This is a genomic window from Paenibacillus gyeongsangnamensis, assembly GCF_027533625.1.
Lineage (GTDB): Bacteria > Bacillota > Bacilli > Paenibacillales > NBRC-103111 > Paenibacillus_G > Paenibacillus_G gyeongsangnamensis.
In genome coordinates this window covers 230,033-287,703 of the sequence record NZ_JAQAGZ010000004.1, presented here as the reverse complement: position 1 = coordinate 287,703, position 57,671 = coordinate 230,033, and the positions used below count along the sequence as shown (strand labels likewise).

Here is a 57,671-nt window from a genome sequence, read left to right as displayed (position 1 = left end):
TCCCGTAAATGTTGATTGGATTGATGGGCTTCCTGAGATTCCGTTTCATGATGGAGTAGGGGCATATACTTGTGTTGTTATGCACTATACAGACAGCCCACATGATACCGCTAAAGGTGAAAGGAATTATGAAGCAGGGCACTATCAAGATGCCTTCGTCCATGAATTCATCGATCCAAAAGAGATTATCCAAGTAGCAAACCCTGATTACATTGCCTATGGTGCAGGACATGAAATTAATCCTTATGCGATTCATCTTGAATTGTGTCATGCCGATAATCAACAAGATTTTGATTTGTCTTATGACATGTGGTGTGAACGAGCCGCTGAATATTTATTCAAAAATAAACTTTCAGTAAGCAAAGCCCAAGCAGACGGTTCAGGAACCTTATGGAGTCATTATGATGTGACTCATATTTTAGGTGGCACGGATCATGAAGACCCAATTGAATATTTGGCTAAGTGGGGAAAAACATGGCAGGATGTTATTGATACTGTCAGCAGGTATTATGATGCATTGGTAAATGGAGACATATGGAAGCCTGAAGATAATGGAGGTATTATCGTGAGCGATAATAAAACGATTGATCAATGGAAAGTTGACGCTTTGACCTGGCTTAAAGAAAACAAATTGATTACGCAAGATCATGAAGTTGATGCTCAGGTAACATGGGCTGAACTAGGCGTTGTAATTCAACGATTGAAGGAGGCGAAGTAAAATGGTTCAACAAATTATTAATCAGTATTGGGGAATCGTTTCAGTATTCCTATTTGGTGTTGTTTACGTTATTACTCACTATCAAGCGTCTATTGCCTTTGCTAAGAAGAAAGCAATCACCCTTATGCTGGCTGTCGAGAAGAAAGCAGAACAATTAGCTCTTGATAATGGTCAGGACAAATTTAATTGGGTGTGCGATAAGGGCTATGACTTGCTTCCTTCGGTCGTACGATTGGTTGTAAGTAAACCATTGTTTAAAACAATTGTACAATCCTTATTTGATGAAGCAATTGCTTTTGCTAAGCAACATCAAATTGAGAAGCAAAATATAGATATTCCAGTGTGAAAGACAAGTAGAGCGAATATTCCAGTACGAAAGACAACTGGTGAGAATATTCTGACAAATAACCAGACATAATAATAAAGCGCATACATAACCCTCTCCTCTACCAACATGGTATGTGCAAAGCTCCTCTTTTGTTCGTGGTAAGCAGAAGGGGAGTTTTTTTCTTTTCTAAATGAAACAAGATACAATTGTCGAAATTTGTTTGATATGCTAATATTGAATTCAGGTTCATATAGACATTAACCCCACTAATCCATAACCGGAAGGTGGGGTCTTTTTTTCTCTTGAAATAGGAACACGCGTTCGGTATAATAAGCGATAATAACAAAAATTAGGGTGATATTATGTTATCCGATATCGAACGAAAAATGCTGCGTATCATTGCTAACTATTCGGCTGGTCGAAGTCGTATGCCAATGGTTGACGAATTGTGTATTAAGACAGGAAGGGATAAAGCAGGAGTAATGAAGGTTCTTGAGACTTTGACTAGGGAAGGTTACATTGTATGGTCGGAGACGCAAAAAGATAAGATTGTCTTGATTGAGGCTTGGGAAAGGCCATCTTCTGTAAGCAGCGTTACTAGTACATTCGATCCAAGAACATCTCTGTTTTGTAACTAAAGTTAAAAAAGCCCTTGAGTACGTCCAAGGGCTTTCATTCTTTTAAACAATATTTGCTTTGATACGATTAAGTAGCCGAGTATAAAGTTCGTCCTCTGTTTCCCAGTCAATATGGTTATACTGTCGTGTATCAAAATGAAGTTTCCCCTCAGCAATTTCTTGCTTGTTGCATATCCAAATAACGGGTATACCAAGACCCATTGCGAACCCGGCCTCAAAATATACTCCATTTCGCTGTCCAGTGAAGTCCGCTACTACAAATTTACTTCGTCTTATTTGAGAAATAATTTCATCACAAATCTTCCCAGTCGTTTCAGACTGGTTTACTCGAAATGGTTCAAACCCCGCATCACGAATAGCTCTATCGATTCCATTCTTCCAAATTCCATCAAACTCTGACGCGAATGCATTGCAATAAAGGCTTGCTTCGAAAGTGGGTTATGAGATGTTTCTAATTCATAAAGTTTGCTCCACCCATGAGCAGTTATTGTATAAGAAGATGCTTGTTCTATTGAAGAAGTGGCCCCGTGTTCTGTTAATTTAATGTAATTTTCAGCAGTTAGTATTTCAAGCATGAATTTAATAGAATCTCGATTAAAGGCATCGCAAAAAAATAACGGAAAATCATGATCTAAATCAATTGTAATATTTTGACCCATATGGTCTGAAAGCTTAGAAAGGTTAAATAGAGCTCTCTCGGTTCTTTCAGAAATCTTTTTTGGAAATTGGTCAATAATCTCTTTAATCGGTATTGTAGTAATGTGATTATCCTGCAATGGTTCCCAGCTAATAATGAGCGGTGATAATTTATGGACAGTTCGTTCTCTGGTGAAGGCTGAGATTTCGTTCCTTTCTTTTAACTTGATATTATGCATATCCATTAACGCAATTTGAGTAATCCATACTTCACCACAACACTTGCAGTTATATTGGTCAATATCTCTGTTATAAAAGGGCATACGTACTTCCGTTTTATAGCCAATTTCACAAATAGGACATTTTTCTTTTTCCAAGAGTCATTCACCTCTCATAAATAAAAAAGCCCATTGAGGTTCTTCCTCGAAGGGCTATTTTAGCGGATTCTTTCCGACAATTTCAGATTACCACATATATCCAAGTGGGTCAACATGTTTATTTAAACAAGTGGGATAATGCTTTTTTATATTCTTTTAATTTTGTATTGCATGACAGTGTGTTATTATAATTGTTATATAACAATATCAAGTATTGGAGTGGGGAAATGGATATAATAAAAGTTGCTGCCTACTGTCGGGTGAGTACAAATAGTAAAGACCAAACCAATAGTTTTGAAAATCAGCATGATTATTTTTTGGACAGGTCTAACAAAATGACCAATGAAGAATTGGTTGAGATTTACGCTGATAAAGGGATTTCAGGGACGAGTTTGAAAAAGCGCGATGAATTTAAACGAATGATTTATGATGCAGGTATCAACGAATATAAAGGAAATAAAAAATTTACATATGAAATAGACCCAAGCAGGAAACCAAAATTTAATAAGATATATGTACGAAATACAAGTCGTTTTGCAAGAGATGCAGCAATAATTGAAATACTTAGAGAACTGTTGAAAAATAATGTATTAGTTCATTTTCTTGATATTGACTTGATTTACGATAGTATTGAAAAGGAATTCACATTAAACTTATTCTTGAACTTTTCTCAACAAGAATCAGTGGATAAATCCAAGAAAGTAAGGGATGGAAACGAGGTATCAGCAAATAAAGGAATCATTAGGGTCGGTGGTAAAGGTATCTTCGGATATGATTATCATCCAATCACAAAAACCTTGACGGTCAATGAAGAAGAAGCAATAGTAGTGAAAAAAGTATTTGAATTGTATTTAAATGGTTATGGAATTCGTCGAATTTTGAATTATTTACAAGAAAATGGATATAGGCCAAAACATGGTGGAGAACGATTTGCGATAAACATGATAAAACGTATTCTTACAAATGAAAAGTACTTTGGCTGCAATGTGCGAAATAAGTACGATTCTGGGACAGTTTTTAATAAAAAAAGTTATGCTCATGTGAAGCCTGAAGATGAATGGAAAGTATTCGAAGACGTTGTTCCAGCAATTATAACGAAAGAGACGTTTGAACAGGCTCGTAAATTAAAACAAGGGAAATTACACCATGAGCTTCAAAGGGGTATATATAAAGGAATATCAGAGTACGCTGGGTTAATTATTTGCGGTAAATGTGGCAAGCCTTATACACGAAATATTGATCGCGGCAGAATATTTTATAACTGTAGTATTAAAAAATCTAAAGGTACTAATGAGTGTGATAACATCAATGTTAACTTAAGTCTTATTGAAGAAGCTCTTGATATTATATTAAAAAAAGGTGTGAAAGAATCATTTGAGAAATATAAGTCTATAATGATTGATATTCTCAAATATAGAATCAGAGATGAGTTGACAAAAAGAATTGATCAAGACACAACTAAAGAGGTTGATATTTTAAAACAAAAATACGACAATTTTATTCAGCAAAAAAATCGTGTCGCTGACTTATATATTTCTGGTGATTTTGATAAAGCATACTTGGATAATAAAGCGAACGAGTTAAATATAGAAATATCTGCACTTGAATCAAGGATTAAAGAATTATCTAAAAATAATGATGAGATTCTAGATGAAATTTCTCAGTTTGATCGTGTGATTCAGGAAATACATGATATTAATATTGAAGAAGTTAAGAACAGAGAGCATCTTGTAAATTTATTGAAAATAATTGTTGAAAGACATCCAAAGAATGAAAAGCGTCCTATTTTGAAGATCATGTATAAATTTGATGAACCAATAAAGCGAATTGCAGAGAAATACAACATTCTAGAGGGCATAAACTATATGACAACTCATTTTTAATGATTGATATTGTTACCGATAAGCAGGATATTGTGCATTCCCGCCGCACTGATCATGAGAGCCCGCTTGGCCTGCTGCTGTCCGCTGACATCCACATAGTCGAGTATGGACGGGGAAGGCTGCGCCTCGGCTTTAGGAAGCTGTTCGATATATTGCCGTGTGTGTGCGAGCAGCTCCTCCGGGCAGGCCGGTTGCTTCGCTGCGGCGGTCAGCTGATTCAGATGGGACAAGCCGATCACCTCGGTGCCGCCAACCCAAGAAGCCTCTTCCACGTTTTCCAACGGCAGGATAATCCGATGAATTCCATGCTCCTTCGCCGCCGCCAGCATGGACAGTACCCCGGGCACCGGCCGGATGGTTCCGTCCAGCGACAGCTCGCCGACGATCAGCGCGTCTTGAAACAGGCCGAACGAGAGCTGGCCGCTGGTGGCCAGGAGCCCTGCGGCGATCGCGAGGTCGAAGGCGGAGCCTTCCTTGCGAATATCGGCGGGTGCGAGATTGACCGTAATGCGTTGGAGCGGGAAGGTGAAGCCGCAATTTTTGACGGCGGACCGCACCCGCTCCATCGATTCTTTAATCGCGCTGTCGGGCAGCCCTACGATATTCATCTGCGGTAGACCGTTGCTTAGGTCTACTTCCACCTCTACAAGCTTGCCGTCCACGCCATGAAGGCATGCGCTGATTACTTTTCCGTACATAACAAAAAACACCTTCCCCATGAATATTCGATTCATGGCCAAAGGTGCTTCCTTATACGCCGTCATATGCTTATTGTAACTCTTCGCTCACACCGGTTGCAACCCTGCGGTTTCAGCATGAAGAGGGACTAATCCCGGTGAAACTTGGTTACAATGAGAAATAGAGGTGATGACGATGCAGGAAAAACCTTACTATTGTCCGAACTGCCGGTCGAACCGTGTCAAATTCAGCATCATTTCAAGCTATTCCCAGCGGTTTTTGAAGGATGCGCTGTCGGGCACCATTCAGGAGCTTAGCGAGCCTTTGCAGCTGGAGGATCAAGAGCCTACGATTCAATGCTTGGTCTGCAGCTATACGGCCAACGAAATGCGCTTCATCAAGCAGGCGGAACGAGAACCGCGGGCCATGACGCCTACCAATCCCTCTTATTTGTAAAAAGCGAACGATAAAAAACGCATTTCCCTTGGGCGGGCGATGCGTTTTTTGCATGTTCGCCCTCCTGCCGATGCATATTTCCCCCAGGAGTAAGCCAAGCTGTAAGGAGGCAGCGGGCCGAATAAGCATTCTTTTCAAACGCAATAAAAAAGTTTAATTGAAAAACTGCCATATTCCGCCAAAAATTAAGGAAACTGCGCGAAAAAAGTGTTACAATGATTAAGGTTTGTGTCTGACCGGACAAGCATATGTCCGGTATTCGCACGTTCCGTTAGCGGTCGGCGATCCCTCCGGGTTTGTCGAATCCATATAGTAAGCCATTACTGATAGGAGGATTTTGCTAAATGAATATTCATGAGTATCAAGGCAAAGAAGTGCTGAAGCAGTACGGTGTCGCCGTGCCGGAAGGTAAAGTCGCTTTCACGGTGGACGAAGCGGTTGAAGCAGCCAAAGCGCTGGGTACGCCGGTCGTTGTCGTAAAAGCTCAAATCCATGCAGGCGGACGCGGTAAGGCAGGCGGCGTGAAAGTAGCCAAGAACCTCGACGAAGTTCGTACATATGCACAAGACATCTTGGGTAAAGTCCTCGTGACCCACCAAACCGGTCCGGAAGGCAAAGAAGTAAAGCGCCTCCTGATCGAGCAAGGCTGCGATATCAAGAAAGAATATTACGTGGGCGTTGTCGTGGATCGCGGCACCGGGCGCGTTGTTATGATGGCTTCGGAAGAAGGCGGCACGGAGATCGAAGAAGTGGCTGCTCATACTCCGGAGAAAATTTTCAAAGAAGTGATCGATCCTGCGATCGGCCTTCAAGCGTTCCAAGCGCGCAAGCTGGCTTATGCGATCAATATCCCAAGCGAGCTCGTGAACAAAGCGGTAAAATTCATGATCGCGCTGTACAACGCTTTTGTCGACAAAGATTGCTCCATCGCCGAGATCAATCCGCTGGTTGTTACGGGCGACGGCAACGTGATGGCGCTCGACGCCAAATTGAACTTCGATTCCAATGCGCTCTACCGTCACAAAGACATTCAAGAGCTGCGCGACTTGGAAGAAGAGGACGAGAAGGAAATCCAAGCATCCAAGTATGACCTGAGCTACATCGCGCTGGACGGCAACATCGGCTGCATGGTTAACGGTGCGGGTCTGGCTATGGCTACGATGGACATTATCAAATATTACGGCGGCGAACCGGCCAACTTCCTTGACGTAGGGGGCGGTGCTACCAAGGAGAAGGTAACTGAAGCGTTCAAAATCATTCTCTCCGATGCGGCAGTTAAAGGTATCTTCGTCAACATCTTCGGCGGCATCATGAAGTGCGATATCATCGCTGAGGGCGTTGTGGCAGCGGCAAAAGAGCTCGGCCTCACCCGTCCGCTCGTCGTCCGTCTGGAAGGTACGAATGTGGAGCTCGGCAAAAAGATTCTGAATGAATCCGGCTTGAATATCGTTGCGGCTGATTCCATGGCGGACGGCGCGCAAAAAATCGTTGCTCTGGTGAAATAATCTAGGACTAACGGCTGATTGGCATTTGCTTTTTTTCGTCAAAAAATTCAGGGGATGTGAACAATAGACATGAGTATTTTGGTTAATAAAGATACAAAAGTCATCACACAAGGGATTACCGGATCCGTGGGTATGTTCCACACCAAGGGCGGCCTCGACTACGGCACGCAAATGGTAGGCGGTGTAACACCGGGCAAGGGCGGCACGAACGTCGACATCACGCTGGAGAACGGAACGACCGTTTCTCTGCCTGTTTTCAACACGGTTGTTGAAGCCAAAGCGGCTACCGGCGCTACCGTATCCGTTATCTACGTACCGCCTGCATTCGCAGCCGATGCGATCATGGAAGCTGTTGACGCCGAGATGGACCTGGCGATTTGTATCACGGAAGGCATCCCGGTGCTTGACATGGTCAAAGTTGCCCGTTACATGGAAGGCAAGAAAACCCGCCTGATCGGGCCGAACTGCCCTGGTGTCATCACTCCGGGCGAGTGCAAGATCGGCATTATGCCGGGCTACATCCATACGCCAGGCCATGTAGGCGTCGTATCCCGAAGCGGAACGCTGACGTACGAAGCGGTGCATCAATTGTCCACTCGCGGCATCGGCCAATCGTCTGCTGTCGGTATCGGCGGCGACCCGGTGAAGGGCTCCGAGTTTATCGACATTCTGAAGCTGTTCAACGAAGATCCGGACACCTATGCGGTCATCATGATCGGCGAAATCGGCGGTACGGCGGAAGAAGAAGCGGCTGAATGGATCGCTGCCAACATGAAGAAGCCGGTTGTCGGCTTCATCGGCGGCCAAACGGCGCCTCCAGGAAAGCGCATGGGTCATGCCGGCGCTATTATCTCCGGCGGCAAAGGTACGGCGGCAGAGAAAGTGGCGACCATGGAGCGCTGCGGAATCAAGGTAGCTCCGACGCCTTCCGAAATGGGCTCCACGCTCGTAAGCGTGCTGGAGGAAAAAGGTCTTCTCGAGAAATGCATCACAAAGAAATAAGCTTGGATTATTGAGCGGCAAGCAGCCTCTCTATTCCGCAAAAGGCGGAGTGGGGAGGCTGTTTCTTTTTGCAGCCGAAGCGGGTCTTTCCCGAAAAGTTGTTTCTTATTAAAGGAGTGATATATACTAGATGAACAACCGACAAGCGCTATTTGCTTTACACCAGATTCCCGGCATCGGTTGGAAGACGATCGAACGGGTTGCAGCACGCGTTCCGGAGCTTACCGATATTTTCGCCTTCTCAAGCAAAGACTGGACGGATCTGGGCCTTCCTCCGGCACGGGCGGAGCTCATCTACAGGGGACTTCTCCCGTTTTATAAGGATGGACTGAAGCGTATTGAGGCCGTCTATGGAGACCAGGGGATCGGCTGGGTCACCGTATGGGATGAGGATTACCCGGAGCTGCTGCGTGAAACCGCTCAGCCTCCTTGGGTATTATACTATCGCGGGCAGCTCGATATGGTACGCAAGCCATGCATTGCCGTGGTCGGCACCCGCAATCCGACGGCTTACGGAAAAATGGCCGCCGAGCGGTTGTCCCAATCGCTTTCGACCTATCGAATGTGTATCGTAAGCGGCCTGGCGCGCGGAATCGACAGTGCGGCACATGACGGGGGCCTTACGGGACCCGGCTCCACCATTGCCGTGCTCGGCTGCTCCATTAACGAGGTATACCCTCCGGAGAACCGGAGATTGTACGACCGGATTACGGAGAAGGGGCTGGTCCTGTCGGAATATCCGATCGGCACCAAAGGGCATCCGGGCTTGTTCCCTCAGCGCAACCGGATCATAGCCGGACTCAGTCTAGGCGTGCTCGTCGTTGAGGCGGCGATCAAGAGCGGTTCTCTGATTACGGCCGATCAGGCGCTGGAGGAGTCCCGCGACGTATTCGCAGTTCCGGGTCTGATTACTTCACCGAAAAGTGCAGGGACCTTGTCGCTGCTGAAGCAGGGCGCCAAGCTCGTCACCTGTGCGGAAGACATTGCGGAGGAGTACAGGGATCGGATAGCGGATTTGGAAAAAGCGCACCATAAAGATAACGAAATGTTGCGACATCCTGTATCGCAAGACGAGCAAAAAATTATCGATTTACTGACCTGCCGGACTTTAACGATCGACGAGCTGCTGGAGCAAACCCAATATACTTTTGGACATTTGCATTCAGTTCTGATAAATTTACTAATGATACGGCGTATCGTGGAGCTTCCGGGTTCAGTCTACACAGTACCTTGATGATAGATTAATTATATATGTTGAAGGGGGTAGGACACCTATGGCGGATTCGCTAGTCATTGTGGAGTCACCCGCAAAAGCCAAAACGATCGGAAAATACTTAGGCAGCAAGTTTATCGTGAAAGCTTCCATGGGGCATATTCGAGACCTGCCAAAGAGCCAGATCGGAGTAGAGATAAAGAAAAATTTTGAGCCCAAATACATCACGATACGCGGCAAAGGCTCTGTTCTGAAAGAGCTGAAGGACGCGAGCAAGCGCGTGAAAAAAATATATCTGGCGGCGGACCCGGATCGTGAAGGGGAAGCGATTGCCTGGCATTTGGCGCACTATCTGGATTTGTCGGAGAACGATGCCTGCCGCGTCGTGTTTAACGAAATTACGAAGCAGGCCGTGAAGGATGCGTTCAAGACGCCGCGCAAGATCAATCAAGACCTGGTTAACGCTCAGCAGGCACGGCGTATATTGGACCGGCTTGTCGGCTATAAGATCAGCCCTTTATTATGGAAGAAAGTGAAGAAAGGGCTGTCCGCCGGGCGCGTGCAATCGGTGGCGGTGAAGCTCATCTTTGACCGGGAGAACGAGATCAAAGCCTTTGTTCCTGAGGAATATTGGTCGATTACGGCCAAGCTGGCCACCGGCAAGACGGAATTTGAAGCGAAATTTTACAGCTTCCGCGGCGACAAGAAGGAGCTTCACAATGAAGCGGAGGTTCAAGAGGTTCTCGCCGCGCTTCAGAAATCCGAATTTGTTGTAAGCGAGGTCAAGGAGAAGGAACGCCATCGCAATCCTTCGCCGCCCTTCATTACCAGCTCTCTGCAGCAGGAAGCGGCGCGCAAGCTGAATTTCCGCGCCTCCAAGACGATGTCGGTCGCTCAACAGCTGTACGAAGGGATCGATCTTGGCAGTGAAGGCACCGTCGGCTTGATTACTTATATGCGTACCGACTCTACGAGAATCTCCCCCGTAGCGCAGGATGAAGCGAAGGAATACATTATCGGCAAATTCGGTAACGACTATTATCCGGAGACGCCCCGCACGTATTTGAAGAAAAACACGAATGCCCAGGATGCGCATGAAGCAATCCGGCCAAGCTCGGTGCTGCGCGAGCCGGACCAGATCAAGGAACATCTGAGCCGCGATCAATACAGGCTCTACAAATTAATTTGGGAGCGCTTCTTGGCGAGCCAGATGGCTTCCGCCGTTCTTGATACGATGACGGTCGATATCACGGCGGGAGAGGTCGTCTTCCGGGCGGTCGGCTCCAAGATCAAATTTCCGGGCTTCATCAAAGTGTATGTCGAAGGAAATGACGATGCGGAAGAGTCTGCCGATGACGAGAAATTCCTCCCTCCGCTGAAGACGGGGGATCAAGTAAAGAAGAACGCGATCGGCCCGAAGCAGCATTTTACCCAGCCGCCTCCGCGTTATACGGAAGCGCGCCTCGTGAAAGCATTGGAGGAAATGGGGATCGGACGTCCGAGCACGTACGCGCCCACGCTGGAAGTGATCCAGAAGCGGGGCTACGTCGCGATCGAAGAGAAGAAGTTCGTGCCTACGGAATTGGGCGAGCTGGTTATTCAGCAAATGATCGAGTTTTTCCCGGAAATACTGGACGTCGAATTTACGGCGCAGATGGAAGAAGAGCTCGACCATGTCGAAGAAGGCAAGGAAGACTGGGTACAGGTATTAAGCCAGTTCTATGAATCGTTTGAGAAGCGGCTCGAAGTCGCGGAAGAAGAAATGGAAAAGATCGAAATCCAGGATGAAGTGTCCGATGAGATTTGCGAGAAATGCGGACGGCATTTTGTTTATAAAATGGGCCGCTTCGGCAAATTCCTGGCCTGCTCCGGATTTCCGGACTGCCGCAATACGAAGCCGATCGTGAAGGACATCGGGGTCACGTGCCCCAATTGCAAACAGGGCAAAATCATCGAACGGCGCAGCAAGAAAGGACGGATCTTTTACGGATGTGACCGGTATCCGGAATGCGACTTCGTCTCTTGGGATAAGCCGGTGGACCATCCTTGTCCGAACTGCGGCTCGATGCTGATCGAGAAGCGGAACAAGTCCGGCGTGTTCGTCCAATGCGTGCAGTGCGATTTTAAAGAAGAAGCCAAAGAAGAGGAACGGGATGAAGGTTAGACAGCCGGCTTGCCTCGGTCTTACGTTTGAAGGGAGCAATGGAAAGTGCAAGACGTACCAAAAGTAACTGTAATCGGAGCCGGACTGGCCGGCAGCGAAGCCGCTTGGCAAATTGCCAGCCAGGGCGTGCCCGTGATTCTGTATGAAATGCGTCCGGTGAAAAAAACACCGGCGCACATCTCCGATAAATTCGCCGAGCTGGTGTGCAGCAATTCGCTGCGGGCCAACGGGCTGACGAACGCCGTAGGCGTATTGAAGGAAGAAATGAGAATCCTCCAATCGATCATCCTTCGTGCGGCGGATAAGCATGCGGTTCCCGCCGGCGGCGCGCTGGCCGTGGATCGTGACGGCTTCTCGGACGAGGTGACTTCCCTGCTTCGGAATCACCCGCTGATCGAGGTGCGCAACGAGGAGCTCGAAGGACTGCCGGACGGCATTACCGTCGTCGCGACGGGGCCGCTGACATCCCCCGCTTTGTCGAAGCACCTGCAGGAGCTTACCGGGGAGGACTATCTTTACTTCTACGATGCGGCCGCGCCGATCGTAGAGAAGGATTCCATCGACATGAGCAAGGTATACCTGGCTTCCCGTTACGATAAAGGAGAGGCCGCCTACCTGAACTGTCCGATGTCGGAAGAGGAGTTCAACGTCTTCTACGAGGCGCTCATTTCCGCCGAAACGGCGCCGGTGAAAGAATTCGAGAAGGAGATTTACTTCGAAGGGTGCATGCCGATTGAGGTTATAGCTTCACGCGGGCGTCAAACCGTCCTGTTCGGTCCGATGAAGCCGGTCGGTCTCGTGAACCCGCACACCGGCACCCTGCCTTACGCCGTCGTTCAGCTTCGTCAGGATAATGCCGCTGGCACGCTGTTTAATCTGGTCGGCTTTCAAACGCATTTGAAGTGGGGAGAGCAGAAGCGGGTGCTTTCGCTTATCCCTGGCCTTGAGCAGGCTGAGTTCGTCCGCTATGGCGTGATGCACCGCAATACGTTCATTAATTCTCCGAAGCTGCTGAAGCCGACGTATCAGTTCAAGGGTCGCGACAACCTGTTCTTCGCCGGCCAAATGACCGGTGTCGAAGGCTATGTGGAATCCGCCGCTTCGGGTTTGATCGCAGGGCTAAACGCCGCCCGCTACGCCAAGGGCCTGGAGCCGTTGGTGCTGCCTCAGGACACCGCTCTCGGTAGTATGGCAAATTATATTACCACAGCGGACTTCAACCATTTCCAGCCGATGAATGCGAATTTCGGGCTGTTTCTGCCGCTTGAGGAAAAAATTAGGAACAAGAAGCTGAAGAACGAAGCGATCGCTCATCGGGCAATTGAGAAAATTCAGAATTTTTCACAAAATGAATACAATTCGGCTTGTAAATGATTGCCGGACTATGATAGTATAATTTTTGTGCTAAGAAAGCAGCAGCAATGGAAACGATTGTTGCTGCTTGTTCTTCTATATGGCAGCAATATTCCAAACTAAGCTGGTTCGGCTTAGTTTTCGTCTTGAATGGAGGAGGAAGCGGTTATGGAGCAAACCTTTCACGCTACGACGATCTTTGCGATCCGTCATCAGGGCAAGGGTGCCATCGCCGGTGACGGACAGGTGACCTTCGGCAACAGTATGGTGATGAAGAGCCAGGCCAAGAAGGTAAGAAGACTGTACCGCGGCAACGTGATCGCCGGATTCGCCGGTTCCGTAGCGGATGCGATTACGCTGTTCGAGAAATTCGAAGCGAAGCTGGAAGAGCATCACGGCAATTTGCAGCGCTCCGCCGTGGAGCTGACCAAGGATTGGCGGCAGGACCGTGTGCTGCGCAGGCTCGAAGCGATGATGATCGTCATGGACCGCACGGGGCTTCTGCTGCTGTCGGGGAACGGCGAAGTGATCGAACCGGACGACGGCATTCTGGCCATCGGCTCGGGCGGAAGCTTTGCGCTGGCTGCGGGAAGGGCCCTGCACCGTTACGCGCCGTCGATGAGCGCCAAGGACATCGCCCATGCCGCACTGACGATGGCGGCGGACATCTGCGTATTTACGAATCATAACATCATTGTTGAAGAAATCGAATAATCGGGGAGGTTGTTTCGGTTGAAGCCTCAAGCATGGACCCCTAAACAAATTGTAGTCGAGTTGGACAAATATATCGTCGGTCAGAAGCAAGCCAAGAAATCGGTAGCCGTTGCGCTGCGCAACCGGTACCGGAGAAGCCTATTGGAAGAGTCGCTCCGCGAGGAGATCGTTCCCAAGAACATTCTGATGATCGGACCGACCGGCGTCGGCAAGACCGAAATTGCCCGCAGGCTGGCCAAACTGGTGAACGCGCCCTTTATTAAGGTGGAGGCGACGAAGTTTACCGAGGTCGGTTATGTCGGGCGCGATGTGGAATCCATGGTCCGGGATTTGGTGGAAACGTCCATCCGGATGGTCAAGCTCGAGAAGACGGAGAAGCTGAAGGACCGTGCCGAGCAATTGGCCAACGACCGCATCGTGACGCTTTTGGTTCCCAATCCGGCGAAGCCGAAGTCACAGCGCAATCCTCTGGAGATGCTGTTCGGCCAGCAGGGAGCGGCACCGTCGGATGCAGACACCGAGGTTGACGCCTCCTTGCTTTCCCGGCGTCAGGAAATGAGGGAGAAGCTGCTCCGGGGGGAGCTGGAGAACCAATTGGTGGAAATCGAGGTGGAGGACCATACGCCATCGATGCTGGATATGCTTGCGGGGCAGGGCAATGAGCAGGCGGGCATGAATATGCAGGAGCTGTTCGGCAGCCTTATGCCGAAGCGCACGAAGAAGCGTAAACTTCCCGTCAAAGAAGCGCGCAAGGCGCTGACGCAGGAAGAAGCGCAGAAGCTGCTGGATATGGACGAAGTCATTCAGGAGTCGGTGCGCCGCGCGGAGCAGGACGGGATCATTTTCATCGACGAGATCGATAAAATATGCAGCTCCGGCCGCGGCAGCGGGCCCGACGTTTCCCGGGAAGGCGTTCAGCGGGACATTCTGCCGATTGTCGAAGGCTCAACGATCATGACCAAATACGGTCCGGTGAAGACCGATTATATTTTGTTTATGGCGGCCGGCGCGTTTCATATTGCGAAGCCTTCCGATCTGATCCCGGAGCTTCAAGGGCGGTTCCCGATCCGGGTGGAGCTCAGCAGTTTAAGTCAACAGGACTTTGTGCTCATTCTGCGGGAGCCTAAGAATGCGCTGACGAAGCAGTACACGGCTCTGCTGGAGACCGAAGGGATCCGGATCCAATTCTCCGACGAAGCCATTGTAGAAATTGCGAGAATTGCGGCCGAGGTTAATCAGAATACGGATAATATCGGTGCTCGGCGGCTTCATACGATTCTGGAAAAGCTTCTGGAGGACCTATCCTTCGAAGCGCCCGAAATTACGCTTGAACAAATCGTCATCTCGCCGGAGTATGTCCGTGAGAAGCTATCGGGCATCGTGCAGAACCGCGATTTAAGCCAATATATATTGTAATTGTCGCCATGGGAGGCAAATTTGATGACCTTGTTAATGAAAACGAGAAGGCTGAACAAGCTGCTGCAGAAAGAAGCGGGGAATCCGGTCAGCTTCAGGGATATGGCCGGCGTCCTTAGCGATATCCTTCATGCCGATATCTTCGTCGTCAGCCGGAAAGGAAAGGTGCTGGGCTGCGCTTACGTATCGGGGGAGGAGGAAACAGGGACCGGAGAAGCGTTTCTGCAGGAAAACCGTTTCCCGCCGGAATACAATCAGCTGCTGCTGAAGGTGGAGGAGACCTCCTCCAACCTGGAAGGCGGCAGTTCTTTCGACGTCTTCGGCGCGCATGCGGCGGAAAGTGAATTCAAGATTACTGTCGTGCCGGTCGTCGGCGGAGGGGAAAGGCTTGGGACGCTAATCTTAACCAAACGGGAAAGTCCGTTTATTGACGACGACCTGATTTTGGCAGAATACGGTTCGACGGTGGTGGCCATGGAGATTTTGCGCGAGAAAGCGGAGCAAATTGAGATCGAGGCGCGCAGCAAGGCCGTAGTTCAAGTGGCGGTCGGTTCGCTTTCGTTCAGCGAGCTGGAAGCGGTTGAACACATCTTCGAGCAGCTTGAAGGAACGGAAGGCTTGCTGGTTGCCAGCAAAATTGCGGATCGTGTCGGAATCACTCGATCCGTGATTGTCAATGCCCTCAGAAAATTGGAGAGCGCCGGCGTAATCGAAACCCGCTCCCTCGGCATGAAGGGAACGTACATTCGCATCCTGAACGATCAGTTAATGCAAGGCATTCAAAGCGTAAAGCTATAATTTGTCCATTTTTCAGTTGATAAGAATTTATAAGTTTTTCGCGGGCTTATAGCTTCGTATCAACCTTGATAAACGCGCTGGTCCTTGTAAGACAAGGACGGCGTAGCCGTTTATCCTGGACGATTTACAAAAATTTCAAAGGCAATAATAGGGTCCTATATGAAAATATAGGGCTTTTTTCATATTGTAATAATTTTCATATTCTCTCAATATAGATATAGTTCTTGTTTACTACAATTTGTGACAGTCAGGCAATATTTTTTTTGGGCAAAGATGTCGAAGAAAGGAGGATATTGTACTCGGGCTGTTGAATAAGTGTTACAAGATCAATTACAAGATCATCCAATTGAAAGTGGGAAATGACTCTTGAATATTCTAAACAATCCAAGCTTTCAGCTCATGGAACGCTCGCTTGACGCGTCCACGCTCCGCCAGAAGGTGATCGCGGACAACATTGCAAATGTCGACACGCCTTACTTTAAACGCTCGGAAGTGAAGTTCGAGGAGCTGCTTCAGCAAGAGATGAACGGCAAGACACTCGAAGGCTACCGAACCGATCCGAGACATTTCGTGATCGGACGTCCGGCACAGCCCGGTCCGCAAATTATTCAAGACAACGGGTCCATGATCAACAACAACCTGAATAACGTGGACATCGACTACGAGATGTCGCTGATGGCCAAAAACCAGCTAAGATATAATGTCATGGTTCAGGAAATAAACAATCAGATCAAACAAGCCCGTACGGCGATTGGAGGAAAATGATAAACCATGAGACTGACTAACGGTTTCGATATCAGCTCTTCGGCATTAACGGCTCAGCGGTTTCGTATGGATGTCATTTCCTCCAACATTGCAAATGCGGATTCAACCCGAGCCAGGTTGGTAAACGGCAAGTGGATGCCGTACCAGAGAAAGCTGGTGACCATCGAACCGAAGAAGCCTGCTTTCGCCGATGCGCTTCAGGATGCAATGAACGGAGGGGCTGGAGATGGCGTTCGTGTAACCAAGGTTACCGACGATCAATCTCCCTTTAAGCAGGTCTACAATCCTTCGCATCCGGATGCAGACGAGAATGGCTTTGTTATGATGCCGAATGTGGACGTGCTTAAAGAAATGGTGGATATGATATCGGCAACCCGTTCCTATGAAGCGAACGTAACGGCACTCAACGCATCCAAAAGCATGATCACCAAAGCGCTCGAAATCGGGAGATAGGCACATCATTTTTCTCAATAAAGGGGACTCGTTATGATCAATAAAATTAACCTGCAGCCTCAGATCGGCACGGATGCCGCACCTAAGAGCCTAAGCGCAGCCGAGGTGACGGATCAGTTCGGCAAATTCCTGAACGAAGCCATCAGCAACCTGAACGCGCAGCAAACGGCTGTAGATCAATTGAACCAGCAATTCGTCAAAGGAGAAATTTCCGATGTCCATCAATTGACGATCGCTTCCGAGAAGGCGTCGCTTGGACTGGAATTGACCGTACAGGTTCGCAATAAAGTCATCGAGGCATATCAGGAAATTATGAGAACTCAGGTCTGATTCCGGCATAGGCTAGCGACTGTTCTTCAGATGGGGTGAAAAGGTGAACGAGAATTTTGTCCAATATTGGAACCGCATGAAGCAATATTGGAACCAATTCAGCAAAACGCAAAAATTTACATTTGTTGCCACTGTGATATTAATCATGCTGACGGTAGGAATCATCAGCTATAATTTTTCGAAGACGGAATATGCGCTGGCTTATACGAACCTGCAGCCGAGCGATGCGGCTTCCATCAAAAGCTATCTGGACAGCGCTAAGATTCCGTACCAGCTGAGCGAAGACGGCAAGAGCATCGGCGTACCACGGAGTCAGGTGGCAAGCGTGAAGCTGGCGGTCGAGTCGCAAGGCTTGAACAAAAGCGGCAATGTCGGTTACGGTTCCTTCGATCAGAAGAGCATGCTGGGTTATACGGACCGCGAGTTTGATGTCAAATATGTCAACGCGGTACAGGGCGAGCTGCAGCAGCTGATCAACTCCAATAATGCGGTAAGCAGCTCGAAAGTATTGATCACCTTCCCGGATAAGAGCGTCTTTCTTCCCAAAGGGGCCGAACCGGAAAAAGCGTCCGCATCGGTCGTTGTTAACGTGAAGCCCGGCTACACGCTGGATCAAGCCAAGATCGATACGATGTACAACCTGGTTTCGCACAGCGTGAAGAACTTGCCGATCGACAACATTACTATTTCCGATCAGAACGGCGATCAGCTCGATTATTCCAAATCGAAAGGAAAAGTGAGCGGATCTTCCAATTTGGCGGTACAGCAGTTTGAAATCAACAACCAATTTCGAAACGATGTCACCCGTAACGTTCAGCAAATGTTAGGTTCGATCCTAGGCAAGGACAAAGTCATTGTCAGCGTGTTCTCAACTATGAACTTTGACCAGACGAAGCGGAAGGAACAGCTGGTAACGGCCCCGAACACGGTCGATCAGAAGGGGCTCGAAATTTCCGTGCAGGAGCTGTCCAAAAACTATACCAGCGACAGCAGCGCGCCGCAAGGCGGCGTTCCGGGTACGGGAGCGACAGATGTGCCGGGATATCCGGGCAGCAGCAATAACGGGAAATCCAAATCCGAGGAGCTGCAAAAAACGGTAAACTACGAAGTCAACCGGATTACGAATGAAATCGAGCTTACGCCATACGTAGTAAAAGATTTAACCATCAATGTAGGGATTGAACCGCCGAATCCAGCGGATCCGAATTCTTTAACGCCGCAGACGATTGCAGCAGTCCAACAAATCGTGACGAATGTGGTACGCGCAGCGCTTGCCGATAACAATCCACCTGTTCCTGAAGCGGATTTAGCCAAGAAAGTGTCGGTTTTCCCGCATACGTTCGCTCGTGCGAACACCAGCCCGCTTACGAATTCCAACGCGATGCTGTTATACGGCGGACTCGGCGGTCTGGCGCTCGCGCTTCTGGCCGGCGGAGGCTACTGGCTGGTGAGAAGACGCAGAGCCGCAGCGAAAGCGGAGGAAGAACTGATCGATGAGTCGCCGAAGCTGGAGTTCCCGACCATCGATATCGACAATGTTAACAATGAAAACCAAGTTCGCAAGCAGCTGGAACAGCTGGCGAAGAAAAAGCCGGAAGATTTCGTAAATCTGCTCCGTACTTGGTTAGTAGACGAATAGAGGTGTGGTTTGTTGGCTAAGGTTCAGCAACCGGGTTTGACAGGGCGACAAAAAGCCGCCATTCTTTTGATCAGCTTGGGACCTGAGGTGTCCGCTCAAATATTCAAGCATCTCAGGGACGAGGAAATCGAGCAGCTCACACTGGAAATCGCTAATGTCCGCAAGGTCGATAATGCCGAGAAGGACGCGATCTTGGCAGAATTCCATCAAATTTGCTTGGCGCAAGAATTTATCTCGCAAGGCGGGATCGCGTATGCGAAGGAGATCCTGGAAAAAGCGCTCGGTTCGCAGAAGGCTTTCGATATCATCAACCGTTTGACCGCGACGCTGCAGGTGCGGCCGTTCGATTTTGCAAGAAAAGCCGAGCCCGCGCAAATCTTGAACTTTATTCAGAATGAAAATTCACAGACGATTGCGTTGGTGCTTTCCTACTTACAGCCGGATCAAGCCTCCATCATTCTTTCTTCGCTTCCGCAGGAAAAACAGGCGGACGTGGCGAAGCGAATCGCCTTAATGGACAGCACCTCGCCGGAAGTGATCAGCCAAGTGGAGCGGGTGCTGGAGCAGAAACTGTCCGCCACAGTAACCCAGGACTACACGAATGCCGGCGGCATCACGGCGGTAGTTCAAATATTGAACGGCGTCGACCGGGGGACGGAAAGAACGATTCTCGATTCTTTGGAAATTCAGGATCCCGAGCTGGCCGAGGAAATCAAGAAACGGATGTTCGTTTTCGAGGACATCGTCAATATCGACAACCGTTCCATCCAACGGATCATTCGCGATATCGAGAACGCCGACCTGCAGCTTGCGCTTAAAGTCGCCAGCGAAGAAGTGCGCGAGGCCATCTTCAAGAACATGTCCAAACGGATGGCCGAGACGTTCCGAGAAGAGATGGAATACATGGGTCCTGTTCGTCTCCGTGACGTAGAGGAAGCCCAAACCCGTATCGTAGCAACCATTCGTCGTTTGGAAGAAGCCGGCGAGATCATTATCGCACGCGGCGGAGGAGATGATATTATTGTCTAATGTCATCAAGTTTTTCCAATATGTAGCTAAGGAAGATACGGTTCTTGTAGAACACCCGGCTTCACCCGTTCTCCATCAGGAACGCTCCGACAACGAAGTATCGCTTGAGGAGCAGGAAGCGCTGGAGCAGGCCATGCGGATGAAAGACCAGATCCTGACCGACGCGCAATCGTTCGCTGAAGAGCAGGTTCGCGCCGCAATGGATGAGGCCGCTGCCCTGAAGGAACAAGCGCAATCGGAGATCGATGCCTGGTGGCACAGCCGCCGACAGGAGGATCATGACGCCGCCGATCATGCAAGGGAAGAAGGCTTCCGCCAAGGCTATCAGGAAGGGCTCGCGCAAGCCGAACAGGAGCTTCAAGAAAAATATGAGTCTATGCTGCAGGAAGCGTCGCAAATTCTGGAGCAAGCCTACATTCTGAAGCAGCAAATCGTTCAAGAGTCGGAACCGTTCTTAATCGAGCTCAGCTGCTCCATCGCAGAGAAGATCGTTCGTCGCCAGCTGACGGTAGAATCCGAATGGGTGACGCAGCTTATCGGCGAGGTGTTGGCCAGACGGCGGGAGAAAGGCATTATCACCCTCTGCGTATCGCCGGCACATTTCACATACATACAAGACGCAAGAGACGAGCTCTTGTTGCATATTGATTCCCAGGCGGAGCTGCAAATTATTCCGGACGCTTCGGTCCACGATCACGGCTGTGTCGTCCGTTCGACCTTCGGAAGCATCGATGCCCGTATCGATACGCAATTGAAAGAAATCAAGAATGCGCTCCAACAGTTAGCTGTAAGAAGCGAGGGGGCATAATGATGAGCACGACGCCGGATGCCTCGAAATACATTGAATATTTGCGACAGCTGGACCCGGTTCGCGTGAATGGCAAAGTAACTCAAGTCATCGGGCTCACGGTGGAATCCGAAGGACCGGATGCCAGCATCGGCGATGTTTGCTACATCTATCCTTATAAAGCGGCGGAGCCGCTGAAGGCGGAAGTCGTTGGCTTTAAAAATAACAAGGTCATCTTGATGCCTTTGGGAGAGCTGCATTCCGTCGGCCCCGGCTGCGATGTCGTAGGAACAGGAAAGCCGTTGACTGTTCAAGTCGGTCACGAGCTGCTGGGCAAAGTGCTCGACGGTTTGGGACAACCGCTCGACGGTACATTTCTGCCGACCCGGATGACCCATTATTCGACCAATAACATACCCAGCAATCCTTTGAAACGGCCTCGTGTGCTAGAACCTATCAGTGTAGGCGTTCGCTGCATCGACGGCTTGCTGACGATAGGCAAAGGGCAGCGGGTAGGGATTTTCGCTGGTTCCGGAGTTGGGAAGAGCACGCTAATGGGCATGATCGCGAGAAACACGTCGGCCGACGTGAACGTCATTGCGCTGATCGGTGAACGGGGCCGGGAGGTGCTCGATTTTATCGAGAGAGATCTCGGGCCCGAAGGCTTGGCGCGTTCCGTCGTCATTGTGGCGACATCCGATCAGCCTGCGCTCATTCGGATCAAAGGCGCGCTCATTGCGACCAGCATTGCGGAATATTTCCGTGACCGCGGTCTCAACGTCATGATGATGATGGACTCGGTCACCCGATTCGCAATGGCCCAGAGGGAAGTCGGATTAGCGGTAGGCGAACCGCCTGCAACCCGCGGCTATACGCCGTCGGTATTTGCAGCGCTTCCGAAATTGCTCGAGCGATCGGGAACAGGCCCCAAGGGTTCGATCACAGCGTTTTATACGGTGCTCGTGGACGGCGACGATATGAACGAGCCGATCGCGGATGCTGTCCGAGGCATATTGGACGGTCATATCGTCCTCGACCGGAATATAGCGAACCGCGGCCACTATCCGGCCATCGACGTCCTTTCCAGCGTAAGCCGGGTAATGAAGGAAATCGTGCCGGCCGAGCAGCAGCTCGCGGCGGAGCATTTGAAAAGGCTGCTTTCCGTTTATAAGGATTCGGAGGATCTGATTAATATCGGGGCGTACCAGAGGGGCTCAAATTCGGAAATCGATCAGTCGCTGGAGGCCATTCAATCCATATGGGATTATACTAAGCAGAGAGTAAACGAGAAGCTGACGTTTTCTGAGGCGCAGGAGCGTTTAATTCGAGAATTTTACAGGGGATGAGATGAAATATGCGTTTTCATTACGCATTTCAGAAAATCGTGGACCTTAAAAGCAATGAAAAAACGCAGGCCGAATGGATGTTGACTCAAGCGATGGTGAAGGTGCGTGAGGAAGAATCGTCGCTGCATCATTTACAATCCGCAAAAGAAGAGGTCCAAATGGAGCTTCAGCAAAAATCCGGTTCGACAACGACCATCTCGGAGCTGAAGCTGTTTCAAAGCTTTGTCGATCATTATGATGTTCAAATCCATCTGAAATCAAAAGATCTGGAGCAAGCCAAATCGACCGCTCGATCGAAGCAGGAAGATTTGAACGGGAAGCTGCTTCAGGAGAAGGTATGGACCAAGGCGAAGGACAAGGCATACCAGCGTTTCTCCGCCGGGCTGCTGAAGCATGAGCAAAATCAGCTTGATGAAATGGCGACAAACCGATATCAGCGTATGTCTTAACAACTTGTTTTACTTACGGAGGTGAGGTGATGGCAAGCATGGAAACGGAGGAGACCCGTTCTTATGGAGTGATGGAGCGGTTTTTGATCTGGTTCCTTATTCCGTTTGTATTCACTGCGGTGCTGCTTGGCGTACTTCTGACCATCTTCGATTACGACGTGATGAACGGCTTGCTGAAAGCGGCGAAGCAAATTCCCATTGTCAAGAGCATCGTTCCGGAGCCGAAGACCAAAGCAGCGGCCGATCCAAAAGCTGGCGGGGCGGCTGCGGGGGCGCAAAGTCAGGGCGCGAGCACTGCACAAGATCAGCAGGGTCAGGCCTCGGCTAAGATTGAGGAGGTTCAGCAGGAGCTGAAAAAAGCGGAGGCCGCCATCCAGCAGCGGGATCAAACCATTAAAGACCTCCAGCTGAAGAACAGCACCCTGGAAGAAAAAATGAAGACGAAAGCTTTGACAGATGAAGAATACACGGCACAAATCCAGCAGCTGGCGTCCATGTACGCCAAGATGAGTCCAACCAAATCGGCGCCGATCATGGAGAACTTGACAACGAAAGAACAGGTGCTCATCCTCAGCATGATGAAGACCGACGACAGGGTTAAGGTGCTCGAGAAGATGGACCCGAAGAAGGCTGCGGACGCATCGATATTATTGAAGGATCAAGCTGCGGTAAAGGACACCGAAATCGCGGCACTGCAGGAGAGGCTGAAGCAATCGGCCACCCCCGACACGAAGCAATCGCAGAAGCTGAGCAAGGATGATCTGGGGGCGACGTTCTCGAACATGACGCCCAAGAATGCAGCGATCGTCTTGATGGAGATGCAAAACTCCAATCCGGACAAGGTTCTGTCGATCCTCAGCTCGATGGATAGCGCAGGCCGATCCAGAATCATCGCCGCCATCTCGGATCAATCGAAAGAAACCGCAGCGTTAATCTCCGCACGTCTGGTCCAATAACCATTGAAAGGAGGTGAAAAAATGGAAATTCAAGCGCAAGCTTCACCTGCGGCAGCTCAACTCGGAGCCGGTACTGCGGCTTCGGGCGGCGGCGGCGGACAGAAGGGAGCAGGAAATGCAGGCTTCTCCAATGCTCTGAACGGGATGCTGGTGCAAGTCATACCTCAAGCAAACGCGTCACAGCCGACCGAGAACGCGTCTCTTCTGGCCACGATTCAACTGCTGACTTCGGGCGGCAACCTGAACCCGATGCCTGATCAAGCGCCGGAGGCTGCAGCAGCAGCTTTGGATGCATTGACGAAGCTTTTAGCATCATCGAAAGAAAAGCAGTCGGACAGCCTAGTAAACGACCCGCTGATGCAATCATTGCTTTCTCAGCTTCAGGTCCTGCTCGCTTCACTACTTCCTGCAGCTTCGGCAGAGAAATCCGCCGTACAGCCTGACGGATCGCTGCAAGCCGCGCTTGCCCCGGGGAACGATGGTTCTGCACCCAACGTCAGCTTGAGCTCCGACGGAACCGGTACGGCATTGGACGCGTTGTTGTTTGTTCCTTTGGCATCCGCGGTACAGCAGTCTTCCACGCTGCCGGGCACGCCGGAGCCGTCCGTATCCATTCATCCGCTGATGAATAAAAAGGATGCTCTGCATATGTTGAATCAGCTGAAGGAGATATTGCTTTCAGGTAATGAAACGGTTCAGAAGGCAGTGGCGGCAGGCCAAGAGCTTCCAAGCCTGATGAATACGGTACAAACGCTTCTTAAGCAATATGAAGCTGCATCTCCGGCTGCAGTAACCGAAACCGTCAACTTGACAGGAGCATTGGAGCAGAATGCGGCTCCGAACGATTCCATCTTACATAAGACTCCCATTTCGGCGAAGCGTTCCGTTAAATCGACCGTTTCAGCAGAAGGAGCCCAATCGAATCAAGCCGGAATTCGGAATTTGGTACAAGTCGTGCCAAGCACTCTTCAAAAGCTTGAAGCTTTATCGGCTAAAGCCGTACCGGTTCAGCTTCTGTCCGAACCTTCGGCCGAGTCCGATGCATTGTTTCAACCGTTGAACGACAATAGTTCATCAGACCTGCTTAACGGGAATGTTCAAGCAGTACCGCTTCATGAGTTTTTGAAGCAGACCGCTGCCGGTACTTATGTACCGAAGGCGCCGGTTTTGCAAATGCCGGCTGAAGCTTTCTCGGAGCAAACCGCCGAATTTATCGTGAAAGCATTCTCTCTGGAGTCGAATGCGGAAGGCTTCAGCGAAGCGAAAATCTCCCTGTTCCCTAAGCACCTGGGTCAAGTGGATGTGAAGCTGACGATGCATAACGGTCAACTGGTTGCCCAATTCATGGCTGACAGCTCGGCCGGCAGAGATCTCCTGGAAAGTCAATTGCCGCAGCTCCGGGCAACGCTTCAGACGCAGGGCATTCAGGTGGAACGATTGGAAGTCGGACAAAGCCAAAACTTCCAATCCGGCTTGTTCCAAGAGCATCGCCAGCAGCAATCCCAGCAGTTTACAGGAAACAAGCAGAAATCTAACGCTGGTAAAGTTGCTGCGGTAGATGAAGATTTTACGGAAGATCCGACGGAAGAAACCGTCCCTGCGTCATCTGTCCATGACAACGAAGCCAAATCCATCGACGTCACGGCTTAATCCGCAGCATCAAGCGTCAGCAGGAGGTGAAACGAATGTCCGATTCCATTATCGGCACAAAGAACGTATGGCCCAACTATTCTGCAACGAATATCAAAAATGCAAGCACCGGGAACAAAGGTTCGCTCGGTAAAGACGATTTCCTGAAAATTCTGATCGCCCAGATGCAAAATCAGGATCCGACGCAGCCGCTGCAGGATAAAGAATTCATAGCTCAAATGGCGCAGTTTACATCCGTAGAGCAGCTTACCAACATGAGCAGCGAGATGAAGCTGCTGAGGCAGTCTTTAGGAGCCGCGTCAGGGCTGATCGGTAAAAATATTGGATATTCCATGACGGACAGCAACGGGAAAGCCGTTGTCGGAACAGGGCTCGTCGATTCGATCGTCATGAAGAGCGGCGAACAATACGCCAAAGTAGGCACGCTTGAAATTCCGATGGATAAGATTACCTCCATCTCTAACAAGGAGGGGAGCTAAATGTCGGAAAGAATCTCGATCGGCAGGCTGTACCCCGGTCTAGCGGCGCCGCTGCCGGCCAGAAGGACCGAGCCGGAACGGACACCTGCCGGAGCGACCTTCGATCAGCTGCTTAAGAATCAGACGATCCGATTCAGCCATCATGCGGAAGAGCGGCTTAGGCAGCGGGGCATTCAGTTTAAGCCGGAGCAACTGGATCAGCTAAAAACGGCGATTGATAAAGCGGAAACGAAGGGCGCAAAGGATTCATTGATGCTTTTAAACGGCACAGCCTTGATCGTGAACATAAAGAATCGTACCGTGGTAACCGCAATGGACGGAGCTTCCATGAAAGATAACTTGTTTACGCAGATCGACAGTGCCATGATCATCTCTTAACAATAGGCTGGCCCAGCAATGGAGGCCTTAGGTTGTGGACCGATAGAAACAACCATTTTCATGATTCCTGAGGAGGAACCTATTCCATGCTTAGATCTCTTTATTCCGGTGTTTCGGGTATGAGAGGATTTCAGACGAAGCTCGATGTGATCGGCAACAACATCGCCAATGTCAATACGGTGGGCTTCAAGGCCGGACGCGTTATGTTCAAAGATATTTTGAGCCAGACCGTATCGGGTGTAACGCCGTCTCAAGACGCTACTAAAGGCGGAGTAAACGCTAAGCAAATCGGCCTGGGCGTGTCCATTGCATCGATTGATACGGTTCATACGCCCGGAAGCGCCATGACGACCAACGTACCGACAGATCTTCGGATTGATGGCGACGGATTCTTTGCCGTCAGAGCCGATGCGAGCAACGGCGAGCCGTTTTTGACGCGTGCGGGGAACTTCACGCTCGATGCGAATAAACAATTGGTCAATGCGGACGGTATGTTTGTAATTGGTACGGACAACGCTCCGATCGATTTAAAAACTTTTGGTAACGTTACTGGATTTTCCATCTCTAATAGCGGTGAAATTATTACTGTGGATAACACGGGTACTACAACGAACACCGGTAAATTTATTGCCGTTGTAAAAGTTGCAAATCCAAGCGGTTTGGAGAAGATCGGAGGCAATTTATACAAATCAACACTTAACTCCGACACCGCTGCGGTTTCCACTGTCCTTGGAAACTCCTTGGCGAACGACCCGGCGACTGGCACTGGCGCCATCGTTTCCGGACAGCTCGAGATGTCGAACGTTGACTTAACGTCTGAATTTACCGAAATGATCGTGGCCCAGCGGGGCTTCCAAGCAAACTCCCGTATCATTACAACGTCGGATCAAGTTCTTCAGGAAATAGTCAATCTGGTACACTAATAGCAAGCCAGGGGGAGGTTCGCCTCCCCCGATCATCAGCCTCTGGAGGTAATAGATGATACAGCTGACGCGGCTTAACGGCAAGGCGGTCACTCTCAACGCCATCTTAATTGAAATGGTTGAGGAAACGCCGGATACGATGATCACGCTAGTGACGGGCAAAAAAATTATGGTGCTGGAGCCGGTTGATGACGTAGTGGAGAAAATCCAGCGATATTTTCAAACGATTGGTCTCGTCAGCGGCACGCTTAAGAGCCTGAATTCGGAGGGGTCGTAGTTGTTAAAGAGCAGATTATTTATTATGGTCGTAGCCATACTCATCGCAATTACTTTAATATTGACGGCAGCATTCGTTCTATGGAACTATATGGATAAAGGAAACCAATCCTCGCAGGAGCAAGCGCAAAATTCCGCGAAGGAAGTCAAGACAGCCAAAGCACTGACTCCGGATCAGGTCAAAGAAAATACGGTCATCATGAAGGACATTCTGACGAACCTCTCCGGCAACGACAAATTCATTAAAGTAAGCTTTGCCTTTGAATTGGAAAATAAGAAGGCTGCAGATGAATTCACCAAGCTGGATTTTAAAATGAAGGCCATCATCGTTCAGACGCTGGCGGATATGACGCCCGACCAGGTATCCGGCGGCAAAGGCTTTGATACGCTCACCTCAGCCCTTATGAATAAAATGAATCCCCTTCTTCACGAAGGAAAGCTGAAACAAATCTGGATCACTGAAAAGGTGCTTCAATAGAAATGACTCATTCTATGCGCAAAGGAGGTGACGTTCATGGTGGATGTGCTTTCGCAGAACGAGATTGACGCGCTTCTGGCCGCACTCTCGTCCGGAGAAATGGATGCGGAAGAGCTCAAAAAGGAAGAAACGCAGAAGAAGGTCCGGGCGTATGATTTCAAGCGTGCGGTTCGCTTCTCAAAGGATCATATCCGGAGCTTGACGCGGATTCATGAGAACTTCGCCCGTTATCTGACTACATATTTCAGCGCCCAACTAAGAACCTTTGTGCAAATTAACGTCGTACAGGTGGAACAGCTGCCTTACGATGAATTTATCCGATCGATTCCGAAGATGACGATTCTGAACATTTTTGAAGCGGAGCCTTTGGAAGGCCGAATGGTATTGGAGGTTCATCCGAACGTCGCTTTCGCCATGCTGGATCGTCTGCTCGGGGGCACGGGAGCCTCTCCGACCAAGATCAATGCATTGACCGAGATCGAAACCATCGTCATGGAACGTATCTTCAGCAGAGCGTTCGAGAGCCTGCAGGAAGCGTGGAAGACGGTTGTCGATATTTCGCCGCGTCTGGAAGCTTTGGAAACGAATCCTCAATTCATGCAAATCGTATCGCCCAATGAGACGATAGCCCTGATCTCGCTCAGCACCAAGATCGGCGATACGACGGGAATGATCAACCTTTGTATCCCGCATGTGGTCATTGAGCCGATCATGCCGAGATTGTCGGTGCACCATTGGTTCGTATCGCAGAAGAAAACGCGGGCACCGGAGGAGATTCAGGCTCTTGAGGCGCGTTTGCACAAAGCCAAGCTTCCGATTATTGCAGAGCTCGGGATGTCGCAAATTTCAGTCAGGGAATTTCTTAACTTGAATGTCGATGATGTCATTACGTTAAATAAGCCGGTTGACGATCCGCTTCACATCCGTATCGGGGAAAAGCTCAAATTTTACGGCAGCCCGGGAACGACCCGCGGGAAGCTGGCGATTCAAATTAATGAGATCGTCGATGAAGGAGTAGAGGAATATGACGAATAGTAAAGATTATTTGTCTCAAGAGGAGATCGACGCGCTGCTCAAGCAATCTTCCGACAGCGGCTTCGGCAGCTCCGCACAGCCTATTGTGGAAGATTACCTGTCTTCTTTAGAGCAGGATGCGCTTGGTGAAATCGGAAATATTACTTTCGGCAGTGCAGCTACGGCGCTTTCCACGCTGCTCGGCAAGAAAGTGGATATTACGACTCCGAAGGTTTCCATCATTGCCAGAGATGAATTGGTCAATGAGTTTCCGAAACCGCATGTTGCCGTACATGTCAATTACGTGGACGGGTTTCACGGTATTAATCTGCTCGTCATCAAGACCAGGGATGCACAGGTCATCGCCGATCTGATGATGGGGGGAGACGGGACGGGGCAAAACACCGAGCTGTCCGAAATCCATATCAGCGCGGTTCAAGAAGCGATGAATCAAATGATGGGGTCGTCGGCGACTTCGATGTCCACCATCTTCAACCGTTTCGTGAATATCTCTCCTCCGGGAATCGATATTTTAAATTTAGCTGAAGGAGAAGGAGAAAGCAGGCTTCCTCAAGAAGAGGTATTTATCAAAATTTCGTTCCGGTTAACGATCGGCGATTTGATCGATTCCACGATCATGCAGCTCCTGCCTGTGACCTTTGCCAAAGAGATGGTCTCCACCCTAATGGGCGGGGGAGAAGCATCGGAGCCTGCTCCTGCGGCGCCAAGTGCGCCGGCTGCAACTGCACAGCCGTCTGCATCGAATGATATCTCCGCCGGGCAGCCGATGATGCCGCCTGGGATGGCTGCTCAGCCGCCTATGGCGCCGCCGGCTTATCAGCAGCCGATGTATGAACAGCCGATGTACCAACAACCGATGTACCAGCAGCCGATGATGCCGCCGCAGCCTGCAAACTACGGCATGCCGACGAATCGGAACGTCCAAGTGCAGCCGGCGCAATTCTCCAATTTCACACCTCTTCAACTGAGTCCGGCAGAAGATACGAACTTGAATCTGCTGCTCGATATTCCGCTCAAGGTAACGGTTGAATTGGGAAGAACGCATAAGGTCATCAAAGATATTCTCGATCTTTCCCAAGGCTCCATCATCGAGCTGGACAAGCTTGCAGGCGAACCGGTCGATATCCTCGTGAACAACAAGCTGATCGCCAAAGGCGAAGTGGTCGTTATCGACGAAAATTTCGGCGTCAGGGTAACGGATATCGTGAATCAGTGGGACCGGATACAGAAATTACAATAAAAAATAAGCTAATCGCTTAGGAGGACAATATCCCATGGCAAACCGAATTCTGATTGTAGACGACGCAGCATTTATGAGAATGATGATCCGCGATATTTTATCCAAGAACGGATATGAGGTCGTAGGTGAAGGCAACGACGGAGCGCAAGCGATCGAGAAATTTAAAGAGCTTCGTCCGGATTTGGTTACCATGGATATTACCATGCCCGAGATGGACGGCATCCAAGCGTTGAAGGAAATCAAGAAGCTCGACCCGAATGCCAAAGTCATTATGTGTTCCGCAATGGGCCAGCAGGCTATGGTCATCGATGCCATTCAAGCAGGAGCGAAAGACTTCATCGTGAAGCCGTTCCAAGCCGACCGTGTTATCGAGGCGATCAAGAAAACGCTAGGTTAATCGGAGCGTCATTCTCCGGTGCAACGATGCTTCCCGAAAGGAATGTGAAGGTTGATCAGACGCGCAGTGAGGGTAGCGACAGGCGTAGTCATCGGTTGGTTGCAAACAGCAGTGTTCGCTGCTGTTTGTTTCGGGGAAACGGGGGCGGAACCGTTCGGTTCCAAGCTCGTGGACCCACAGACGAGCCCGTACCCCGGGGTTAGTCCAGCGGATACGGGATGGATGATAGTGAAGGTCATCGTGTTTCTTATCCTTATTATCGGCATCTTTTTATTGGTAATGAAGCTGATTTCGAAAAAAACCGGATTTTTATCCGGACGTGCGATCCGCTCCTTGGGGGGCGTACCGCTCGGACAAAACAAATCCATTCAAATCGTCGAGATCGGCAAATCGCTGTATATCGTTGGCGTAGGCCAAGAGGTGCAGCTGTTGGAAAAGATCGATAATGAGGATGAGGTGGCTTATCTTATCGAGGCGCTGACTGCCGGCTCATCCTCATCCGCTGTCAATTTCGAAACCTTCGGCGGCTTCCTGAGGAAGCTGCGGAGGAAGGAAGAAGCGGAAGAGGAAGAAATGGACGTGTCCGCCTCGTTTCAGCAAGTATTCCACCATAAAATGCAGCATATGACCGATCGTAAAAAGATGCTGGAGGACTTGTTGATGGATGAGAACAAAAAAGATCGGTTGAATGATAAATGATGACACGAAATAAGAGGTTCGTATTTGCAGCGCTTGTGCTAACGCTGTTCCTTCTTGGTACGGGACAAGCTTTGGCCGCAGATCCGATCCCGGGAATCAACATTGATATCGGATCGGCGAACAGTCCGTCCGGAGCTTCCAATACGATAACGATCCTAATGTTTATTACGGTACTGAGCATTGCGCCTGCGATCTTGGTCCTAATGACAAGCTTCACCCGAATCGTCATCGTTCTCGGATTTGTCCGTACCTCACTGGGAACGCAGCAAATGCCGCCCAATCAAGTTCTTATCGGACTGGCGCTGTTTCTAACCTTCTTTATCATGGCGCCTACCTTCGGCGAGATTAATCAAACGGCGCTTCAGCCGTATTTGAACGGTCAAATGACGCAAACCGCTGCGCTGGAGAAGGCTGCACTGCCAATGAAAAAGTTTATGTTTCAGCATACGAGGCAGAAGGATCTTAAGCTGTTTTTGGATTACACCAAAGCCGCACCTCCGAGCGGAGTAGAGGATACGCCGATTACCGCCCTGATCCCGGCTTACGCCATCAGCGAGCTGAAGACCGCGTTTCAGATGGGGTTTATGATCTTTATTCCGTTTCTGATTATTGATATGGTCGTGGCCAGTACGCTCATGGCCATGGGGATGATGATGCTTCCGCCGGTCATGATCTCGCTGCCCTTTAAAATATTGTTGTTTATTCTCGTGGACGGATGGTATCTGGTCGTGAGGTCGCTTTTGCTCAGCTACAATTCATAGCACGACCCGTCAGGAGGAAACGTTAAGTGAGTTCGGAATTTATTATCCGATTGGCAGGGGAAGCGGTATACACCACGCTAAAGGCCAGTGCGCCGATGATGCTGCTAGCGCTGGTCGTCGGTTTGATTATCAGCATTTTTCAGGCTACAACCCAGATTCAAGAGCAGACGCTCGCGTTTGTTCCGAAGATCGTTGTGGTGCTGCTGGCGATACTGATCTTCGGTCCCTGGATTCTGACGACATTGGTGGATTTCACCTATAACTTGATGAATAATCTTTATAAATACGTCGGTTAGGTTGGGAATTCAATGGATTGGCTGAACTTGTATTTCCCTGGATTTCTGCTGTTTTTTTGTCGAATTAACTCTTTTTTTGTTGTCGCCCCCGTGTTCTCGGCACGGAACGTTCCGGCGCAGTTTAAGATCGGGCTGGCTTTCTTCGTCAGCTTCATCGCATTCGTCGGCACAGGGAGCGCAGCGACAGTCGCTATGGATTCACTGTACGTACTCTCCGTCATTAGGGAAATATTGGTCGGTTTGCTGCTTGGTTTCACCGCGTATTTATTTTTCACCGTCGTGCAAATTGCGGGTTCCTTCATCGATATGCAGATGGGGTTCGGTATCGCGAACGTGATCGATCCGATGACCGGGGCGCAAAGTCCGATTATCGGCAATTTGAAATATATGATCGCGACGCTGCTTTTCTTAACGTTTAACGGTCACCACTTTCTATTGGAAGGCATCATGCGAAGCTATGAATGGATTCCGCTTTCCAATGAGCTTTTCGCAAAGACCTATAACGGCCAGATATCCGAATTTATGGTAAAAACGTTCGGAACCGTCTTCTCGCTCAGCTTTCAAATGGCGGCGCCGCTAGTCGTGGCTTTGTTCTTGACGGACGTGGGCCTAGGGCTATTGGCAAGAGTAGCGCCTCAGTTCAATATTTTCGTGGTCGGATTGCCGATCAAGATCTTGCTGGGCTTTGTCTTGCTGGGGTTCCTGTTCCCAAGCTACGAAGATATATTCAGAAATGTATTCAATGATATGCTGGATACCCTAACCCAATTTTTCGGATTGTTTAAAGCGTAGGATGGAGGAAGAACCGTGGCGCTGAAACTGGATCTTCAGCTGTTCTCGCAGGAAAAGACGGAATCGGCTACGCCCAAGAAAAGGCAGGAGGCCAGAAAAAAAGGGCAAGTCGCCAAAAGCATGGACCTGCCGGCGGCGTTTATTTTGTTCTTTTCGTTCCTATCTTTCTTCTTGTTCGGCAGCTTCATGAAAGAGCATTTGCTGACGATGATCCGATCGGTTTATTACGATTTTTTGTTGATGAACGTGACGATCGAGAACAGCCAGCAGCTCTTCGAGAAGCTGATGGCCGAGCTGCTGCTCACTGTAGGTCCGATCTTTGCTATTGCGCTCGTCATTGGCGTACTGGCCAACTATTTGCAAATCGGTTTTATGTTTACCGGGGACCCGCTGACGATGAAATTCAGTAAAATCAATCCTTTGGAAGGTGCCAAGCGGTTATTTTCCCTAAGAGCCGTGGTTGATTTTTTGAAGTCCGTCCTGAAGATGTCCATTATCGGAATCGTCGTGTATACGACGCTGACGGGAGAGAAAGACCATATCATGCTGCTCGCGCAGCTGCCGCTGGAGGAAGCGTTTCGGTATACGGCTTCCGTAACGTTAATGCTTGGATTGAAAATCGGTTTGGTTCTCATCGTCTTAGCCATATTCGATTATTTGTATCAGCGCTTTGAATATGAAAAAAGCTTAAAAATGTCCAAGCAGGACATTAAGGATGAATATAAGAAAACCGAGGGCGATCCCCTCATTAAAGGGAAAATCCGTGAGAAGCAGCGCCGCATGGCCTTGCAGCGGATGATGCAGGATGTCCCGAAGGCCGATGTCATTATAACGAACCCTACGCACTTCGCCGTAGCGATGAAATATGATGCTTCCAAGATGCAGGCCCCCACGGTCCTTGCGAAGGGGACGGATTATATCGCTCTGAAGATCAAGCAGGTCGCCAAGGAGCATGGCATTATTACAATGGAAAATAAGCCTCTCGCCCGCGCATTGTACGCACAGGTGGAGATCGGGGAATCGATACCCGCCGATATGTTCCAGGCCGTGGCCGAAGTGTTGGCATATGTGTATAAAGTGAAAGGCAAAGCGAACTAACATGCAGAAAGGTTGGCGTAGTCCATGAGAATGAAGGATTTGGTCGTGCTGATCGGCGTAATTGGCATTGTGCTGATGATGGTGGTTCCGCTGCCGATTTGGCTGTTGGATGTCCTTCTCATTATAAATATATCGATATCCTTGATGATCATACTCATCGGGATGAATACGCAGGACGCGCTTCAATTCTCGATCTTTCCGTCATTGCTTTTGATTACGACCCTGTTTCGTTTGGCGCTGAACGTCTCCACCACCAGGAATATACTAGCGAATGCCGATGCCGGTAATGTGGTCAAAACCTTTGGTTCTTTCGTAGCGCAGGGGAACATCGTCGTAGGCTTTGTCGTATTTATTATCCTTGTGCTTGTGCAGTTCATCGTCATAACCAAAGGTTCTGAGCGCGTTGCCGAAGTGGCCGCCCGCTTCACGCTCGATGCGATGCCAGGCAAGCAGATGAGTATTGACGCCGATTTGAACGCCGGGCTGATCAATGAGAAGCAGGCGAAGGAGCGGCGTGAGAAAATATCCCGCGAAGCCGATTTTTACGGAGCGATGGACGGTGCGAGCAAGTTCGTCAAGGGAGACGCCATCGCCGGGATTATTATGCTGATCATCAATATTATCGGCGGACTCATCATCGGAATGGCCATGAAAGGGATGAGCATTAGCGAGGCCGGCAAAATTTATTCGATTCTGACGATCGGCGACGGACTCGTCAGTCAAATTCCGGCGCTGCTGATCTCGACGGCAGCAGGCATTATCGTCACCCGCGCGGCTTCAGACGGGAATTTGGCGCATGATCTTACTTCACAGATCTTTTCCCATCCGAAGCTTCTTTACATTGTTGCAGGCACAATAGCGACGCTCGGAATTTTTACGCCGATTCATTTCTATACTACATTCCCGATTGCCGCTCTTCTCGCTTACGGAGGCTATAAGATGCAGCAAAACCTCAACCGCAAGCAGGAAGCCGAGGTGCAGCTGGAGGAGGAACAGCAGATCGAGGAAGTGCGCAGTCCCGAGAGCGTCATCAGTTTGCTTCAGGTGGATCCGATCGAGTTCGAGTTCGGTTACGGTCTCATTCCTTTAGCAGATACGCAGCAGGGCGGGGATTTACTCGACCGGATCATTCTAATCCGCAGGCAGTGTGCTTTGGAGCTCGGCATCGTGGTTCCGGTCATTCGGATTCGTGACAATATCCAGCTTCGGCCGAATGAATATGTCATTAAAATCAAAGGAAATCTGGTCGCCCGCGGAGAACTGCTGCTTAACCATTATCTGGCAATGAGCCCCGGCATTGACGATGATTCCATTACCGGGATCGACACGTTCGAGCCCGCCTTTAACCTTCCGGCCTTGTGGATCGACGAAGCCATGAAGGAAAGGGCCGAGATGTCGGGCTATACGGTGGTGGATCCGCCTTCCGTAGTCGCTACCCACTTGACGGAAATTATCAAGAAGCATGCGCATGAGCTGCTTGGACGTCAAGAAACCCGCGCGCTTATCGAAAACGTCAAAGAGACATACCCTGTGCTTGTCGACGACTTGATTCCGAATGTGCTGCAGATCGGGGATGTGCAGAAGGTGCTGGTCAAGCTGCTTCGCGAAAAAATCTCGGTACGGGACATGGTTACGATATTGGAAACGTTGGCCGACTACGGCGGCTATACGAAGGACCCCGACGTGCTGACGGAGTATGTGAGACAAGCGCTGTCTCGTCAAATCACCCAGCAGTATACTTCAAGCGGCGATTCGCTCAAGGTTATCACGGTCGGGCCGACACTCGAGAAGAAGATCGCAGAATCCGTGCAGCAATCGGACCAAGGCTCTTATTTGGCCCTCGACCCGAGCTCCACGCAAATGATCTATCAACGCATTACGGACCAAGTTACGAAGCTGCTTCAAGCAGGTCAACAGCCAATTGTCTTGACATCGCCGACCATTCGAATGTATCTGCGACAGCTGCTTGAAAGAACCATGCAGGATATTCCGGTTCTCTCTTACAGCGAGCTCGAGCCTAGCGTGGAAATTCAAAGCATGGGAGTCGTGAATTTATGAGAGTAAAAAGGTATGTCGTGGATACGATGCCGGACGCCCTTCAAAAAATCAGGACGGATTTAGGGAAGGATGCGGTTATTCTCAACACGAAGGAGGTTCGGTCCGGCGGATTTATGGGGCTGTTCTCCAAGAAGAAGATCGAGGTGATTGCAGCGACGGATACGGCTCCGAGCGATATCCCCTCCGGCACTCCTGCTCCGAAAGCCGCACCGGCTCCGCAGGCCGTTGCCGCTTCGCCAGCGTCCTCTCTGCCAAGGGCTGCACTGCAGGCAGCGGCAGCCGCATATTCCGTCAATCGGGAAGAGAAGCTGACGTTTCCCGACGTCCCGGACGTTCTGCCACCCGAACCGAAGCCATCGGTTCGACCGGCGCCACAGGCGGCCATCGTGAAGGGCCGGGAAGATATTCTGCTCGAAGAGCTTCAGCAGATGAAAGAAATGATGAACAAGCTGGCCAAGCATCAGCTTCAAGCGGCTCCGGCAGATCCGGTTGTGGAGCGGATGGAGGCCCGTTTGCACGAGCAGGAACTGGATCCATCCATCATTGAGGAGCTGCTGGCCGGCATGTCCGAGGAAGCGGAAGCCGGGGGGCAGCCGATGACGGAACCATTCGCGAGCGCATCGGTCCGGAGGCAATTAAAGGAAATTTTGTTCGCCGGGAAGCCGAAGAGCATTTCTAAGGACACCCGCATCGCTCATTTCGTAGGGCCGACCGGGGTCGGCAAAACGACCACGATCGCCAAGCTGGCGGCGGAGCAGGTGCTGAGGCATCAGCGGAAGGTTGGCTTCATCACATCGGATACATACCGGATTGCTGCTGTTGAGCAGCTCAGAACGTACGCGACCATCCTGAATGTACCGCTCGAGGTCGTATTCTCGCCGCTGGACCTGGGCAAAGCGTTCGAGCAGCTGAAGGACTGCGACCTTATCTTTATGGACACTGCAGGCCGCAACTTCCGGAACGAGATGTATGTTTCGGAGCTCAATGCGCTCCTTCAATCCAGGGGCCAAAGCGAAACGTTCCTGGTGCTCAGCTTAACGACCAAATATAAAGACATGAGGGCCATCACGAATAATTTCAACAAATTCAAGCTGGATAAGGTTCTGTTTACCAAAATGGACGAAACCGAATCTTACGGGGCTATCGTCAACTTAATCCGCGAATTCGGTTTGCAAACCTCGTACATTACCGACGGCCAAGGGGTTCCCGATGATATCGCCGAACTGGATGAAAGCCGGTTGATCGATCTGATTCTGGAGGATTCGTCTTCATGAGCGATCAGGCGCAAGGGCTCCGGAATCTGATCCGGCATCAGAACGCCGAGAGAAACCAATCGACACGAATTATAACTGTAACCAGCGGCAAGGGCGGGGTTGGCAAATCGAATTTCACGCTGAACTTCGCTCTGGCGCTGCAAAACCGCGGATTCAAGGTGCTGATCTTCGATGCCGATATCGGACTGGCCAACATTGATGTGCTGATGGGGATTTCGCCTAAATATAACCTGTATCATCTGCTGAAAAGAGAGAAATCGATTTGGGAAATCGTTCAGACGGGACATAACGGCATTCAATTCATCGCCGGTGGCTCGGGCTTCAACGATTTGATTCGGCTCTCGGAGGAGCAGCTTGATTATTTTGCCGAACAGGTGGATCAGCTGAACGGTCATGTCGATTTTATTCTGTTCGATACAGGTGCCGGACTGTCGAAGGAAACGCTGAAGTTTATCGTAGCCGCGCAGGAAACGATCGTGGTGACGACGCCGGAACCGACTTCGATTACCGACGCTTACGCCATCATCAAGATGGTCAATTCCATGCAGCACCCTGTCGATTTCCGGCTCGTCGTCAATCGGATCACGGATTGGCGGGAGGGTCGCCAGACTGCCGATAAAATCAGTATGGTCGCCAGGCAGTTTCTGCAGCTGGAAATCCCGACGCTCGGATTTGTATATGACGACAGCAATGTGATCAAAGCCGTGAAAAGGCAAGTGCCGTTCAGCGTGGCTTTCCCGAACAGCGCCGCATCCAAATCCATCGGCGAGCTTGCCGACGGGTTTATCGCCAACGGCCCGCAAGTACAGAGCTCCTCGGGCTCTGTAAAAAGCTTTCTAAGCAAAATGATGAAGCTTATGAAATAATTGCAGCATCCTAAGGCCTGCAAACAACGACAACACAGAGGAGTGGGACCGTGCAACCTTATGATGTGCTCGTAGTGGATGACTCGTTTTTTATGAGGAAGCTGATCACCGATTTTATTTCGGAGGACCCGCAGCTTCGGGTCGTAGCTACGGCCAAGAACGGTAAGGAAGCCGTGGAATTGGTCCGCAAGCTGAAGCCCCAGGCGGTTACGATGGATATCGAGATGCCGGAAATGAACGGCTTGGATGCGCTCCGTCACATTATGAAGGAGAACCCGGTCCCCGTTATTATGCTCAGCAGCTTAACGCAAGAGGGCGCTGCGGAAACGATCCGGGCTTTGGAATGGGGCGCTTTTGATTTTGTTGGCAAGCCTTCCGGCTCCATCTCGCTGGACCTGCACAAGGTTAAGAAAATGCTGCTCGAGAAGCTCCGGGCAGCGGTTACGACGAATATGTCGCGGCATTGTAAGCCGCTTAAGCTGGAGGCCGCTCCGGCAGCCCCGGCCGAAAGGGAGGTCGCCGCAGCGAGGCAGGAGAATGCCGCGCCTGTTTCGTTCAGTCCTGCCGAAGCCGCTTCGTCCTTCGAACATTTGGTCGCCATCGGCACTTCGACAGGAGGACCGCGGGCGCTGCATACCGTGCTGTCCGGCATCCCCCAACATTTCCCGGCTCCGGTGCTGATCGTCCAGCATATGCCGCCCAATTTCACTAAATCGCTTGCCGTCAGACTTAATTCCATCTCGGGGCTTCGCGTGGTGGAGGCGGAGGAGGGGATGGTGCTGGAGAACTCGACCGCCTACATTGCACCTGGCGGGTTTCATATGACGGTTGCGCGTAACGGGAGCAAGGGATACAAAATTCATCTGACGAAGGATGAGCCGCGCGGCGGTCACCGCCCCTCTGTCGATGTGCTGTTTGAATCGTTGCTTCCGTTAAAAGAGCTGAAGCGGCATATCGTAATCATGACGGGCATGGGGTCGGACGGTGCGAAGGGGATGCAGGCTCTAGAGCGGGCTGGCGCCATGACCACGATCGCGGAGTCGGAAGAAACCTGCATCGTTTACGGCATGCCGCGTTCAGCCGTACAACTCGGCTGCGTGACCGACGTTTTGCCGCAGCAGGACATCGCGACCAGATTAAAGCAAGCCGTTGCCATGCGGCCGCAATGAGCCGCTTGGTTTACATAGCCAACTTTTGATGGAGGTGTGGTCATGGAATTGAATCAGTATCTCTCAATGTTTATCGATGAATCCAGAGATCATCTGCAGGCCATGAACGAGAATGTGCTCAGCCTGGAAAGCAGCCCGGAGGATATCAGCATCGTTCAGAACATCTTTCGTTCGGCGCATACGCTCAAAGGGATGTCGGCGACGATGGGTTTCGAGGACTTGGCTTCCTTAACGCACGAAATGGAAAATGTGCTTGATCTGGTTCGAAACAGCAAGCTGAAGATGGATTCATTTATATTCGATTATGTTTTTAAAAGCTTGGATGCGCTGGAAGCGATGGTAGAGGACATCATTCAAGGCGGCACCGGCAAAGCCGACGTCACGGAGATCGTTGCCGGACTGAAGTCCATCGTATCCGGCGATTATGTCAAAACGGGCGCCGCAGGCTCCGCCACCGCTTCTTCGGGCAGCGAAGCTTCCGCACCGTCCGGAGCGGAGCTGGATGAGTTCCAATATTCGATTCTGCTGCAGACCATTGAAGCCGGAATACCTGTGCTGAAGCTCACGGTCAGTATCCGGGAAGATTGCGTATTGAAGGCTGCCAGGGCTTACATGGTGTTCAACGTGCTGGAACAAAACGGCGAGGTCATTAAATCCAATCCTTCCGTGGAGGACATTGAGCAGGAGCGCTTCGACAAGTCGTTCTCGGTATTTTATATTTCTCAGATCGGTCAGGAAGAGCTGCACAAGCAGGTTTCCAGCGTCTCGGAGGTTGAGTCGGTTGAGCTGCTTGTGTTGGACAAAGAAAAGCTGAACCAGCTGATGCAGCCTCCAGCGGATGTCGTCCTGGCCGTGCAGGAAACCGCCGCCGCCGCCGCAGCCGCCGTGCAGGAAGCGCCGAAAGCGGAAGCGAAGAAGGCAGCGCCGCAAGGGGGAGCGCCGGTAGCCAATCGAACGATTCGCGTCGATATCGAACGGCTCGACACGCTGATGAACTTGTTCAGCGAGCTTCTGATCGACCGTGTTCGTCTGGAGCAGCTGGCCAGCGAAATCCGTAAGAACGAATTGACTGAAACCGTAGAGCATATGGCCAGAGTGAGCAGCGATCTCCAGAACATCGTGCTGAAGCTCCGGATGGTTCCGATCGACACGGTATTCAACCGGTTCCCGCGAATGATCCGGGACGTAGCCAAGACGCTCGATAAAAAAGTGGATCTGATCATTACCGGCGCGGATACGGAGCTGGACCGCACGGTGATCGACGAGATCGGAGACCCTCTCGTACATTTGCTGCGCAATGCGGTGGACCACGGTCTGGAGCCGACCGCGGACCGGATCCGTCTGGAAAAACCGGAAACGGGAACGATTTATTTGCGGGCTTATCACAGCGGAAATCATGTCTTTATCGAGATTGAGGAAGACGGACGGGGCATCAACCGGGAAGGCGTATTGAAAAAGGCGATCCAGAACGGTCTCATCACGGCGGAGCAGGCATCCCGATTAGCGGACGAGGAAGTGTACATGCTGCTCTTCGCCTCGGGCTTCAGCACGGCGGAGAAGATTTCGGATATATCCGGCCGGGGCGTAGGGCTCGATGTCGTGAAGACAAAGATCGAAAGTCTGGGCGGTCAAGTGCATGTTAGCTCCAAGTGGGGCAAAGGCTCCAAGTTTTCGGTTCAACTCCCGCTCACCCTGTCGATCATTGCCGCGATGCTGATCCGGTTGAAGTACGAGAAATTCGCGATTCCTTTATCTTCCATCGTTGAAACGATGGCCGTACAGAAGGAGCAAATCAGGACGGTTCACGGGAACCGGATGGTGGAATACCGCAGCAGCGTGATTCCGCTCATCCCGCTCGCTCAAGTGTTTGAAGTGCCGGGTGCTTCCGATGAAATTGAAAATGATACGCAAATTGTCGTCATCCGCAAGGGAGACAAGCTGGCCGCGCTTGTGGTGGACGAGTTTATCGGACAGCAGGAAATCGTTCTGAAATCGCTCGGAAAATATTTGACCAATCTGTTCGCGGTGTCCGGCGCAACGATTCTGGGCGACGGCCAGGTAGCATTGATCATTGATACCAATGCGCTCATCAAGTAAACCTTTTCCATATAGAACGTTCAGGATTCGATATCCAGAGGAGGCCTTTAAGCCATGGGACAAGAAATGAAAGTCATCGTTTTTGCTTTGGCGCACGAAGAGTACGGGGTTGAGGTCGAGAAGGTCAAAACGATCGAGCGGATGCAGCCGATGACGCGCGTTCCCAAAACGCCCCCATTCGTAAAAGGGGTCATCAACCTGCGGGGCGTCGTTACGCCTGTTATTGATCTGCGCGGACGCTTCGGCTTTCCCGAGAGTGAATTTACGGACAATTCCCGCATCATTATTGTCTCCGTAGGCGATATCGAGGTGGGGCTCATTGTGGATTCCGCGAATGATGTGATCGACGTGGATACCGACCATATCGATGATCCGCCGGAAATCGTCGGAGGCATTAAAGCCAAGTACTTGCGAGGCATCGCCAAAATCGGCGAGAGCCGGCTATTGATCCTGCTCAATCTGCAGGAAGTGCTCAACAAGAGCGAGATCATTCAATTGGAAAACTTGGAGGAATAGCGTGGATTCTTTCAGCTCGTTCGCCGAATTTCAAATGGATGTGCTCAAGGAAGTCGGCAATATCGGCGCCGGTCATGCGGCAACCGCACTTTCCAAGCTGCTCGACAAGCCGGTCGACATGCTGGTTCCAAAAGTGCGGATGGTGCACTTTGAAGAAATTGCCGACAGCGTGGGCGGAGCCGAGCAGGTGGTCATCGCCATCTTCCTGCGGGTCGAAGGGGAGACGCCGGGAAATCTGTTCTTCATTCTCAGTCTTGAATCGGCCAAAAAATTGCTTCGTAATCTGGTAGGAATTGAAGTGGTCAACGACGAAGAGTATTCGGAGATGGAATTATCTGCCTTGAACGAGATCGGCAACATTCTGGCGGGCTCCTATTTGACTTCGCTGGCCGATTTCACCCGGCTGAGCATGTCTCCGACGGTTCCATCTCTGGCCATCGATATGGCCGGAGCCATACTTAGCTATGGTCTGCTCCAATTCGGTCAAATGGGAGATCAAGCGCTTTTAATCGATACCAAGTTTTTGGACGGCAGCGATGAGGTGGAAGGCCACTTTTTTCTGATTCCCGACCCGGAATCCTTTGAACGAATCTTCGTTGCCTTGGGAGTGCATACTCCATGATTCAAGATAATTTAATCAAAGTAGGCATGGCCGACCTGAATGTGACGCACTTGACCGGAGTGCTCAAAACGACGGGACTCGGTTCCTGTGTGGGAATCACGCTTTACGATAATAAAGTCAAGATCGCGGGCATGGCGCACGTGATGCTTCCGACGTCCGATATTGCCAGAGAAGGAAAGCTGAATATCGCCAAATATGCCGATACCGCCATTCCGGAGCTGATCCGCAAGATGGAGGAGCTGGGTGCTCAGGTGAAGCGAATGGAAGCGAAAATGGCCGGCGGTGCACAAATGTTCTCCTTTGGCAGCCAGTCGGATACGATGCGCATTGGTCCCCGGAACGTTGAATCGTGCAAGGAAATGTTAAGCCGGTATTCGATTCCTCTGAAAGGCGAAGATACAGGTGGCAACTATGGAAGAACGATTGAATTCGACTGCGATACGGGAGTGCTCTTCATTCGCAGCGTACAACACGGGAACAAGGAACTATAGATGATGATCGGATCGATTCGTATAAATATTGTCGTCGGCGCCGCAGCGTTCGTTATAACGTTCATCCTGTCCATTTCGCACAATATTTGGGTGACGACGCTGCTACGCAGCTTTTACAGTTTTTTACTGTCGTTTGTTATTGTATTCGGGTGCCGATGGGTTCTCGGAAGCGTTGCCGGACTGAAACCATTTCCAGCGGATCCAGGCAATTCCGCTGCAGACGAATCCCATAAAGGCAATTCCTTTGACGCCACAACACCGGATGAAGAAGCGGATCTTCATCAAATGCTGAAGCCGGGAGCTGCGACCGGGGAAAACGTCGGGTTAGCCGAGTTTGCTCCGCTCAATCCGCCGAAGCTTTCGACCAAGCTTGCGGCCGGCCCGGACGAACTCACGCAAGCCGTGCGACGCATGACTGAAGAATAAGGGTGGTGAAGTCGGTTATGATCGGGCAAAAATCCCATCTGGCCAACATCGATGTCTGGGAGCAGTGGAGAGAAGAACGAATACTTGAGGCGAAGCAGGCGTTGATCGAAACTTATTTACCTTTGGTGGAGTATGTTTCGAACCGCCTCTCCATCGGACTGCCCAAAAATGTTTTAAAGGAAGATTTATCCAGCTGCGGCGTCATGGGTTTGATTGATGCGATTGAAAAATTCGACTATCAGCGAGGGCTTCAATTCGAGACCTACGCTTCCTGGCGTATCCGCGGTGCCATGATCGACGGTCTTCGCCAAGGCGATTGGGTGCCCAGATCGGTTCGTGAGAAGGCTAAACGGATCGAGGACGCGTACCAAAAGCTGGAGCAGCAGTACCTCCGCTCTGTAACGGATGCCGAAATCAGCGCCTATCTCCAGGTAAGCGAAGGGGAATTTCAGCAAATGGTCCAAGATATCGCCGTTACGACGGTATGCTCGATTGATGACCCGATTCGCGAAGAGGATTCGGAAACCCGGCTTTCCCTTCTCATCGACGAGAAAGCCAAAAATCCGGAATCCAAGGTGAACGAGTTTTATTTGAAAGATACGCTGGCCCAGGCGATTGAACGGCTCACCGAGAAGGAACGAACGGTGGTTTCTCTATTTTATTATGAAGAACTCTCCTTAAGTGAAATAGCCGAAGTGATGAGCCTCTCGCCATCCCGGATTTCTCAGCTACATTCGAAAGCGATTCTGCGGCTCAAAGGACATTTAAGCCGGCTCAAGACGCAGTTATTCTATAATTGACCTTTGAAAGGGGGGGGATTTATGACGGATACCGCGATGCCCTTAAGCTATTACCTGGATATCACTCTCTCCGACGACAAACTGCAAGCTTATATTCAGTTCACGAATTGCGAAGATTCGTTCGCCTTGAGCAGAGAACAGCTCGATGATTTTTTGAAGTCCCGTCAAATCGTGTTTGGCATTGATCAGGCTAAGCTGGCGGAAATCGTCCGAGATCCGAAATCCTTTTTCTTCAGCAAAACCTTGATTGCAAGCGGAATGCCTTCGGTCCCCGGCGAGGACGGCATTGTGAAGCTCGTATTCGATCTCGACGACCAATCCAAGAAACCGGCGGAGCTGGAAGACGGAAAGGTCGATTTTAAAGAAGTAACCTCCATCCATAACGTGCGGAAGGGGCAGCTGATTGCTCAGCGCATCCCTGCGGGCAGCGGGACGGCAGGCCGGGCCGTTACAGGGGAGTCTCTCGCCGCCAAAGACGGCAAGGAAGCCCGCTTCAAGATCGGAAAGAACGTGGTCACGGATCCCGATCAGCTCGCCCTCTATGCGGCCATCGACGGCATGGTCACGCGGACCGAACGGGATAAAATCAACGTGTTTCCGATCTATGAAGTAAACGGCGATCTGGATTACAATGTAGGCAATATCGACTTTGTAGGCACGGTCGTCATTCGGGGCAATGTGCTCCCGGGTTTTCGGATCCGGGCGGCCGGCGATATCCGCGTTACGGGGAGCGTAGACGGTGCCGATCTCGAATCCGAAGGCTCGATCGAAATCAGCGGCGGGATTCTGGGCCACAACAAAGGCGTGATCCGCGCGGGCAAGAAGATTAAGAGCTCGTTTATTCAGGACGCTACGGTGGAAGCGGGAGATGAGGTGCTGGTCAGCCAAAGCATTATGCATTCTCAGATCCGTGCCGGGAAGAACGTAATTTGCAAAGGAACAAAGGGCCTGATCGTCGGCGGATTGATCCAAGCGGGAGAGCGGGTTATCGTACGTACGGTCGGCAACTCGATGTCCACTGTAACGGTCATCGAGGTAGGCGTGCTGCCGGAGCTCCGTAACGAGCTGCAGCAGCTGCGCACGCATCTCCGTTCGCTTCACGACAATTTGGATAAGACCGAGAAAGCGTTAGTATTGCTGGATCAGCTCGCGGCCGCCGGACAGCTCGGCCCCGATAAGGTAGCGATGCGGATCAAGCTCAACCATACCAAAAAGCAAGTGTCGGATGACCTTGTACTGTCCAAGGAACGGATGCTGGAGATCGAGAAATCGCTGGAAGACTCGGAGCGGGCCAAGGTGGAAGTGATATCGAACGTGTACGGCGGGACGAAGGTCGTGATCGGCCGTTACACCAAATTTGTTAAGGATACCGCTCCGCGGGTCGTGTTCCAGCTGCAGGACGGGGACATCGCCATGCATCCTTTGGTTTAATGATTCTCCGGGAGTCTGATCTGCGAAGGGGGGCGAAAAGCGGATGAGCCTAAGGGCGATAGAAATGCAGTTTGCTCTCCATAAAAACGATGAAGCCGGAATCAAGCAGCAGCTCTTGATGCACAAACCGGTATCGGATCAAACCATGCTGGCTGCGGAAACGGATAAGAATACGGTTCGCGAGCGCACGGTCAGCAGCAAGACGGAGGAAACGAATCAAGCCGCCATCCGGGATGAAGGCCGCTCTTCGGAGCAAGGTATGGGAAGGAACGGGAGCCCGCGCAGAAAGCAGGCCGTCAAGCCGCAGAAGAAGCTCGACGGCCGCAACGCGGACCATCCTTATAAAGGGCTTCATATCGATTTGTCCCTCTAGGGAATAAGATGCAGGAATTAGGTGAACGCTTTGAATCAACCGTGGTTGTATATCGTATTAATCGGAGTTGTGATTATCGTGTATGCGATGATCCTGCCGAGCACGCGGGAGCCGAAGCGCCGCGATCAAGCGATGCTGAGCGAGATGGAAGAAACGATGGAGCATTTCGCGGCGGAGCTGGAGGAGCAGAATCAGGCGCTCATCCGGATGTTCGCGGATACGAAGAAGGAATACGAGATCCATTCCGCCAAGCTTGCGGCCCGTGTCGAGCTTTTGGAGAAGCAGAACGACCAGCTGCAGCAGAACGTATCCAAGATCAGCTATGAAAGGGAGCAGGGGGAGAGCAGGCCTTCCTCGGGAAGCTCTTATTCGGCTTTGTCCGGGGAGGCCGCGGCCTTGTCCGAACGGCAATCCGCAGTCGCCGAAGCCGAAACCGGAGCGGCGGAACAACCGCAAGCCGCGCTTGAACCGATTGCGACGCCTGCCGCGCTAATGAACATTAAGCAGCGGTACTCCGAGCTGTTCGAGCTGTATGATCAAGGAAAGTCCTCCGACGCGATTGCGAAGAAGCTCGGCATGAACAAAGGCGAGATCCACTTGATTCTTCAGCTGGCCAAACGGGAGGAGCAAGCCGATGTTTAACAACAAACCGCTCTTGTACGGTCTCGGCTCCGGATTGATTGCCGGCGCGATACTGCTTCAGCTGATGAATGTGGCTGCCGCTCCGGGAGGAAAATCTGCGGTGCCCGCTCCGACGCTGGAGGATATGGACAGCAATCAAATCCGGCAGGTCGCATCCAAATATTTTGTCGTGAACGATAAAAACGCCCAGATTTATAACCAGAAGCAGGTCGACGACCTCATCCAGCAGCGGCTGAAGGAAGAGGCCGCTAAACAGCAGGGTTCTTCGGTCATAAGGGAAACCTACATTTATATCTCTGAAGGGCAGACCTCCTTCCAAGTCGCCGACATGCTGCTTCAAAGCGGCGTTGTCACCGACAAGAAGGCTTTTGAGGACGAGATGAACAAACGCAAGATGAACGGCAAGATCGTGGCGGGAACGCATGTTTTTAAAGGTCCGGCGGATCTTGACGGAGTCATTGCGAATATTACTTCTAAATAAGACGGATTCGGCTGCGGCCGAAAACCCGTCTTTTCCTTTTTAGTTGATAAACGCGCTGGTCTTGTAAGACAAGAACGGCGTAGCCGTTCAGATTGACGAGAAACCCAGATATACTGAAAAATGCCAAAGGTGTAGGAGGGGTATCCCCTGTTGGAGCGATAGCGTCCGCCTTTGTTATCGGAAAATTACCGCTGTATAACGGATTAATTGAAAATTTTCCGATAACAACAGCGGCCGGAAGGGGATACCCCACCGGGTACCAAGGCGGTTTTTCTATTTCATGGGTTTCTCTACAGCCTGAACGGCGTAGCCGTTTATCACGGCCGCTTCATTTCGACAAAGTGTTGCAACCGATTTTCAGTTATGGTATAGTAATTTTCGGTGTTAAAATCACACGGCGATTAATTCCGGCAAGGGTGCTTCCATCGGGAGTTTTGACGGAAGATGCGATCGGCGGAGGAAAACACAAAACCAAATATGAGGAGGTGTGTGAGGATGGCAGTTATCTCCATGAAACAGCTTCTTGAAGCTGGGGTACACTTCGGTCACCAAACCCGTCGTTGGAACCCTAAGATGGATCGATACATCTTCACCGAAAGAAACGGAATTTACATTATTGACCTGCAAAAGACGGTTAAAAAGGTTGAGGAAGCTTACAACTTCGTTAAATCCGTTGCAGGCGAGAACGGGACAATCCTGTTCGTAGGCACCAAGAAACAAGCTCAAGATTCCGTTAAAGAGGAAGCTGAGCGCTGCGGCATGTACTACATCAACCAACGTTGGCTGGGTGGTACGCTCACGAACTTCCAAACGATCAAATCCCGGATCGACCGTCTCCACCAGTTGGAGAAGTGGGAGCAAGACGGCACGTTTGAAGTTCTTCCTAAGAAAGAAGTTATCATCCTTCGCAAAGAAAAAGAGCGCCTTGAGAAGTTCCTTGGCGGTATCTCTCATATGAAGGGTCTTCCGAGCGCATTGTTCATCATCGACCCGCGCAAAGAGCGCATCGCGGTTGCGGAAGCCCGCAAGCTTGGTATCCCGATCGTAGGTATCGTTGATACGAACTGCGATCCGGACGAAATCGATTATGTCATTCCGGGTAATGACGACGCGATCCGCGCAGTGAAGCTGCTGACGGCGAAGATTGCCGACGCGGTAATCGAAGCTCATCAAGGCGAAGAAACATCAGCTTAATGGCATGAATACAGAAAGGGTGGTTTAAAGGTGCAAAATCCTTTCACCGCCCTTTTTTTAAGGTAGAGGCTTACATATCCAATCCAAGGAGGCCACAATTATGGCAGTTAGTGCAGCAGCGGTAAAAGAATTGCGCGAAAAAACAGGAGCAGGCATGCTCGATTGCAAAAAAGCATTGGAAGAAGCAAACGGCGATTTGACGAAAGCGGGCGAGCTTCTTCGCGAGAAGGGTCTTGCGGCGGCTGCCAAGAAATCCGACCGGATTGCAACGGAAGGCATGATCGAGTCCTACATCCACGCCGGCGGCAAAATCGGCGTTCTGGTTGAAGTTAACTCCGAAACCGACTTCGTTGCCAAGAACGAGCAGTTCCGTACGTTCGTGCGCGATGTGGCTTTGCACATCGCAGCAGCGAATCCGAAATACCTCCGCCGCGAAGAAGTGCCTCAAGAGGCGCTGGACAAAGAGCGTGAAATCTTGACGAACCAAGCGCTCAACGAAGGCAAGCCGGAGAAAATCGTTGAGAAAATCGTTGACGGCCGTATCTCCAAGTACTACGAAGAGTACTGCTTGCTCGAGCAGCCTTTCGTCAAGGATCCGGACAAAACGGTTGAAGAAGTGCTGAAGGAAAAAATCGCAACGATCGGAGAAAACCTCTCCATCCGCCGCTTTGTCCGTTATGAGCTGGGCGAAGGCCTTGAGAAGAAGCAAGAAAACTTCGCAGAAGAAGTCATGTCCCAAGTTAAACTTTAATTGAATACATGGAATGAGGGAACACGCTGTGTTCCTTCTTTTTTAACAATATAGAGAGTAAGTTCGCTAAAGCGTTAGGCGGACTTAAATCGATAGAATGATTCTCGGCGGGCTTATGGTCCGCATCCCTCCTGATAAAAGGCTGCCTTGTAAGGCAAGAACGGCGCAGCCGTTTATCCTGGCAGGGAAGGTTTGATTGAAACGGAGGGTTAGCGCTTGGAACGTCCGACATATAAACGAGTCGTATTAAAATTAAGCGGTGAGGCCTTGGCCGGCCAGCAGGGGTATGGAATTGACTCCGATATGATCTCCACGATCGCAGAGCAGGTCAAAGACGTATTCGATCTTGGGGTCGAAGTGGCGATCGTCGTAGGCGGCGGCAACATCTGGCGAGGCATTGCCGGAAGCGCCAAAGGCATCGACCGCGCTACCGCGGACTACATGGGCATGCTCGCGACCGTCATGAACTCGCTGGCCCTGCAGGATGCTCTAGAAAATATCGGCGTGCCGACACGGGTTCAGAGCTCCATTAATATGCAGCAGGTGGCTGAGCCGTATATCCGCCGCCGTGCGATCCGGCATCTGGAGAAGGGACGCGTCGTTATTTTCGCGGCGGGGACGGGGAATCCTTATTTCTCAACCGATACGACGGCAGCGCTGCGTGCGGCGGAGATCGAAGCGGAAGTCATCCTGATGGCCAAGAACAAGGTGGACGGCGTTTACTCAGCGGATCCGTTCAAGGACGCTACCGCTAAAAAATTCGAGACGTTGACTTATCTCGAAGTGCTCAACAAGAACCTCGGGGTAATGGACTCTACAGCATCCTCCTTATGCATGGATAACAACATTCCGTTAATCGTCTTCTCCATCACCGAGAGAGGCAATATCAAACGGGTTGTCCTTGGTGATAAGATCGGTACGATTGTGAAAGGGAGCGTGTAAACAATGCCTCAAACGATCAAGAAGAACGCAGAGGAGCGGATGGAGAAAGCGGTCGGCTCCTTGAAGAAGGAGCTGTCCTCGCTCAGAGCCGGACGCGCGACTCCTGCACTGCTCGACCGCGTACAAGTGGAATATTACGGCTCCATGACGCCGGTGAACCAGCTGGCGAACATCAATACGCCGGATTCCCGTACGCTCATGATTCAGCCTTGGGACAAAAGCTCGATGTCTGCCATCGAGAAGGCGATCATGAAATCCGACCTTGGCTTGACGCCATCCAATGATGGCAGCTCGATCCGGATCGTAATTCCGGCCCTTACGGAGGAGCGCCGCGCGGAGCTGGTCAAGATGACCAAGAAGTTCGGGGAAGAAGCGAAGGTGGCGATCCGCAACATCCGCCGCGACGCGAACGACGACGTGAAGAAGCTCGAGAAGAACGGGATTTCCGAAGACGAGTCCCGCAGACACCAGGAAGATATTCAGAAGTTTACGGACAAGTTTATTGCCGAAGTAGATAAAGTATTAAGCGCCAAAGAAAAAGAAATTATGGAAGTTTAAGGTGAAGCCCCCCTTATTCAAGGGGGCTTTTAGTCTTTCCTCATGGGGGATTAGAATAATGAAGCCATTCAAGCGATGGTTTGGAAGCAAACCGGAAGGGGAAGAGCTGATACAACAGCTCGATTCAGACAATATTCCGAATCATGTCGCCGTCATTATGGACGGAAACGGCCGCTGGGCGCAGAAGCGCGGCTTGCCTAGAGTGGCTGGACATCATTCCGGCATGAAGAACGTGAAGAAGATCACGATGGCAGCGAACGCCATAGGGGTTCGAGTGCTGACCATGTACGCTTTTTCAACGGAAAATTGGAAACGCCCGAAAGAAGAAGTCGATTACTTAATGAAGCTTCCTATGGAATTTTTTCCGAAAGAAATCGATGAGCTGATCGCCAATAACGTTCAAATCCGAATGACCGGCTGGCACGAAGGGCTGCCGGATTATACGCTGAAGGCGATTCAGGATGCCATAGATCAGACAAAGAACAATACGGGTCTTATTCTTAATTTTGCCTTGAACTATGGCAGCCGCAAGGAAATGCTAAGAGGCATCCAGCGGCTTGTCGCCGACGTAAAGCAGGGCGAAATCAGCGGCGAGGAAATTGACGAGTCACTCTTCTCCCGCTATTTGCTTACGGATCCACTGCCGGATCCGGATCTCTTGATCCGGACGAGCGGCGAGCTGAGGATCAGCAATTTCATGCTGTGGCAGCTGGCTTACTCCGAGCTGTGGTTTACGGAGCTGTGCTGGCCCGAGTTCAAAGAGCACAATTTCTATGAGGCGATTCAAGAATATCAGCGCCGCGCAAGAAGATACGGCGGGTTATAGCAGAGAAAAGAGGAACCTGAATTGAAGCAGCGGATCATCACCGGTCTGATCGCCGGGGTAGGTTTTATTGCCCTTCTCCTGCTCGGAGGTTATTGGTTTGCCGGTCTACTTCTCGTCTTGTCCTTCATCGGATATGACGAGTTCTTGCGTATGAACAAACTGAAGGACAACAAAGCGCTGACCTTACTCGGTTATTTGGGCGTAATTTGTTTGACTCTGCAGGGACAGCTGGCTGGCATGACGCCAGAGCGGATCACCTGGGTCTTTCTTTTTCTGTTTATGGCGCTTACCGTCATTTCCAAGAACAAGACGACCATCGATCAAGCAGCTATGGCGTTTATCGGAATGGTGTATATCGGCTTCGGCTTTCATTACATGCTGGCGACGCGTTGGATGGAGGAGGGGGGTCTCTTCTGGACGCTGCTCGTATTCTTCTGCATTTGGACAACGGATTCCGGAGCTTATTTTACCGGCAGTTGGTTAGGTAAGACGCCTCTGTGGCCTACCATCTCACCCAAGAAATCGGTTGAAGGGGCGATCGGCGGCGTGGTGCTGTCGATCGTGGTGGCCGTTGTGTTCGCATTCGTGCGTCCGGAGCTGTTATCCTGGCAGCTGGCCGTTTGGATCGGGCTCTTGATTGCGGTCGTCGGCCAGATGGGCGACTTGATTCAATCGGCCTATAAACGGGTGAAGGGGATCAAGGATACGGGAACGATTCTTCCGGGCCATGGCGGCGTGCTGGACCGGACCGACAGCTGGCTGATCGTGTTTCCTTTTCTGCATATGCTTGCCTTGCTGCCGAGCGTATAATTCCGAGCAGAGGTGAACGGCATGAAAAAAATTAGCATTCTGGGTTCTACCGGCTCCATTGGCACTCAGACGCTCGACGTGGTTTCCCATTATCCCGAGCTTTTTGCTGTCGAAGGACTGGCAGGAGGACATAATGTCGAGCTGCTGGCGGAACAAGCGCGGGCATTCAAGCCGAAGAAGGTATCGGTAGCTACTAAAGCGCTCGCCGACAAGCTGCTGGCAGATATTCCTTCCGGAACTGAGGTCTTTTATGGCGAAGAAGGGCTGCTGGAAATTGCGGCAGCGACGGATGCGGACGTTGTGGTCACGGCGCTCGTCGGAAGCCAAGGCCTGAAGCCGACGCTGGCGGCCGTGGAAGCCGGCAAGCAAATCGGTCTGGCCAACAAAGAAACGCTGGTAAGCGCCGGGCATTTGGTAACGGAGCTTGCTTCGAGGCGGAACGTGCAGCTGCTGCCGATCGACAGCGAGCATTCGGCGATTTTCCAGTGCTTGAACGGAGAATCGAAGGAACGCATACATAACATTACGCTGACAGCCTCCGGAGGATCGTTCCGCGACCGAACGCGCGAGGAGCTGCACGGCGTTACGGTGCAGGATGCGCTCAAGCATCCGAACTGGTCGATGGGCGCCAAGATTACGATTGACTCGGCAACCATGGTGAACAAAGGGCTTGAGGTCATCGAGGCACATTGGCTGTTCGGATTGTCTTATGAACAAATTAACGTCCTGATTCATCCGGAGAGCATCATTCATTCGTTTGTTGAGTTCGTCGATCACAGCATCATTGCCCAGCTGGGCATGCCGGATATGCGGGTGCCGATTCAGTATGCGCTTACGTATCCGGACCGGATGCGGACGCCTTCGCAGCGGCTCAGTCTGGCGGAGGTCGGCCGGCTCCATTTTCGCGAGATGGACCTGGACCGGTATCCGTGTCTCCGTATGGCTTACGAGAGCGGACGGGCGGGCGGCTCGGTTCCCGCGGTGTTTAATGCGGCCAATGAAGTGGCGGTAGAGCGCTTCTTGAAGGGAGAGATCGGCTTCCTTCACATTGAGGACTTGATCGCGTCTGTTCTGGATCGACATACCGCGGTGAAGGTACCGGAGCTGCAGCATATTCTTGAGATCGACCGGTGGGCCAGGGTAGCGGCCTCGGGGATCCGTTTCACCCTATGAACGAAGCTTTCGAAGCCCGCCGCGGCAGGCATGTTTACGGCCCGGAGTGAATAGGTTTCATAACATGGCGCAGCTTGTATTCCCTACGCAAATAATGTTAATCTTAGTATCAAAGAAGCGCCCTTCCATGAACCTGCTATAGACACTCGTGCTTAAGGAGGCCGTAAAGATTTGGCTACGCTGCAGAATGCACTTCAGATTGTGCTTATGTTTTTTGTTCTCGTATCGATTCATGAATGGGGACATTATTATTTTGCGAAACGCGCGGGTATTCTTGTCAGGGAATTCGCGATCGGCTTCGGGCCGAAGCTCGTATCTTTTAAGCGTGGAGAAACCCGCTATACGTTAAGACTTCTGCCCATCGGCGGCTTTGTCCGGATGGCCGGGGAAGACCCGGAAATCGTACAAATCAACCCGGGACAGCGCATCGCGCTGAAGCTTGAGGATGGCAGGTCGACGCATCTGTATCTCAACGAATTTGAACAACGCTCCGGAGCGCTGGAAGGCGTAGTAGAGAAGATCGATCTCGAAAAGGACTTGTTTGTCCGCCTCGATGTCGACGGTGATGTCCAAAGGTACCCCATCGATCCGCAAGCGCTCATGGTGAGCAAGGATAAGGAAACGCAAATCGCTCCGCTCGATCGCCAGTTCGGCAGCAAAACCGTAGGGCAGCGCGCATTGTCCATAGCGGCGGGTCCGGTAATGAACTTCCTGCTGGCATTCGTGCTGTTCGTTACCGTGGTGTTCATGGCGGGCGTACCGGATAAAGTGAAGATTATGGATACCGTCCCCGGATCTCCCGCGCAGAAGGCGGGACTGCAGGCAGGCGATCTGATCCTGAATGTCAACGGAGAGCCGATCGGCGCCGATCGCAACAAGCTGACGAGCCAGATCAAGCAATCGGTGAATAAGCCGATGATCTGGATCATCGAGCGGAATAAAGAGCAGATGCGCAAAGAGGTTGTGCCGGCCGAGGATCAGGGCAGCGGGAAAATCGGCGTCACACTCACCGCGGAAACCCGTCCCGCATCCTTGTCCGAGGGCATCACGAACGGCTGGAGCAGCATGACGTCAGCGACCGCATCGATCCTGGACAGCTTCGGCAAGCTGGTTACGCTCCAGTTTAAAATGGAGGATATGGCCGGACCGGTCGGCATCGTGAAGTTTACGAGCGAGCAGGCTAGTGCCGGCTGGGCTCAGTACATTTTCTGGGCGGGGCTGCTCAGCCTGTATCTCGGCATCTTCAACCTGCTGCCGTTTCCGGCGCTGGACGGAAGCCGGCTGGTATTTCTCCTGCTGGAGGCGGTTCGCGGCAAGCCGGTGGATCCGAGCCGGGAAAGCATGGTTCATTTTGTCGGATTCGCTATGCTGATGCTTTTAATGATCGCCGTGACTTATAATGATATTTTGCGTTTAATCAAAGGATAAGGGGACAGCGAATGCAGACGCCCATGACGCGGGAAACCTCCCGTTCATCGGCGTCGCTTTCGGTTGATGAATAATCACGAATAGCTTCTTTCGTGTCAGGGGGATAACGATGTCGAACGATAAGCAGTTTGTCAAAGAAATTACGCCGCAGAGCGAGGATTTTTCCCGTTGGTATATCGATACGATCAAGAAGGCGGATCTGATGAGCTATTCGCCGGTTCGCGGCTGTATCGTCTTCAAGCCGGACGGCTACGAGCTTTGGGAAAACATCCAGAAAGAGCTGGACCGCCGGTTTAAAGAGACGGGGCACCGCAACGCATACTTCCCGCTCTTCATCCCCGAGAGCTTCTTCCAGAAGGAGAAGGAGCATGTGGAGGGCTTTAACCCGGAGCTGCCGTTCGTAACGGAAGCGGGCGGCGAAAAGCTGGAGGAGCGGCTCGCTATCCGTCCGACCTCGGAGACCATGGTCGGCCATATGTATGCCGAGTGGATTCAATCGTACCGCGATCTGCCGCTGCTCATTAACCAATGGGCGAACGTCGTCCGCTGGGAGAAACGAACGATGCCGTTCCTTCGCACCAGCGAATTCCTGTGGCAGGAAGGCCATACGGCGCATGAGGACGAAGCGGACGCACGCAAAGAAACGATGCAGATGCTGGAAATTTACCGCGACTTCGCCGAGAACTATTTGGCGATTCCGGTCATTATGGGGCAGAAGACGCCTTCCGAGAAATTCGCCGGCGCGGTGGATACGTTCTCGATCGAGGCGATGATGAAGGACGGCAAGGCGGTGCAGGCGGGAACCTCCCACTACCTCGGCACGAATTTCGCCGTAGCGTTCGACATCAAATTCCTTGACCGCGAGAATCAGCAGCAGTTCTGCCATACCACCTCGTGGGGCGTCAGCACGCGTCTGATCGGGGCGCTGATCATGGTGCACGGCGACGACCGTGGCCTTGCGCTTCCTCCGAAGATCGCGCCGACGCAGGTCGTCATGATTCCGATCGGCCCGGCCAAGACACGCGAGCAAGTGAACGCCCGGGTGCGGGAATTGTACGCAGAGCTGAAGAAGGCGGGCGTCCGTGTCATGGTGGACGACGACCCTAGCCAAAGCCCTGGCTGGAAGTTTAACGAATATGAAATGCGCGGCGTGCCGGTTCGCGTGGAGCTTGGGCCTCGCGACATGGACAATGGACAAGTTGTGCTCGTGTCCCGCATTACCGGGGAGAAGCGCATCGTAGCTCAGGACCGTTTTGTCGAAGAAGTACAAAAATTGTTGACGGAAACCCATCAGGAAATGTATGATCGAGCCAAGCGGTTCCGCGACGACCATATGGCTCAGGTGGATACCATCGAGGATCTAAAGTCGTTCCTGGAGCAGAAGCGCGGTTTCGTATATGCGGGCTGGTGCGGCTCGAACGCCTGCGAGGCGCAAGTGAAAGAGGAAACCGGTGCGACGAGCCGGAACATTCCTTTTGAGCCGGAAGTGCACAAATCGACATGCCTGGCCTGCGGGGAAGCGGCCAAGCATACGGTCGTCTTCGGACGAGCTTACTAATGAAGTCATAAGGGCAAAACGGGACGCAACTCATTCCTTTTGTCCTTTCCTTTTTCTTGGGAGAATTGGCAGTTCACATGTGGGGGAGGACCAGCATGAGCAGTAGCAGTACGGCGGCGAAGCGGGAGCGCTTCGAGATGCTGATGGATCGGGCCGGGGTGCCGGCGGACGTCGTTCGCTCCTTTTTCTCGGACGGATATATTGATAAGGTGGAGACGAGCCGCAAGAACCGGGAGTGGACGTTTTACATCGTCAAAAACACGGTCGTGCCCCACCATATTTACCGTTCGTTCTGTAAAATGATTCGGGATAAGTTCGCGCATATTGCCGCGATTCGTTTCATGCTGCAGTATACCGATGAGGTGTCGCCGGAGGCGGTGGCTCACGAGTACTGGGGCATGTTCATCGAATGGGTTCAGCGTGAAGCCGCATCGATCAACGGCTGGATGACCAAAGCCAAGATCGATGTCGCGGGGAAGGTACTGACCTTGCATTTGCTGGACTCGATCGGGCTGGAGCTGGCGAAGAAGAAGAACATTGCGGAATGGATCCGCAATTATTTCTCCACGTTCTTCGGCGTGGAATACCTGGTTAAGCTGACGGTGGATGCCGCTCGCGAGGATGTCCTCGAACAGTTCCAGAAGCAAATCCAGCAGGAAGAAAAAGAAGTCACCAGCGTGATCATGACTGCCGTTGAGGCGGAGAATCAAGCGGCTTCAGCCGAATCGGACGCCGAGGTGAAGCTCATGGTCGGCTACGATATCCGGGATCAGGCCGTTCCGCTGCAGGATATCAAGGACGAGGAAAAGAAAATTACCGTACAGGGGACGGTATTCGGGCTTGAAGTGAAGGAGCTTCGAAACGGCAGCACCCTGTACACGTTCAATATATCGGATTTCACCGATTCCCTTATGATTAAGGCGTTCGCCAAAACGAAAGAGGATGTGAAAATCTACAATCTGATCTCGAACGGAACATGGCTCAAGCTGCGGGGGCGCGTCGAATACGACCGCTTCATGCAAATTCCGGAGCTCGTCATGATCCCGTCCG

At 51.1% G+C, this 57,671-nt stretch carries 62 protein-coding genes and 1 pseudogene (2 of these 63 running past the window's edge); 60 read left to right on the top strand and 3 right to left on the bottom strand.

Translation table 11 applies throughout. From position 1 onward, the window contains the following. A protein-coding gene (locus O9H85_RS08085; protein ID WP_269880814.1) for a peptidoglycan recognition protein family protein crosses the window boundary here: on the top strand, positions 1-718 show its 3' portion. It extends 17 nt beyond the left edge of the window; only the last 718 of its 735 coding nucleotides appear in the window; its start codon lies beyond the left edge, outside the window; its stop codon occupies positions 716-718. A gap of 1 nt (position 719) precedes the next feature. Then, positions 720-1,064 carry a hypothetical protein gene (locus O9H85_RS08080; protein WP_269880813.1) on the top strand — a complete coding sequence of 115 codons (345 nt, stop codon included), beginning with the start codon at positions 720-722 and terminating at the stop codon, positions 1,062-1,064. 662 nt (positions 1,065-1,726) lie between these two features. Here O9H85_RS08080 and O9H85_RS37705 read toward each other — a convergent pair. Both O9H85_RS37705 and O9H85_RS08075 read right to left on the bottom strand, forming a co-directional pair. After that, complete coding sequence (locus O9H85_RS37705) at positions 1,727-2,041, bottom strand: nucleoside 2-deoxyribosyltransferase (RefSeq protein WP_409348117.1); 315 nt, start codon at positions 2,039-2,041, stop codon at positions 1,727-1,729. Beyond that, a complete protein-coding gene (locus tag O9H85_RS08075) occupies positions 2,008-2,697 on the bottom strand; it encodes a hypothetical protein (protein ID WP_269880812.1) in 690 nt (229 codons plus the stop codon). Before O9H85_RS08075 ends, O9H85_RS37705 begins: the two co-directional genes overlap by 34 nt. 227 nt (positions 2,698-2,924) lie before the next feature. Between O9H85_RS08075 and O9H85_RS08070 the strand changes: the two genes are divergently transcribed. Beyond that, complete coding sequence (locus tag O9H85_RS08070; RefSeq protein ID WP_269880811.1) at positions 2,925-4,580, top strand: recombinase family protein; 1,656 nt, start codon at positions 2,925-2,927, stop codon at positions 4,578-4,580. 14 nt (positions 4,581-4,594) lie between these two features. Here the strand turns inward: O9H85_RS08070 and O9H85_RS08065 are convergent. Then, a pseudogene (locus tag O9H85_RS08065) lies at positions 4,595-5,278 on the bottom strand (magnesium chelatase domain-containing protein); the annotation flags it as partial. A gap of 175 nt (positions 5,279-5,453) precedes the next feature. On the opposite strand from O9H85_RS08065, the gene O9H85_RS08060 reads away from it, so the two are divergent. The 57 genes from O9H85_RS08060 to O9H85_RS07780 all read left to right on the top strand — a co-directional run. Further along, entirely contained in the window at positions 5,454-5,714 is a 261-nt protein-coding gene (locus tag O9H85_RS08060) for a hypothetical protein (RefSeq protein ID WP_269880809.1), read from the top strand. A 344-nt stretch (positions 5,715-6,058) separates the two neighbouring features. Beyond that, entirely contained in the window at positions 6,059-7,219 is a 1,161-nt protein-coding gene (gene sucC / locus O9H85_RS08055) for an ADP-forming succinate--CoA ligase subunit beta (protein WP_269880808.1), read from the top strand. A 69-nt stretch (positions 7,220-7,288) separates the two neighbouring features. Then, the gene (sucD, locus tag O9H85_RS08050; protein WP_269880806.1) at positions 7,289-8,221 is read left to right on the top strand and encodes a succinate--CoA ligase subunit alpha; all 933 of its coding nucleotides are present in this window, start codon (positions 7,289-7,291) and stop codon (positions 8,219-8,221) included. A 130-nt stretch (positions 8,222-8,351) separates the two neighbouring features. Then, the gene (gene dprA / locus O9H85_RS08045; RefSeq protein WP_269880805.1) at positions 8,352-9,455 is read left to right on the top strand and encodes a DNA-processing protein DprA; all 1,104 of its coding nucleotides are present in this window, start codon (positions 8,352-8,354) and stop codon (positions 9,453-9,455) included. 40 nt (positions 9,456-9,495) lie between these two features. After that, positions 9,496-11,598 (top strand): type I DNA topoisomerase, encoded by a 2,103-nt coding sequence (gene topA, locus O9H85_RS08040; RefSeq protein ID WP_269880804.1) that lies wholly within the window; start codon positions 9,496-9,498, stop codon positions 11,596-11,598. A gap of 45 nt (positions 11,599-11,643) precedes the next feature. Continuing rightward, entirely contained in the window at positions 11,644-12,972 is a 1,329-nt protein-coding gene (gene trmFO, locus O9H85_RS08035; RefSeq protein ID WP_269880803.1) for an FADH(2)-oxidizing methylenetetrahydrofolate--tRNA-(uracil(54)-C(5))-methyltransferase TrmFO, read from the top strand. Between the two features lie 147 nt (positions 12,973-13,119). Beyond that, entirely contained in the window at positions 13,120-13,665 is a 546-nt protein-coding gene (gene hslV / locus O9H85_RS08030) for an ATP-dependent protease subunit HslV (protein ID WP_269880802.1), read from the top strand. An 18-nt stretch (positions 13,666-13,683) separates the two neighbouring features. Then, positions 13,684-15,081, top strand: coding sequence for an ATP-dependent protease ATPase subunit HslU (gene hslU, locus O9H85_RS08025; RefSeq protein ID WP_269880801.1), 1,398 nt, complete (start codon positions 13,684-13,686; stop codon positions 15,079-15,081). A 24-nt stretch (positions 15,082-15,105) separates the two neighbouring features. Next, positions 15,106-15,879 carry a GTP-sensing pleiotropic transcriptional regulator CodY gene (gene codY, locus O9H85_RS08020; protein WP_269880800.1) on the top strand — a complete coding sequence of 258 codons (774 nt, stop codon included), beginning with the start codon at positions 15,106-15,108 and terminating at the stop codon, positions 15,877-15,879. Positions 15,880-16,245: 366 nt separating this feature from the next. Further along, positions 16,246-16,644 carry a flagellar basal body rod protein FlgB gene (flgB, locus tag O9H85_RS08015; RefSeq protein WP_269880799.1) on the top strand — a complete coding sequence of 133 codons (399 nt, stop codon included), beginning with the start codon at positions 16,246-16,248 and terminating at the stop codon, positions 16,642-16,644. 6 nt (positions 16,645-16,650) lie between these two features. Continuing rightward, positions 16,651-17,097, top strand: coding sequence for a flagellar basal body rod protein FlgC (flgC, locus tag O9H85_RS08010; RefSeq protein WP_269880798.1), 447 nt, complete (start codon positions 16,651-16,653; stop codon positions 17,095-17,097). A 33-nt stretch (positions 17,098-17,130) separates the two neighbouring features. Then, the gene (fliE, locus tag O9H85_RS08005; protein WP_269880797.1) at positions 17,131-17,427 is read left to right on the top strand and encodes a flagellar hook-basal body complex protein FliE; all 297 of its coding nucleotides are present in this window, start codon (positions 17,131-17,133) and stop codon (positions 17,425-17,427) included. 43 nt (positions 17,428-17,470) lie between these two features. Next, positions 17,471-19,066, top strand: a complete 1,596-nt coding sequence (gene fliF, locus O9H85_RS08000; protein ID WP_269880796.1) for a flagellar basal-body MS-ring/collar protein FliF — start codon at positions 17,471-17,473, stop codon at positions 19,064-19,066. A 12-nt stretch (positions 19,067-19,078) separates the two neighbouring features. Beyond that, on the top strand, positions 19,079-20,095 hold the full coding sequence (fliG, locus tag O9H85_RS07995) for a flagellar motor switch protein FliG (protein WP_269880795.1): 1,017 nt from the start codon (positions 19,079-19,081) through the stop codon (positions 20,093-20,095). After that, a complete protein-coding gene (locus O9H85_RS07990) occupies positions 20,088-20,903 on the top strand; it encodes a FliH/SctL family protein (protein WP_269880794.1) in 816 nt (271 codons plus the stop codon). The genes fliG and O9H85_RS07990 overlap by 8 nt, the downstream gene beginning before the upstream one ends. Before the next feature lie 2 nt (positions 20,904-20,905). Then, on the top strand, positions 20,906-22,228 hold the full coding sequence (gene fliI / locus O9H85_RS07985) for a flagellar protein export ATPase FliI (protein WP_269880793.1): 1,323 nt from the start codon (positions 20,906-20,908) through the stop codon (positions 22,226-22,228). Between the two features lie 8 nt (positions 22,229-22,236). Further along, a complete protein-coding gene (gene fliJ, locus O9H85_RS07980; RefSeq protein ID WP_269880792.1) occupies positions 22,237-22,677 on the top strand; it encodes a flagellar export protein FliJ in 441 nt (146 codons plus the stop codon). 29 nt (positions 22,678-22,706) lie between these two features. Further along, positions 22,707-23,633 carry a MotE family protein gene (locus O9H85_RS07975; RefSeq protein WP_269880791.1) on the top strand — a complete coding sequence of 309 codons (927 nt, stop codon included), beginning with the start codon at positions 22,707-22,709 and terminating at the stop codon, positions 23,631-23,633. Between the two features lie 21 nt (positions 23,634-23,654). Then, a complete protein-coding gene (locus tag O9H85_RS07970) occupies positions 23,655-25,283 on the top strand; it encodes a flagellar hook-length control protein FliK (RefSeq protein WP_269880790.1) in 1,629 nt (542 codons plus the stop codon). Between the two features lie 35 nt (positions 25,284-25,318). After that, positions 25,319-25,762 (top strand): flagellar hook capping FlgD N-terminal domain-containing protein, encoded by a 444-nt coding sequence (locus tag O9H85_RS07965; protein ID WP_269880789.1) that lies wholly within the window; start codon positions 25,319-25,321, stop codon positions 25,760-25,762. After that, positions 25,763-26,140, top strand: coding sequence for a TIGR02530 family flagellar biosynthesis protein (locus O9H85_RS07960; protein WP_269880788.1), 378 nt, complete (start codon positions 25,763-25,765; stop codon positions 26,138-26,140). It abuts the gene before it with no gap. Between the two features lie 86 nt (positions 26,141-26,226). Next, on the top strand, positions 26,227-27,063 hold the full coding sequence (locus O9H85_RS07955) for a flagellar hook-basal body complex protein (RefSeq protein ID WP_269880787.1): 837 nt from the start codon (positions 26,227-26,229) through the stop codon (positions 27,061-27,063). A 55-nt stretch (positions 27,064-27,118) separates the two neighbouring features. Next, positions 27,119-27,340, top strand: a complete 222-nt coding sequence (locus O9H85_RS07950) for a flagellar FlbD family protein (protein ID WP_269880786.1) — start codon at positions 27,119-27,121, stop codon at positions 27,338-27,340. After that, complete coding sequence (locus O9H85_RS07945) at positions 27,341-27,817, top strand: flagellar basal body-associated FliL family protein (RefSeq protein ID WP_269880785.1); 477 nt, start codon at positions 27,341-27,343, stop codon at positions 27,815-27,817. It abuts the gene before it with no gap. Positions 27,818-27,853: 36 nt separating this feature from the next. Then, a complete protein-coding gene (fliM, locus tag O9H85_RS07940; RefSeq protein ID WP_269880784.1) occupies positions 27,854-28,852 on the top strand; it encodes a flagellar motor switch protein FliM in 999 nt (332 codons plus the stop codon). Further along, positions 28,842-30,092, top strand: a complete 1,251-nt coding sequence (gene fliY, locus O9H85_RS07935; protein ID WP_269880783.1) for a flagellar motor switch phosphatase FliY — start codon at positions 28,842-28,844, stop codon at positions 30,090-30,092. The genes fliM and fliY overlap by 11 nt, the downstream gene beginning before the upstream one ends. 34 nt (positions 30,093-30,126) lie before the next feature. Beyond that, a complete protein-coding gene (locus O9H85_RS07930; protein ID WP_269880782.1) occupies positions 30,127-30,489 on the top strand; it encodes a response regulator in 363 nt (120 codons plus the stop codon). A gap of 51 nt (positions 30,490-30,540) precedes the next feature. Continuing rightward, a complete protein-coding gene (locus tag O9H85_RS07925) occupies positions 30,541-31,188 on the top strand; it encodes a flagellar biosynthetic protein FliO (protein WP_269880781.1) in 648 nt (215 codons plus the stop codon). Beyond that, positions 31,185-31,949, top strand: a complete 765-nt coding sequence (fliP, locus tag O9H85_RS07920; RefSeq protein WP_269880779.1) for a flagellar type III secretion system pore protein FliP — start codon at positions 31,185-31,187, stop codon at positions 31,947-31,949. The genes O9H85_RS07925 and fliP overlap by 4 nt, the downstream gene beginning before the upstream one ends. A gap of 26 nt (positions 31,950-31,975) precedes the next feature. Then, positions 31,976-32,245 (top strand): flagellar biosynthesis protein FliQ, encoded by a 270-nt coding sequence (gene fliQ / locus O9H85_RS07915; RefSeq protein ID WP_269880778.1) that lies wholly within the window; start codon positions 31,976-31,978, stop codon positions 32,243-32,245. Between the two features lie 12 nt (positions 32,246-32,257). Then, positions 32,258-33,037, top strand: a complete 780-nt coding sequence (gene fliR, locus O9H85_RS07910) for a flagellar biosynthetic protein FliR (protein WP_269880777.1) — start codon at positions 32,258-32,260, stop codon at positions 33,035-33,037. Between the two features lie 15 nt (positions 33,038-33,052). Then, entirely contained in the window at positions 33,053-34,135 is a 1,083-nt protein-coding gene (gene flhB, locus O9H85_RS07905; RefSeq protein ID WP_269880776.1) for a flagellar biosynthesis protein FlhB, read from the top strand. A 24-nt stretch (positions 34,136-34,159) separates the two neighbouring features. Next, positions 34,160-36,193 carry a flagellar biosynthesis protein FlhA gene (gene flhA / locus O9H85_RS07900; protein ID WP_269880775.1) on the top strand — a complete coding sequence of 678 codons (2,034 nt, stop codon included), beginning with the start codon at positions 34,160-34,162 and terminating at the stop codon, positions 36,191-36,193. After that, on the top strand, positions 36,190-37,467 hold the full coding sequence (gene flhF / locus O9H85_RS07895) for a flagellar biosynthesis protein FlhF (protein ID WP_269880774.1): 1,278 nt from the start codon (positions 36,190-36,192) through the stop codon (positions 37,465-37,467). Before flhA ends, flhF begins: the two co-directional genes overlap by 4 nt. Next, entirely contained in the window at positions 37,464-38,333 is an 870-nt protein-coding gene (locus O9H85_RS07890) for a MinD/ParA family protein (protein WP_269880773.1), read from the top strand. Before flhF ends, O9H85_RS07890 begins: the two co-directional genes overlap by 4 nt. Positions 38,334-38,383: 50 nt before the next feature. Further along, positions 38,384-39,502: a protein-glutamate methylesterase/protein-glutamine glutaminase gene (locus O9H85_RS07885; protein ID WP_269880772.1), complete on the top strand. Its 1,119-nt coding sequence runs from the start codon at positions 38,384-38,386 to the stop codon at positions 39,500-39,502. A gap of 42 nt (positions 39,503-39,544) precedes the next feature. Beyond that, entirely contained in the window at positions 39,545-41,599 is a 2,055-nt protein-coding gene (locus O9H85_RS07880; RefSeq protein WP_269880771.1) for a chemotaxis protein CheA, read from the top strand. Positions 41,600-41,653: 54 nt separating this feature from the next. Next, on the top strand, positions 41,654-42,115 hold the full coding sequence (locus tag O9H85_RS07875) for a chemotaxis protein CheW (RefSeq protein ID WP_269880770.1): 462 nt from the start codon (positions 41,654-41,656) through the stop codon (positions 42,113-42,115). 34 nt (positions 42,116-42,149) lie between these two features. Further along, a complete protein-coding gene (locus tag O9H85_RS07870) occupies positions 42,150-42,737 on the top strand; it encodes a chemotaxis protein CheC (protein ID WP_409348116.1) in 588 nt (195 codons plus the stop codon). Then, entirely contained in the window at positions 42,734-43,228 is a 495-nt protein-coding gene (locus tag O9H85_RS07865; RefSeq protein ID WP_269880768.1) for a chemotaxis protein CheD, read from the top strand. The genes O9H85_RS07870 and O9H85_RS07865 overlap by 4 nt, the downstream gene beginning before the upstream one ends. Next, the gene (locus tag O9H85_RS07860; RefSeq protein WP_269880767.1) at positions 43,229-43,654 is read left to right on the top strand and encodes a hypothetical protein; all 426 of its coding nucleotides are present in this window, start codon (positions 43,229-43,231) and stop codon (positions 43,652-43,654) included. 17 nt (positions 43,655-43,671) lie between these two features. Next, positions 43,672-44,454 carry a FliA/WhiG family RNA polymerase sigma factor gene (locus O9H85_RS07855; protein WP_269880766.1) on the top strand — a complete coding sequence of 261 codons (783 nt, stop codon included), beginning with the start codon at positions 43,672-43,674 and terminating at the stop codon, positions 44,452-44,454. Positions 44,455-44,475: 21 nt separating this feature from the next. After that, positions 44,476-45,885 carry a DUF342 domain-containing protein gene (locus O9H85_RS07850; RefSeq protein WP_269880765.1) on the top strand — a complete coding sequence of 470 codons (1,410 nt, stop codon included), beginning with the start codon at positions 44,476-44,478 and terminating at the stop codon, positions 45,883-45,885. A gap of 43 nt (positions 45,886-45,928) precedes the next feature. Further along, the gene (locus O9H85_RS07845) at positions 45,929-46,258 is read left to right on the top strand and encodes a hypothetical protein (RefSeq protein WP_269880764.1); all 330 of its coding nucleotides are present in this window, start codon (positions 45,929-45,931) and stop codon (positions 46,256-46,258) included. A gap of 30 nt (positions 46,259-46,288) precedes the next feature. Next, the gene (locus tag O9H85_RS07840) at positions 46,289-46,900 is read left to right on the top strand and encodes a hypothetical protein (protein WP_269880763.1); all 612 of its coding nucleotides are present in this window, start codon (positions 46,289-46,291) and stop codon (positions 46,898-46,900) included. Next, complete coding sequence (locus O9H85_RS07835) at positions 46,893-47,381, top strand: hypothetical protein (RefSeq protein WP_269880762.1); 489 nt, start codon at positions 46,893-46,895, stop codon at positions 47,379-47,381. The genes O9H85_RS07840 and O9H85_RS07835 overlap by 8 nt, the downstream gene beginning before the upstream one ends. A gap of 92 nt (positions 47,382-47,473) precedes the next feature. Then, positions 47,474-47,908 carry a hypothetical protein gene (locus O9H85_RS07830; protein ID WP_269880760.1) on the top strand — a complete coding sequence of 145 codons (435 nt, stop codon included), beginning with the start codon at positions 47,474-47,476 and terminating at the stop codon, positions 47,906-47,908. Beyond that, positions 47,877-48,575 (top strand): 30S ribosomal protein S2, encoded by a 699-nt coding sequence (gene rpsB / locus O9H85_RS07825; protein ID WP_269880759.1) that lies wholly within the window; start codon positions 47,877-47,879, stop codon positions 48,573-48,575. The genes O9H85_RS07830 and rpsB overlap by 32 nt, the downstream gene beginning before the upstream one ends. 100 nt (positions 48,576-48,675) lie before the next feature. Beyond that, positions 48,676-49,326, top strand: coding sequence for a translation elongation factor Ts (tsf, locus tag O9H85_RS07820; RefSeq protein ID WP_269880758.1), 651 nt, complete (start codon positions 48,676-48,678; stop codon positions 49,324-49,326). 216 nt (positions 49,327-49,542) lie between these two features. Then, the gene (gene pyrH, locus O9H85_RS07815) at positions 49,543-50,268 is read left to right on the top strand and encodes a UMP kinase (RefSeq protein ID WP_269880756.1); all 726 of its coding nucleotides are present in this window, start codon (positions 49,543-49,545) and stop codon (positions 50,266-50,268) included. A 3-nt stretch (positions 50,269-50,271) separates the two neighbouring features. Continuing rightward, positions 50,272-50,826 carry a ribosome recycling factor gene (gene frr / locus O9H85_RS07810; protein WP_269880755.1) on the top strand — a complete coding sequence of 185 codons (555 nt, stop codon included), beginning with the start codon at positions 50,272-50,274 and terminating at the stop codon, positions 50,824-50,826. 58 nt (positions 50,827-50,884) lie between these two features. Further along, positions 50,885-51,652 (top strand): isoprenyl transferase, encoded by a 768-nt coding sequence (locus O9H85_RS07805; protein ID WP_269880754.1) that lies wholly within the window; start codon positions 50,885-50,887, stop codon positions 51,650-51,652. A 21-nt stretch (positions 51,653-51,673) separates the two neighbouring features. Next, positions 51,674-52,462 carry a phosphatidate cytidylyltransferase gene (locus O9H85_RS07800; protein ID WP_269880753.1) on the top strand — a complete coding sequence of 263 codons (789 nt, stop codon included), beginning with the start codon at positions 51,674-51,676 and terminating at the stop codon, positions 52,460-52,462. Positions 52,463-52,483: 21 nt separating this feature from the next. Then, positions 52,484-53,635: a 1-deoxy-D-xylulose-5-phosphate reductoisomerase gene (locus tag O9H85_RS07795; RefSeq protein WP_269880752.1), complete on the top strand. Its 1,152-nt coding sequence runs from the start codon at positions 52,484-52,486 to the stop codon at positions 53,633-53,635. 171 nt (positions 53,636-53,806) lie between these two features. Continuing rightward, positions 53,807-55,063 carry an RIP metalloprotease RseP gene (gene rseP, locus O9H85_RS07790; RefSeq protein WP_269880751.1) on the top strand — a complete coding sequence of 419 codons (1,257 nt, stop codon included), beginning with the start codon at positions 53,807-53,809 and terminating at the stop codon, positions 55,061-55,063. Positions 55,064-55,172: 109 nt separating this feature from the next. Further along, positions 55,173-56,621 (top strand): proline--tRNA ligase, encoded by a 1,449-nt coding sequence (gene proS / locus O9H85_RS07785; RefSeq protein ID WP_269880750.1) that lies wholly within the window; start codon positions 55,173-55,175, stop codon positions 56,619-56,621. 95 nt (positions 56,622-56,716) lie between these two features. After that, positions 56,717-57,671, top strand: the beginning of a protein-coding gene (locus O9H85_RS07780; RefSeq protein ID WP_269880748.1) for a PolC-type DNA polymerase III. It continues 3,380 nt past the right edge of the window; 955 of the gene's 4,335 nt are visible here — the first part of the coding sequence; it begins with the start codon at positions 56,717-56,719; its stop codon lies off the right edge, out of view.

Excerpts from the sequence above, each read along its gene's own strand:
- O9H85_RS07860 (WP_269880767.1), top strand. The coding sequence starts at position 43,229 with ATGATGATCGGATCGATTCGTATAAATATTGTCGTCGGCGCCGCAGCG.
- flgC (WP_269880798.1), top strand. The coding sequence starts at position 16,651 with ATGAGACTGACTAACGGTTTCGATATCAGCTCTTCGGCATTAACGGCT.
- fliM (WP_269880784.1), top strand. The coding sequence starts at position 27,854 with ATGGTGGATGTGCTTTCGCAGAACGAGATTGACGCGCTTCTGGCCGCA.
- fliE (WP_269880797.1), top strand. The coding sequence starts at position 17,131 with ATGATCAATAAAATTAACCTGCAGCCTCAGATCGGCACGGATGCCGCA.
- O9H85_RS07890 (WP_269880773.1), top strand. The coding sequence starts at position 37,464 with ATGAGCGATCAGGCGCAAGGGCTCCGGAATCTGATCCGGCATCAGAAC.
- topA (WP_269880804.1), top strand. The coding sequence starts at position 9,496 with ATGGCGGATTCGCTAGTCATTGTGGAGTCACCCGCAAAAGCCAAAACG.
- O9H85_RS07955 (WP_269880787.1), top strand. The coding sequence starts at position 26,227 with ATGCTTAGATCTCTTTATTCCGGTGTTTCGGGTATGAGAGGATTTCAG.
- O9H85_RS07835 (WP_269880762.1), top strand. The coding sequence starts at position 46,893 with ATGTTTAACAACAAACCGCTCTTGTACGGTCTCGGCTCCGGATTGATT.
- O9H85_RS07950 (WP_269880786.1), top strand. The coding sequence starts at position 27,119 with ATGATACAGCTGACGCGGCTTAACGGCAAGGCGGTCACTCTCAACGCC.
- fliY (WP_269880783.1), top strand. The coding sequence starts at position 28,842 with ATGACGAATAGTAAAGATTATTTGTCTCAAGAGGAGATCGACGCGCTG.
- tsf (WP_269880758.1), top strand. The coding sequence starts at position 48,676 with ATGGCAGTTAGTGCAGCAGCGGTAAAAGAATTGCGCGAAAAAACAGGA.
- sucD (WP_269880806.1), top strand. The coding sequence starts at position 7,289 with ATGAGTATTTTGGTTAATAAAGATACAAAAGTCATCACACAAGGGATT.
- O9H85_RS07855 (WP_269880766.1), top strand. The coding sequence starts at position 43,672 with ATGATCGGGCAAAAATCCCATCTGGCCAACATCGATGTCTGGGAGCAG.
- O9H85_RS07965 (WP_269880789.1), top strand. The coding sequence starts at position 25,319 with ATGTCCGATTCCATTATCGGCACAAAGAACGTATGGCCCAACTATTCT.
- fliR (WP_269880777.1), top strand. The coding sequence starts at position 32,258 with ATGGATTGGCTGAACTTGTATTTCCCTGGATTTCTGCTGTTTTTTTGT.
- O9H85_RS07975 (WP_269880791.1), top strand. The coding sequence starts at position 22,707 with ATGGCAAGCATGGAAACGGAGGAGACCCGTTCTTATGGAGTGATGGAG.
- O9H85_RS07880 (WP_269880771.1), top strand. The coding sequence starts at position 39,545 with ATGGAATTGAATCAGTATCTCTCAATGTTTATCGATGAATCCAGAGAT.
- frr (WP_269880755.1), top strand. The coding sequence starts at position 50,272 with ATGCCTCAAACGATCAAGAAGAACGCAGAGGAGCGGATGGAGAAAGCG.
- O9H85_RS07845 (WP_269880764.1), top strand. The coding sequence starts at position 45,929 with ATGAGCCTAAGGGCGATAGAAATGCAGTTTGCTCTCCATAAAAACGAT.
- O9H85_RS08080 (WP_269880813.1), top strand. The coding sequence starts at position 720 with ATGGTTCAACAAATTATTAATCAGTATTGGGGAATCGTTTCAGTATTC.
- O9H85_RS07970 (WP_269880790.1), top strand. The coding sequence starts at position 23,655 with ATGGAAATTCAAGCGCAAGCTTCACCTGCGGCAGCTCAACTCGGAGCC.
- O9H85_RS07865 (WP_269880768.1), top strand. The coding sequence starts at position 42,734 with ATGATTCAAGATAATTTAATCAAAGTAGGCATGGCCGACCTGAATGTG.
- fliP (WP_269880779.1), top strand. The coding sequence starts at position 31,185 with ATGATGACACGAAATAAGAGGTTCGTATTTGCAGCGCTTGTGCTAACG.
- proS (WP_269880750.1), top strand. The coding sequence starts at position 55,173 with ATGTCGAACGATAAGCAGTTTGTCAAAGAAATTACGCCGCAGAGCGAG.
- O9H85_RS07795 (WP_269880752.1), top strand. The coding sequence starts at position 52,484 with ATGAAAAAAATTAGCATTCTGGGTTCTACCGGCTCCATTGGCACTCAG.
- flhA (WP_269880775.1), top strand. The coding sequence starts at position 34,160 with ATGAGAATGAAGGATTTGGTCGTGCTGATCGGCGTAATTGGCATTGTG.
- fliI (WP_269880793.1), top strand. The coding sequence starts at position 20,906 with ATGAGCACGACGCCGGATGCCTCGAAATACATTGAATATTTGCGACAG.
- O9H85_RS07870 (WP_409348116.1), top strand. The coding sequence starts at position 42,150 with ATGGATGTGCTCAAGGAAGTCGGCAATATCGGCGCCGGTCATGCGGCA.
- hslV (WP_269880802.1), top strand. The coding sequence starts at position 13,120 with ATGGAGCAAACCTTTCACGCTACGACGATCTTTGCGATCCGTCATCAG.
- O9H85_RS08070 (WP_269880811.1), top strand. The coding sequence starts at position 2,925 with ATGGATATAATAAAAGTTGCTGCCTACTGTCGGGTGAGTACAAATAGT.
- flhF (WP_269880774.1), top strand. The coding sequence starts at position 36,190 with ATGAGAGTAAAAAGGTATGTCGTGGATACGATGCCGGACGCCCTTCAA.
- O9H85_RS07805 (WP_269880754.1), top strand. The coding sequence starts at position 50,885 with ATGAAGCCATTCAAGCGATGGTTTGGAAGCAAACCGGAAGGGGAAGAG.
- O9H85_RS07930 (WP_269880782.1), top strand. The coding sequence starts at position 30,127 with ATGGCAAACCGAATTCTGATTGTAGACGACGCAGCATTTATGAGAATG.
- fliJ (WP_269880792.1), top strand. The coding sequence starts at position 22,237 with ATGCGTTTTCATTACGCATTTCAGAAAATCGTGGACCTTAAAAGCAAT.
- O9H85_RS07960 (WP_269880788.1), top strand. The coding sequence starts at position 25,763 with ATGTCGGAAAGAATCTCGATCGGCAGGCTGTACCCCGGTCTAGCGGCG.
- O9H85_RS07850 (WP_269880765.1), top strand. The coding sequence starts at position 44,476 with ATGACGGATACCGCGATGCCCTTAAGCTATTACCTGGATATCACTCTC.
- sucC (WP_269880808.1), top strand. The coding sequence starts at position 6,059 with ATGAATATTCATGAGTATCAAGGCAAAGAAGTGCTGAAGCAGTACGGT.
- O9H85_RS07875 (WP_269880770.1), top strand. The coding sequence starts at position 41,654 with ATGGGACAAGAAATGAAAGTCATCGTTTTTGCTTTGGCGCACGAAGAG.
- rpsB (WP_269880759.1), top strand. The coding sequence starts at position 47,877 with ATGGCAGTTATCTCCATGAAACAGCTTCTTGAAGCTGGGGTACACTTC.
- dprA (WP_269880805.1), top strand. The coding sequence starts at position 8,352 with ATGAACAACCGACAAGCGCTATTTGCTTTACACCAGATTCCCGGCATC.
- codY (WP_269880800.1), top strand. The coding sequence starts at position 15,106 with ATGACCTTGTTAATGAAAACGAGAAGGCTGAACAAGCTGCTGCAGAAA.
- O9H85_RS08060 (WP_269880809.1), top strand. The coding sequence starts at position 5,454 with ATGCAGGAAAAACCTTACTATTGTCCGAACTGCCGGTCGAACCGTGTC.